Origin of the sequence: Citrobacter amalonaticus (genome assembly GCF_037053465.1) — a bacterium.
GTDB lineage: Bacteria > Pseudomonadota > Gammaproteobacteria > Enterobacterales > Enterobacteriaceae > Citrobacter_A > Citrobacter_A amalonaticus_H.
In genome coordinates this window covers 1-57,671 of record NZ_JBALIF010000001.1, presented here as the reverse complement: position 1 = coordinate 57,671, position 57,671 = coordinate 1, and the positions used below count along the sequence as shown (strand labels likewise).

51 protein-coding genes, 1 tRNA gene and 3 rRNA genes are annotated in these 57,671 nt (G+C 52.2%); 28 read left to right on the top strand and 27 right to left on the bottom strand.

Annotated elements, in window-relative coordinates:
* Positions 1-27: 27 nt before the first annotated feature.
* From nanR to sspA, 3 genes are all read right to left on the bottom strand, one after another.
* Entirely contained in the window at positions 28-810 is a 783-nt protein-coding gene (gene nanR, locus WB371_RS00275) for a transcriptional regulator NanR (protein ID WP_336218152.1), read from the bottom strand.
* A 120-nt stretch (positions 811-930) separates the two neighbouring features.
* Positions 931-1,431, bottom strand: a complete 501-nt coding sequence (gene sspB / locus WB371_RS00270) for a ClpXP protease specificity-enhancing factor (RefSeq protein WP_336218151.1) — start codon at positions 1,429-1,431, stop codon at positions 931-933.
* A gap of 5 nt (positions 1,432-1,436) precedes the next feature.
* The gene (gene sspA / locus WB371_RS00265; protein WP_336218150.1) at positions 1,437-2,075 is read right to left on the bottom strand and encodes a stringent starvation protein SspA; all 639 of its coding nucleotides are present in this window, start codon (positions 2,073-2,075) and stop codon (positions 1,437-1,439) included.
* A 113-nt stretch (positions 2,076-2,188) separates the two neighbouring features.
* Here sspA and WB371_RS00260 point away from each other — a divergent pair, with 113 nt between their 5' ends.
* Positions 2,189-2,383: a hypothetical protein gene (locus tag WB371_RS00260; RefSeq protein ID WP_336218149.1), complete on the top strand. Its 195-nt coding sequence runs from the start codon at positions 2,189-2,191 to the stop codon at positions 2,381-2,383.
* On the opposite strand, the gene rpsI is transcribed toward WB371_RS00260, so the two are convergent.
* The 3 genes from rpsI to zapE form a co-directional block, all read right to left on the bottom strand.
* Positions 2,380-2,772, bottom strand: coding sequence for a 30S ribosomal protein S9 (gene rpsI / locus WB371_RS00255; protein WP_000829818.1), 393 nt, complete (start codon positions 2,770-2,772; stop codon positions 2,380-2,382). The genes WB371_RS00260 and rpsI overlap by 4 nt on opposite strands.
* Positions 2,773-2,787: 15 nt before the next feature.
* Entirely contained in the window at positions 2,788-3,216 is a 429-nt protein-coding gene (gene rplM / locus WB371_RS00250; protein WP_042325003.1) for a 50S ribosomal protein L13, read from the bottom strand.
* Positions 3,217-3,446: 230 nt separating this feature from the next.
* Complete coding sequence (gene zapE, locus WB371_RS00245) at positions 3,447-4,571, bottom strand: cell division protein ZapE (protein ID WP_336218148.1); 1,125 nt, start codon at positions 4,569-4,571, stop codon at positions 3,447-3,449.
* Between the two features lie 191 nt (positions 4,572-4,762).
* Between zapE and zapG the strand changes: the two genes are divergently transcribed.
* The 3 genes from zapG to degS all read left to right on the top strand — a co-directional run bounded on the left by zapG (position 4,763) and on the right by degS (position 7,855).
* Positions 4,763-5,161, top strand: coding sequence for a Z-ring associated protein ZapG (zapG, locus tag WB371_RS00240; protein WP_336218147.1), 399 nt, complete (start codon positions 4,763-4,765; stop codon positions 5,159-5,161).
* A gap of 168 nt (positions 5,162-5,329) precedes the next feature.
* Positions 5,330-6,697, top strand: a complete 1,368-nt coding sequence (gene degQ, locus WB371_RS00235) for a serine endoprotease DegQ (protein WP_336218146.1) — start codon at positions 5,330-5,332, stop codon at positions 6,695-6,697.
* Between the two features lie 90 nt (positions 6,698-6,787).
* A complete protein-coding gene (gene degS, locus WB371_RS00230) occupies positions 6,788-7,855 on the top strand; it encodes an outer membrane-stress sensor serine endopeptidase DegS (protein ID WP_336218145.1) in 1,068 nt (355 codons plus the stop codon).
* Positions 7,856-7,961: 106 nt separating this feature from the next.
* On the opposite strand, the gene mdh is transcribed toward degS, so the two are convergent.
* Positions 7,962-8,900 (bottom strand): malate dehydrogenase, encoded by a 939-nt coding sequence (gene mdh / locus WB371_RS00225; protein ID WP_152406182.1) that lies wholly within the window; start codon positions 8,898-8,900, stop codon positions 7,962-7,964.
* A gap of 415 nt (positions 8,901-9,315) precedes the next feature.
* Here mdh and argR point away from each other — a divergent pair, with 415 nt between their 5' ends.
* Complete coding sequence (gene argR / locus WB371_RS00220; protein ID WP_336218144.1) at positions 9,316-9,786, top strand: transcriptional regulator ArgR; 471 nt, start codon at positions 9,316-9,318, stop codon at positions 9,784-9,786.
* Positions 9,787-10,154: 368 nt separating this feature from the next.
* Positions 10,155-10,418, top strand: a complete 264-nt coding sequence (gene yhcN, locus WB371_RS00215) for a peroxide/acid stress response protein YhcN (protein WP_336218143.1) — start codon at positions 10,155-10,157, stop codon at positions 10,416-10,418.
* Between the two features lie 66 nt (positions 10,419-10,484).
* On the opposite strand, the gene WB371_RS00210 is transcribed toward yhcN, so the two are convergent.
* The 5 genes from WB371_RS00210 to aaeX all read right to left on the bottom strand — a co-directional run bounded on the left by WB371_RS00210 (position 10,485) and on the right by aaeX (position 15,442).
* On the bottom strand, positions 10,485-10,757 hold the full coding sequence (locus tag WB371_RS00210) for a barstar family protein (protein WP_336218142.1): 273 nt from the start codon (positions 10,755-10,757) through the stop codon (positions 10,485-10,487).
* A 29-nt stretch (positions 10,758-10,786) separates the two neighbouring features.
* Positions 10,787-12,235: an NAD-dependent succinate-semialdehyde dehydrogenase gene (locus tag WB371_RS00205; protein WP_336218141.1), complete on the bottom strand. Its 1,449-nt coding sequence runs from the start codon at positions 12,233-12,235 to the stop codon at positions 10,787-10,789.
* 90 nt (positions 12,236-12,325) lie between these two features.
* On the bottom strand, positions 12,326-14,293 hold the full coding sequence (gene aaeB, locus WB371_RS00200) for a p-hydroxybenzoic acid efflux pump subunit AaeB (protein WP_336218140.1): 1,968 nt from the start codon (positions 14,291-14,293) through the stop codon (positions 12,326-12,328).
* Between the two features lie 5 nt (positions 14,294-14,298).
* The gene (gene aaeA / locus WB371_RS00195) at positions 14,299-15,231 is read right to left on the bottom strand and encodes a p-hydroxybenzoic acid efflux pump subunit AaeA (protein ID WP_336218139.1); all 933 of its coding nucleotides are present in this window, start codon (positions 15,229-15,231) and stop codon (positions 14,299-14,301) included.
* Positions 15,232-15,238: 7 nt separating this feature from the next.
* Complete coding sequence (gene aaeX / locus WB371_RS00190; RefSeq protein ID WP_000051841.1) at positions 15,239-15,442, bottom strand: p-hydroxybenzoic acid efflux pump operon protein AaeX; 204 nt, start codon at positions 15,440-15,442, stop codon at positions 15,239-15,241.
* A gap of 183 nt (positions 15,443-15,625) precedes the next feature.
* On the opposite strand from aaeX, the gene aaeR reads away from it, so the two are divergent.
* A complete protein-coding gene (gene aaeR / locus WB371_RS00185) occupies positions 15,626-16,555 on the top strand; it encodes an HTH-type transcriptional activator AaeR (protein WP_336218138.1) in 930 nt (309 codons plus the stop codon).
* A gap of 77 nt (positions 16,556-16,632) precedes the next feature.
* On the opposite strand, the gene WB371_RS00180 is transcribed toward aaeR, so the two are convergent.
* Both WB371_RS00180 and WB371_RS00175 read right to left on the bottom strand, forming a co-directional pair.
* On the bottom strand, positions 16,633-18,594 hold the full coding sequence (locus WB371_RS00180; protein ID WP_420704021.1) for a glycoside hydrolase family 127 protein: 1,962 nt from the start codon (positions 18,592-18,594) through the stop codon (positions 16,633-16,635).
* A gap of 9 nt (positions 18,595-18,603) precedes the next feature.
* Positions 18,604-20,007, bottom strand: coding sequence for an MFS transporter (locus tag WB371_RS00175; RefSeq protein WP_336218137.1), 1,404 nt, complete (start codon positions 20,005-20,007; stop codon positions 18,604-18,606).
* A gap of 245 nt (positions 20,008-20,252) precedes the next feature.
* Here WB371_RS00175 and WB371_RS00170 point away from each other — a divergent pair, with 245 nt between their 5' ends.
* Complete coding sequence (locus WB371_RS00170; RefSeq protein ID WP_336218136.1) at positions 20,253-21,065, top strand: helix-turn-helix domain-containing protein; 813 nt, start codon at positions 20,253-20,255, stop codon at positions 21,063-21,065.
* Positions 21,066-21,113: 48 nt separating this feature from the next.
* On the opposite strand, the gene tldD is transcribed toward WB371_RS00170, so the two are convergent.
* The 8 genes from tldD to csrD all read right to left on the bottom strand — a co-directional run bounded on the left by tldD (position 21,114) and on the right by csrD (position 33,502).
* Complete coding sequence (tldD, locus tag WB371_RS00165; protein ID WP_336218135.1) at positions 21,114-22,559, bottom strand: metalloprotease TldD; 1,446 nt, start codon at positions 22,557-22,559, stop codon at positions 21,114-21,116.
* 110 nt (positions 22,560-22,669) lie between these two features.
* On the bottom strand, positions 22,670-26,470 hold the full coding sequence (gene yhdP, locus WB371_RS00160; RefSeq protein WP_336218134.1) for an AsmA2 domain-containing protein YhdP: 3,801 nt from the start codon (positions 26,468-26,470) through the stop codon (positions 22,670-22,672).
* Positions 26,471-26,559: 89 nt separating this feature from the next.
* Entirely contained in the window at positions 26,560-28,029 is a 1,470-nt protein-coding gene (rng, locus tag WB371_RS00155; protein WP_042998334.1) for a ribonuclease G, read from the bottom strand.
* Complete coding sequence (locus tag WB371_RS00150; protein ID WP_336218133.1) at positions 28,019-28,612, bottom strand: nucleoside triphosphate pyrophosphatase; 594 nt, start codon at positions 28,610-28,612, stop codon at positions 28,019-28,021. Before WB371_RS00150 ends, rng begins: the two co-directional genes overlap by 11 nt.
* 8 nt (positions 28,613-28,620) lie before the next feature.
* Positions 28,621-29,109 (bottom strand): rod shape-determining protein MreD, encoded by a 489-nt coding sequence (mreD, locus tag WB371_RS00145; protein WP_336218132.1) that lies wholly within the window; start codon positions 29,107-29,109, stop codon positions 28,621-28,623.
* Positions 29,109-30,146 carry a rod shape-determining protein MreC gene (gene mreC, locus WB371_RS00140; RefSeq protein ID WP_336218131.1) on the bottom strand — a complete coding sequence of 346 codons (1,038 nt, stop codon included), beginning with the start codon at positions 30,144-30,146 and terminating at the stop codon, positions 29,109-29,111. The genes mreD and mreC overlap by 1 nt, the downstream gene beginning before the upstream one ends.
* A gap of 63 nt (positions 30,147-30,209) precedes the next feature.
* Positions 30,210-31,253, bottom strand: a complete 1,044-nt coding sequence (gene mreB / locus WB371_RS00135) for a rod shape-determining protein MreB (protein ID WP_000913396.1) — start codon at positions 31,251-31,253, stop codon at positions 30,210-30,212.
* Between the two features lie 308 nt (positions 31,254-31,561).
* Positions 31,562-33,502 carry an RNase E specificity factor CsrD gene (gene csrD, locus WB371_RS00130; protein ID WP_336218130.1) on the bottom strand — a complete coding sequence of 647 codons (1,941 nt, stop codon included), beginning with the start codon at positions 33,500-33,502 and terminating at the stop codon, positions 31,562-31,564.
* Positions 33,503-33,707: 205 nt separating this feature from the next.
* Here csrD and WB371_RS00125 point away from each other — a divergent pair, with 205 nt between their 5' ends.
* The 13 genes from WB371_RS00125 to WB371_RS00065 all read left to right on the top strand — a co-directional run bounded on the left by WB371_RS00125 (position 33,708) and on the right by WB371_RS00065 (position 44,972).
* Positions 33,708-34,682 (top strand): MDR family oxidoreductase, encoded by a 975-nt coding sequence (locus WB371_RS00125; protein WP_336218129.1) that lies wholly within the window; start codon positions 33,708-33,710, stop codon positions 34,680-34,682.
* Between the two features lie 77 nt (positions 34,683-34,759).
* Positions 34,760-35,761: a protein-methionine-sulfoxide reductase catalytic subunit MsrP gene (gene msrP, locus WB371_RS00120; RefSeq protein WP_336218128.1), complete on the top strand. Its 1,002-nt coding sequence runs from the start codon at positions 34,760-34,762 to the stop codon at positions 35,759-35,761.
* A complete protein-coding gene (gene msrQ / locus WB371_RS00115) occupies positions 35,762-36,361 on the top strand; it encodes a protein-methionine-sulfoxide reductase heme-binding subunit MsrQ (RefSeq protein WP_336218127.1) in 600 nt (199 codons plus the stop codon).
* A gap of 382 nt (positions 36,362-36,743) precedes the next feature.
* Entirely contained in the window at positions 36,744-37,214 is a 471-nt protein-coding gene (gene accB, locus WB371_RS00110) for an acetyl-CoA carboxylase biotin carboxyl carrier protein (protein WP_336218126.1), read from the top strand.
* A 10-nt stretch (positions 37,215-37,224) separates the two neighbouring features.
* Positions 37,225-38,574 (top strand): acetyl-CoA carboxylase biotin carboxylase subunit, encoded by a 1,350-nt coding sequence (accC, locus tag WB371_RS00105; protein WP_336218125.1) that lies wholly within the window; start codon positions 37,225-37,227, stop codon positions 38,572-38,574.
* Positions 38,575-38,681: 107 nt separating this feature from the next.
* The gene (locus tag WB371_RS00100; RefSeq protein WP_336218124.1) at positions 38,682-38,924 is read left to right on the top strand and encodes a YhdT family protein; all 243 of its coding nucleotides are present in this window, start codon (positions 38,682-38,684) and stop codon (positions 38,922-38,924) included.
* Positions 38,914-40,365, top strand: a complete 1,452-nt coding sequence (gene panF, locus WB371_RS00095) for a sodium/pantothenate symporter (protein ID WP_336218123.1) — start codon at positions 38,914-38,916, stop codon at positions 40,363-40,365. Before WB371_RS00100 ends, panF begins: the two co-directional genes overlap by 11 nt.
* 11 nt (positions 40,366-40,376) lie before the next feature.
* Positions 40,377-41,258 (top strand): 50S ribosomal protein L11 methyltransferase, encoded by an 882-nt coding sequence (gene prmA, locus WB371_RS00090; protein ID WP_336218122.1) that lies wholly within the window; start codon positions 40,377-40,379, stop codon positions 41,256-41,258.
* A gap of 145 nt (positions 41,259-41,403) precedes the next feature.
* Positions 41,404-42,144, top strand: coding sequence for a carbonic anhydrase family protein (locus WB371_RS00085; protein ID WP_336218121.1), 741 nt, complete (start codon positions 41,404-41,406; stop codon positions 42,142-42,144).
* Between the two features lie 323 nt (positions 42,145-42,467).
* Positions 42,468-43,433: a tRNA dihydrouridine synthase DusB gene (gene dusB, locus WB371_RS00080; RefSeq protein ID WP_044327070.1), complete on the top strand. Its 966-nt coding sequence runs from the start codon at positions 42,468-42,470 to the stop codon at positions 43,431-43,433.
* Between the two features lie 25 nt (positions 43,434-43,458).
* Positions 43,459-43,755 carry a DNA-binding transcriptional regulator Fis gene (fis, locus tag WB371_RS00075; RefSeq protein ID WP_000462905.1) on the top strand — a complete coding sequence of 99 codons (297 nt, stop codon included), beginning with the start codon at positions 43,459-43,461 and terminating at the stop codon, positions 43,753-43,755.
* An 85-nt stretch (positions 43,756-43,840) separates the two neighbouring features.
* The gene (gene yhdJ, locus WB371_RS00070) at positions 43,841-44,725 is read left to right on the top strand and encodes an adenine-specific DNA-methyltransferase (protein WP_336218120.1); all 885 of its coding nucleotides are present in this window, start codon (positions 43,841-43,843) and stop codon (positions 44,723-44,725) included.
* Positions 44,726-44,807: 82 nt separating this feature from the next.
* The gene (locus WB371_RS00065) at positions 44,808-44,972 is read left to right on the top strand and encodes a DUF2556 family protein (RefSeq protein ID WP_336218119.1); all 165 of its coding nucleotides are present in this window, start codon (positions 44,808-44,810) and stop codon (positions 44,970-44,972) included.
* A 26-nt stretch (positions 44,973-44,998) separates the two neighbouring features.
* On the opposite strand, the gene envR is transcribed toward WB371_RS00065, so the two are convergent.
* Positions 44,999-45,661 carry an acrEF/envCD operon transcriptional regulator gene (gene envR / locus WB371_RS00060; RefSeq protein WP_336218118.1) on the bottom strand — a complete coding sequence of 221 codons (663 nt, stop codon included), beginning with the start codon at positions 45,659-45,661 and terminating at the stop codon, positions 44,999-45,001.
* 401 nt (positions 45,662-46,062) lie between these two features.
* Here envR and WB371_RS00055 point away from each other — a divergent pair, with 401 nt between their 5' ends.
* The 7 genes from WB371_RS00055 (at position 46,063) to WB371_RS00025 (ending at position 55,398) form a co-directional block, all read left to right on the top strand.
* The gene (locus tag WB371_RS00055; protein WP_336218117.1) at positions 46,063-47,226 is read left to right on the top strand and encodes an efflux RND transporter periplasmic adaptor subunit; all 1,164 of its coding nucleotides are present in this window, start codon (positions 46,063-46,065) and stop codon (positions 47,224-47,226) included.
* Positions 47,227-47,237: 11 nt separating this feature from the next.
* Entirely contained in the window at positions 47,238-50,351 is a 3,114-nt protein-coding gene (locus WB371_RS00050) for an efflux RND transporter permease subunit (protein WP_336218116.1), read from the top strand.
* A gap of 248 nt (positions 50,352-50,599) precedes the next feature.
* Complete coding sequence (locus tag WB371_RS00045) at positions 50,600-50,821, top strand: lipoprotein (RefSeq protein ID WP_336218115.1); 222 nt, start codon at positions 50,600-50,602, stop codon at positions 50,819-50,821.
* A gap of 421 nt (positions 50,822-51,242) precedes the next feature.
* Positions 51,243-52,268: an amino acid ABC transporter substrate-binding protein gene (locus tag WB371_RS00040; protein WP_336218114.1), complete on the top strand. Its 1,026-nt coding sequence runs from the start codon at positions 51,243-51,245 to the stop codon at positions 52,266-52,268.
* Between the two features lie 69 nt (positions 52,269-52,337).
* Complete coding sequence (locus WB371_RS00035) at positions 52,338-53,519, top strand: amino acid ABC transporter permease (RefSeq protein WP_336218113.1); 1,182 nt, start codon at positions 52,338-52,340, stop codon at positions 53,517-53,519.
* A 9-nt stretch (positions 53,520-53,528) separates the two neighbouring features.
* The gene (locus WB371_RS00030; protein WP_336218603.1) at positions 53,529-54,632 is read left to right on the top strand and encodes an amino acid ABC transporter permease; all 1,104 of its coding nucleotides are present in this window, start codon (positions 53,529-53,531) and stop codon (positions 54,630-54,632) included.
* Between the two features lie 7 nt (positions 54,633-54,639).
* Positions 54,640-55,398 (top strand): amino acid ABC transporter ATP-binding protein, encoded by a 759-nt coding sequence (locus WB371_RS00025; protein ID WP_336218112.1) that lies wholly within the window; start codon positions 54,640-54,642, stop codon positions 55,396-55,398.
* 62 nt (positions 55,399-55,460) lie between these two features.
* Here the strand turns inward: WB371_RS00025 and rrf (WB371_RS00020) are convergent.
* The 4 genes from rrf (WB371_RS00020) to WB371_RS00005 all read right to left on the bottom strand — a co-directional run.
* Positions 55,461-55,576 (bottom strand): 5S ribosomal RNA (rrf, locus tag WB371_RS00020).
* A 40-nt stretch (positions 55,577-55,616) separates the two neighbouring features.
* Positions 55,617-55,692, bottom strand: a tRNA-Thr gene (locus WB371_RS00015).
* Between the two features lie 14 nt (positions 55,693-55,706).
* Positions 55,707-55,822: ribosomal RNA gene (gene rrf, locus WB371_RS00010) — 5S ribosomal RNA — on the bottom strand.
* Between the two features lie 122 nt (positions 55,823-55,944).
* Positions 55,945-57,671, bottom strand: a 23S ribosomal RNA gene (locus WB371_RS00005); the annotation flags it as partial.

Here is a 57,671-nt window from a genome sequence, read left to right as displayed (position 1 = left end):
TTCACTAAACGATCGTCAGGATCGCGATCACTTCCGCAGTTTTGAATGTTTACCGAGAGCGTGCCAGGTGGCGGAAACGCTGTTGAGATGGGATTGCAATGCGCGATCGGCTTCGTCCGGATCGCGTTGGCGAATGGCCTCGACAATAGCAATATGCTGCTGATAACTCACATTATTGTGCTCATACAGCTCACGATCCGGCACGGTCGGGCGTGCGGCGATCAGCCAGTCAAGCAGCGCAACGTGGATCGCCATAAAGATAGGATTACCGGGGATCTCCGCCAGCACGCGATGAAAATCGACATCTGAACGGATGAAAAGCGCATTGTCATCCAGCGACTGGCTGTTGATCTCCAGCGCTTTCGCCAGCCGATCAATCTGATCATCAGTCGCATTTTCTGCGGCATAACGTACAAGGCTGGACTCAAAAAACAATCGCAACTGCTCAAAATGCGCGATGCCGCCTGGATGCGCGAGAAAATCTTTCGCCATTCCGGACAGTTCACCAATGATAGTGTCTGCCGAAGGACGCGAAACGCGGGCGCGTTCACCGTTGTTGATTTGCACCAGGCCTTTACGCTTAAGCGCCGCCAGCGCTTCACGCACAGAGGGACGGCCAACGTTGAAAAAGGCCATCAGTTCCCGCTCAGACGGCAACTGCTCGCCCTCGCCAAACTCGCGGCGGCGAATCATCTGTTCTAACTCTTCTTCAACCATCTCTGACAGCTTTTTACGCGCCAGCGGACGACGGCGAAGGCTACGCCCAATGGTGGCTGGAGAATCTTCTGCTTGCGAATCAAATGCGTTCATAAGACCTGTTCTGCGAGTCACGGTGAAAAATAACAGCGGACTCATCGTATCACAGGATTGGAAGGAGGGTGAAACCACGTCATGGAGATCAAAAACAGGCCTCGCGGGGCCTGTTTTAGGTTATTTCACGACACGTAATGCCGGTCGACCACCGCGCGGTGGCGGCGGATCGTCATTCGGGTTGTTGTCATCGTCATGATCCGGCTTATCGCCATCGATGACTGACATCACCGTTTCGCTTTCGGTGTCAGATGTTGCGTCATCATCATTGAGACTGGCGACGTCTTCATCATAAGCGGCTTCCGGTTCAAACATCGTTCCGGCGCCATTCTCACGTGCGTAAATCGCCAGCACTGCTGCTAACGGTACAGATACCTGGCGGGGAACACCGCCAAAACGCGCGTTAAAACGCACTTCGTCATTAGCCAGTTCCAGATTCCCCACCGCACGCGGTGCGATGTTCAGAACAATTTGCCCGTCGCGTGCATACTCCATTGGAACATGCACGCCAGGCAACGTCACATCCACCACCAGGTGCGGCGTGAGCTGGTTGTCCAGCAGCCACTCATAGAAAGCGCGCAGCAGATACGGACGACGTGGTGTCAGCTGTGACAAATCCATCGGTATTAACCCCGGCCGAGACGCATTTCACGTTCAGCTTCCGTTAAAGAAGCCAGGAAAGAATCACGTTCAAAGACGCGGGTCATGTAACCTTTCAGCTCTTTCGCGCCGGCACCGCTGAACTCAATCCCCAGTTGCGGCAGACGCCACAGCAGCGGCGCCAGGTAGCAATCCACCAGGCTGAATTCATCGCTCAGGAAATACGGTTTCTGACCAAATAATGGCGCAATAGCTTGTAGCTCTTCGCGAAGCTGTTTACGCGCAACGTCAGCTTCTGACGCAGACCCGTTAACGATGACGTTCATCAGCGTATACCAGTCTTTTTCAATACGGTGCATGTACAAGCGGCTTTCACCACGCGCAACCGGGTAAACCGGCATCAGCGGCGGATGCGGGAAACGCTCATCCAGGTATTCCATAATGATGCGAGATTCCCATAGGGTCAGCTCACGATCCACCAGTGTCGGGACGCTCTGATTCGGGTTGAGGTCAATCAGATCCTGCGGTGGATTGTCCTTTTCCACATGCTCGATCTCAAAACTTACACCCTTCTCCGCCAGCACAATGCGGACCTGATGGCTATAGATGTCAGTAGGACCAGAAAACAGCGTCATTACCGAACGTTTGTTGGCAGCGACAGCCATGAAAACCTCCAGGTATATTCAGAATTTTTACTGCTACCGGCCATCGTATGGCCAGTCAGAAGTGATGTCACCCACATCGGAAAGGTCATCATCGTTCAAAAAGCAAACAAAAAATGAGCAATACCCGATATTTGGGCAGAAAATTGGATGATAGTTTACCAGATTTTGTGACCTTTGTGGTGAGTCGATTCTGGAAATGGGGAAAAAGAGGGAGCGTTCAGGGGATTACGCCAGATTTATCCATAAAAAAACCCGCCGAAGCGGGTTTTTTCGCCAACAGTAATCTGCCAGAGGCAGAAAACAATTAACGTTTGGAGAACTGCGGACGACGACGTGCTTTACGCAGGCCGACTTTCTTACGTTCAACCTGACGAGCATCACGAGTAACGAAGCCAGCTTTACGCAGTTCGGAACGCAGGGACTCGTCGTACTCCATCAGAGCGCGGGTGATACCGTGACGGATCGCACCAGCCTGACCAGAGATACCACCACCTTTAACAGTGATGTACAGATCCAGTTTCTCAACCATGTCGACCAGTTCCAGCGGCTGACGAACTACCATGCGAGCAGTTTCACGACCGAAGTACTGTTCCAGAGAACGTTGGTTGATAACGATTTTGCCGTTGCCCGGTTTGATGAAAACGCGAGCTGCGGAACTTTTGCGGCGACCAGTGCCGTAGTATTGATTTTCAGCCATTGCCTATAATCCCGATTAGATGTCAAGAACTTGCGGTTGCTGTGCCGCGTGGTTGTGCTCGTTGCCAGCGTAAACTTTCAGTTTACGGAACATAGCACGACCCAGCGGGCCTTTTGGCAGCATGCCTTTAACCGCGATTTCAATCACACGCTCAGGACGGCGAGCAATCATCTCTTCAAAGGTCGCTTCTTTGATACCACCGATGTGGCCGGTGTGGTGATAATACACTTTGTCAGTACGCTTGTTGCCGGTTACAGCAACTTTGTCAGCGTTCAGAACGATGATGTAATCACCGGTATCTACGTGCGGAGTGTATTCCGCTTTATGCTTACCGCGCAGGCGACGAGCCAGTTCAGTAGCCAGACGGCCCAGAGTTTTACCGGTCGCGTCAACAACGTACCAGTCGCGTTTTACGGTTTCTGGTTTAGCTGTAAAAGTTTTCATTAAAAGCTTACCCAATAAATAAGTTACACGTTGGTGAACACCCAAACGTTATGTCAGTTGAGGTTCACACGACAAAGTCCGGCAAACCTACCCCTTCGAATAGCCAATGCCAGCACACAAAAAGTTTTGGGAAAAAACTTTCTTGTAACGTGGGGTCGCAAGATTATAGAGAAGTCGGGGTCAAAGATCGACCCCTAAATGTGATTTGCCCAACAGTTTATTGCCCGCAGTCAGGGCATGTGTTTCTGCTTCAGATACTCTTCGCTCTGCATTTCTTGCAGACGTGACAGACAGCGCTGGACTTCAAACTTCAACCGCTCCCCCTGATACACCTCATATAAAGGTACAGCCGCGCTGATCACCAGCTTAACGTGCCGCTCATAAAACTCATCCACCAGAGCGATAAAACGGCGCGCTTCACTTTCCATCAGCGGCGTCATCACCGGTACATCAAACAGCATTACCGTATGGTAGAGGCGTGATAGCGCAATATAGTCATGCTGGCTGCGGGCATCGACACACAGCGTATGAAAGGAAACGGCCAACGTCTGATTCGCCACGCCGAGCGTCGGTAATGGCCGGTGGTTGATCTCAAGAACGGGCCCTGTCTGGCGTTTTTCACCCGCCAGCGCCAGCCAAAGGTTATCCATTTGCTGTTGCGTTTCATTATTTAGCGGCGAGAGCCACAGGTGCGCCTGAGTCAACGTGCGCAGACGGTAATCCACGCCCGCGTCGACGTTCATGATGTCGCAATGCTGTTTAATCGCATCAATAGCAGGAAGAAAACGCGCACGCTGCAGACCATTACGGTACAGCTCATCAGGAGGGATATTCGACGTCGCCACCAGCGTAATCCCCCGGGCAAACAGCGCTTTCATCAAACCGCCAAGCAGCATCGCGTCAGTAATATCCGATACAAAAAACTCATCAAAACACAACACATCCGTCTCCGCTTTAAAGCGGTCGGCCAGGGTTTCGAGCGGATCGGTTTGTCCTTGCAGGGCAGTTAACTCTTCATGTACGCGTAGCATAAAGCGATGAAAGTGCAGGCGCTGTTTACGTTCGCCCGGCAGACTGTGGTAGAACAAGTCCATCAGCCAGGTTTTGCCACGCCCGACACCCCCCCACATATATAAGCCGCGCACCGGAGCACGCCCTGCCTCCTCTTTTTTCCCCAGCAGTTTGCCAACACGGGCCATTAACCCTTTCGGCTGATCTGTCGGTGGTTTTTCTGCGGTGAGGGCCTGATAAATCGCCTGGAGACGAGTTACCGCCTCTTTTTGTACGTCGTCGGGTTGATGAGTACCGTCGCTAATAGCTTTCTGGTAACGCGATGTAGGGGAAAAGCTCTGCATGATGTTATTGTTATTCCTTGAAAATCGATGTGCCGCCGTTCACGGTTGACGAAAAAAAGGCCGTTCTACACTACGCGATATAAAGACGGGATTCCACTTCTGCGGGTTTAGCGGTTATAGTGGCAGTATCGGGCGCAGGCATGAAGCCTAAAGCCAACACCCTACGGAAACAAATACAACGGGAGATGTTCATGACCTGGGAATATGCGCTAATTGGGTTAGTCGTCGGCATCATCATCGGTGCTGTAGCCATGCGTTTTGGTAACCGCAAGTTACGTCAGCAACAGGCGTTGCAGTACGAACTGGAAAAGAATAAAGCAGAGCTGGAAGAGTATCGCGAAGAACTTGTCAGCCACTTTGCCCGTAGCGCTGAGCTGCTGGATACCATGGCGCACGATTACCGCCAGCTTTATCAGCACATGGCAAAAAGCTCCAGCAGCCTGCTGCCGGAAATGTCTGCGGAATCCAACCCGTTCCGTAACCGTCTGGCGGAGTCGGAAGCCAGTAACGACCAGGCTCCCGTACAGATGCCACGTGACTATTCCGAAGGCGCATCCGGCCTGCTGCGTGGTGGCGCAAAGCGCGACTAACCGCACATCATAAAGATTTTTTCCGGGCGCAGCGATTGCGCCCGTCTCTTCTCTCCCGTCCCGACTATCATTTAATCATTATCCGCATTGTTCACAGGCTGAAAATTCAATAACATCAGATTGTTTTGAATCGTCTTTCCTTTCACTCAAGGTACGAGAGCAGGATCAATGAAAAAACAAACCCAGCTGTTGAGTGCATTAGCGTTAAGTGTCGGGTTAACTCTCTCGGCACCGTTTCCAGCCATGGCGTCGATTCCAGGCCAGGTTCCCGGTCAGCCCGCGCTTCCCAGCCTCGCCCCGATGCTCGAAAAAGTGTTGCCTGCGGTGGTGAGCGTGAAGGTTGAAGGGACCGCAACCCAGAGCCAGAAAGTCCCGGAGGAATTTAAAAAATTCTTTGGTGACGAACTGCCGGATCAGCAGTCGCAGCCTTTTGAAGGGCTGGGTTCCGGGGTCATTATCGATGCAACCAAAGGTTATGTGCTGACCAACAATCACGTGATTAACCAGGCACAAAAGATTAGCGTTCTGCTGAATGACGGTCGTGAATTCGAAGCCAAACTGATTGGTAGCGACGATCAAAGCGACATCGCCCTGTTGCAAATTCAAAACGCCAGCAAGCTGACGCAAATCGCCATCGCCGACTCAGATAAGCTACGTGTGGGAGATTTTGCCGTCGCGGTCGGTAATCCGTTTGGACTGGGGCAAACCGCCACATCCGGTATCGTCTCGGCACTGGGGCGCAGCGGCCTGAATCTCGAAGGTCTGGAAAACTTTATTCAGACAGACGCTTCAATCAACCGCGGCAACTCCGGCGGCGCGCTACTGAATCTCAACGGCGAACTGATCGGTATTAATACCGCCATCCTTGCGCCTGGCGGCGGCAGCGTCGGCATCGGTTTTGCAATCCCGAGTAATATGGCCCGCATACTGGCGCAGCAACTGATCCAGTTTGGCGAGATCAAACGCGGTCTGTTGGGCATCAAAGGGACCGAAATGACCGCCGATATCGCCAAAGCTTTTAAGCTCGACGTCCAGCGTGGTGCTTTTGTCAGTGAAGTGCTGCCGAACTCCGGCTCGGCGAAAGCGGGTATTAAATCAGGCGATGTGATCACCAGCCTCAACGGTAAACCGCTCAACAGTTTTGCCGAACTGCGCTCCCGTATCGCCACTACCGAGCCTGGAACCAAAGTGAAACTTGGCCTGCTGCGTAACGGCAAACCGCAGGAGGTGGAAGTGACGCTTGATACCAGCACTTCTTCGTCTGCCAGCGCAGAAATGATCGCCCCGGCGTTGCAGGGCGCGACGCTAAGTGACGGTCAGCTCAAAGACGGCAGCAAAGGCATCAAAATTGATAGCGTGGAAAAAAGCAGTCCTGCCGCCCAGGCTGGCTTGCAGAAAGATGATGTGATCATCGGGGTCAACCGCGATCGCGTGAACTCCATTGCCGAAATGCGCAAGGTGCTGGAAGCCAAGCCGTCCATCATCGCACTACAGGTGATGCGCGGGAATGAGAGCATTTATTTGCTCCTGCGCTAAATCCCGAAAACCGGACATCAGCCTCGCGTGTGATGTCCGGGTAACTCATGGTATGCTGCTGTCGTTCCCTTTATTAATGACGCCTCCATCATGTTTGTGAAGCTTTTACGTTCGGTCGCAATAGGTTTGATTGTCGGCGCTATTCTTCTGGCCGCCATGCCTTCGCTACGCAAAATCAATACGCTTTCTGCACCGCAATATGACAGTACCGACGAGACGCCAGCCAGCTATAACTCGGCGGTTCGTCGCGCGGCTCCTGCGGTGGTCAACGTTTATAACCGCAGTATGAACAGCACTGCACATAATCAACTGGAAATTCGTACTCTGGGTTCCGGCGTGATTATGGATCAACGCGGCTACATCATTACCAATAAGCATGTGATCAACGATGCCGATCAGATTATTGTCGCCCTGCAGGATGGACGCGTATTTGAAGCGTTGCTGGTGGGTTCTGATACGCTGACCGATCTGGCGGTGCTAAAAATCAACGCCGCTGGTGGCCTGCCGACCATTCCGATTAACGCCAAACGTTCGCCGCATATCGGTGATGTGGTGTTGGCCATCGGTAACCCTTACAACCTTGGCCAGACCATCACCCAGGGGATTATCAGCGCCACCGGGCGTATCGGCCTGAACCCAACCGGTCGGCAGAACTTCCTGCAAACTGACGCCTCTATCAACCACGGTAACTCCGGCGGCGCGCTGGTAAACTCGCTGGGCGAGCTAATGGGGATTAACACGTTATCGTTTGATAAAAGCAACGATGGCGAGACGCCGGAAGGGATTGGTTTTGCTATCCCGTTCCAATTGGCAACCAAGATTATGGATAAGCTGATCCGCGATGGGCGCGTCATTCGTGGCTACATTGGGATAGGCGGTCGGGAAATCGCTCCACTGCACGCTCAAAGCGGCGGTATGGATCAAATCCAGGGGATTGTCGTGAACGAAGTGGCGCCAGATGGTCCGGCGGCGCAAGCCGGAATTCAGGTTAATGACCTGATTATTTCCGTGAACGGTAAGCCTGCGGTTTCCGCTCTGGAAACCATGGATCAGGTGGCGGAGATTCGGCCAGGATCGGTCATTCCTGTGATTGTCATGCGTGATGATAAGCAACTAACGCTACAGGTCACCATTCAGGAATACCCGGCAACCAATTAAAGCGGACATAAAAAAACCGGAAATCATCCGGTTTTTTATACGTGCCGATGGGTTTGTAGTTTGTAGGCCGGATAAGGTGTTTACACCGCCATCCGGCAATCGGCACTTACTTGTTAACAAACTCTTCGCCCAGCTGAATATCTTTCTTCAGGGTGTCCAGCATGCCTTCCAGCGCGTTTTGCTCAAATGCGCTCAGTTTGCCGATAGACTGACGCTCTTCCACGCCGTTTTTACCCAGCAGCAACGGCTGAGAGAAGAAGCGAGCGTACTGACCGTCACCCTCAACGTAAGCACATTCCACCACACCTTTTTCGCCCTGCAGCGCACGAACCAGAGAAAGACCGAAACGTGCAGCCGCCTGACCCATGGACAGGGTTGCGGATCCGCCACCGGCCTTCGCTTCAACCACTTCAGTACCTGCGTTCTGAATACGTTTGGTCAGGTCAGCCACTTCTTGCTCAGTGAAGCTTACGCCAGGGATTTGTGACAGCAACGGCAGAATGGTCACGCCAGAGTGTCCGCCGATAACCGGAACTTCAACTTCGGTCGGCAACTTACCTTTCAGTTCCGCTACAAAGGTGTTGGAGCGGATGATGTCCAGCGTCGTTACGCCAAACAGTTTATTTTTGTCGTAAACGCCGGCTTTTTTCAGCACTTCTGCTGCGATCGCCACGGTGGTGTTTACCGGGTTGGTAATGATACCGATGCAGGCTTTCGGACAGGTGGTCGCGATCTGCTGAACCAGATTTTTGACGATGCCCGCATTGACGTTAAACAGATCGGAACGGTCCATACCCGGCTTACGCGCCACCCCTGCGGAAATCAGTACCACGTCAGCACCGTGCAGTGCCGGGGTTGCGTCTTCGCCGGAGAAACCTTTGATTTTTACAGCAGTTGGGATATGACTCAGATCTACGGCTACACCGGGAGTCACTGGAGCGATGTCGTACAGGGAGAGTTCTGAACCTGAAGGCAGTTGGGTTTTTAACAGTAGTGCAAGCGCCTGACCGATACCACCAGCAGCGCCGAGGACTGCGACTTTCATCCTAAACTCCTTATTATATTGATAAACTAAGCGTTTGTTGCTCCGCGGCGGCGACCTTAATCCACAATTCAGATGAATACAATCACCCGTATTCATTTCTGTGTAGTCACGCGAATTTAGCTTTTATGCATTTAATTTACGTAATCCGAAGGGGTCAGCGCTAAAGAGCAACTTTCCAACAGGTGGGGACAATATACTCTACTACCAGCCCAAAACAACATCAATTTGATAACAATTAATTTACTTTTAAGCTTATTTGCGAGCCGTGACACAGGCATGTTCCTTGATAACGAAATTTGATAAAATTCCGCTCTTTCATAACATTATTTCAGCCTTCAATATGGCAGATTATTTGCATAAAAATTCATCTGTATGCATAATAATGTTGTTTCCGCTCTCATACTACGGGTGACTTATGCGAAGCTCAGCTAAGCAAGAAGAATTAGTAAAAGCGTTCAAGGCGCTGCTTAAAGAAGAAAAATTCAGCTCTCAGGGCGAAATTGTCCTCGCTTTGCAGGAGCAGGGCTTTGATAACATCAATCAGTCCAAAGTCTCACGCATGCTGACCAAGTTCGGTGCCGTTCGCACACGCAACGCAAAAATGGAGATGGTGTACTGTCTCCCGGCTGAACTGGGCGTACCCACGACGTCCAGCCCGCTGAAAAACCTCGTCCTTGATATCGATTTTAACGATGCAGTAGTCGTGATTCACACAAGCCCCGGTGCGGCGCAACTGATTGCCCGTCTGCTCGACTCTCTGGGCAAAGCGGAAGGCATCCTCGGTACCATCGCTGGCGACGACACCATCTTTACCACGCCAGCCAATGGCTTTTCGGTGAAAGACCTCTACGAAGCTATTCTGGAACTGTTCGAACAGGAACTCTAATTCTCTCCTCCCCGCCCTCCAACATGGCGGGGTAAAAACCTGTCTTTTTCCGTACACACCGTCAATGATCCGCTCTATCTTTTAACAAATAGTGCGTTTATCTGCTCAAATCCTTTTACATAGTGAATGTGGAAACCTAAAACCGCACAAATCGCAAAAATTCATATCACTATGATTTTATTGAAAATAAATCAAAACACGCCGCTTTTTAATTCCATATTCACATAAAAACCGCTCTGTCTATTACTTATGCATCAGAAAAACAGTTAGCGTGGTATTAATTTACTGCGTGATTAGTGTATACTTGATTTTGTGATGAGGGTCACGAAACGAAGACCCCCAATAATAAATTCGACGAGGTACTTATCATGAAAATCAAATCAACTATTGCCGCTTTCAGCGTTCTCTCTGTTCTCTCTTTCGGTGCATTTGCCGCAGATTCTATCAACGCTGAACAAGCACAAAATCGCGAAGTAATTGGCTCTGTCTCTGTCAGTGCAATCGGCTCAAACCCGATGGATATGCATGAAATGCTGAACAAAAAAGCCGAAGAGAAAGGTGCTTCAGCGTATCAAATCACCGAAGCACGTAGTGGTGATAACTGGCATGCCACTGCCGAATTATACAAATAAACCCTCGTCGTCTAGTCCGACGACCTTGCCCCCGACTCCCCGACTGTCGGGGGCTTTTTTTATCTTTCAGTGGCGGACGTTAAAACGTAACTGACCTTCCAGCTCTTCTTCCGCCTCATCAAACAGCAGAATCAGCGCACCATAGCGTCGACGTAGTTTGTCGGGGAGATGGATAAATGCGATCTCCAGCGGCAATGGCAGCGCCTCGCTCATGATGATATCCCACAGCGAATCGAGGTCACTCACACCGTTTTGCGGCAAACCAAACATCCGCGCAAACTCGCGATAAAAGTCGTTCAGTTCCTCAATTTCATCAAAATCAAATGTATAGATCTTCATCTAACGCCACCTTCCCGACATCGACCAAACTACAGACCGCCAATGTGCAGGGTTTTCACTTCCAGAAATTCGTCTAATCCCAGCACTGACCCTTCTCGTCCCAGACCAGACTCTTTTACCCCACCAAAGGGTCCCAGCTCAGTGGAAACCGCACATTCATTTATGCCGATCATGCCGCTTTCAATGGCCTGAGAGACGCGAAATACCCGCTGCAAATTTTGCGTATAAAAGTAGGCTGCCAGGCCAAACGGCGTGTTATTCGCCCGCTGTATCACCTCTTCTTCGCTGGTAAAGCGGAAGCAGGCCGCAACCGGACCGAACGTTTCTTCACTCGCCAGTTTCATGCCATCGCTGCATTCACCGAGCACCGTGGGTTGCCAGAAGTTGCCGCCGAGCGCATGTGCTTTCCCGCCAGCCAACACTTTTGCCCCTTTCGCCACGGCATCTTCAACGTGCTCACGCACTTTCTCGACCGCAGAGGATTCAATCAACGGCCCCACGACCACGCCGTCATCAAGACCATTGCCTACTTTCAGCGCCTGTACCGCATCGGCCAGTTTGCGGGTGAATTCATCGTAGACGCTCTCCTGGATATAAAAACGGTTTACGCTGACGCAAACCTGTCCGGCGTTACGAAACTTATTGGCGACGGCCCCTCTTACCGCAGCATCAATATCGGCATCGTCAAAGACGATATAGGGCGCATTCCCCCCCAGTTCCATCGACACCTTTTTCATGGTGTCAGCGGCATTACGCACCAGCGTTTTGCCGACCGCCGTTGAACCGGTGAACGAAATTTTGCGCACCTCATGGCTTGCCATGATGGCATCGCTGATTTCCGACGTATGACCTGCCACGGCGTTAAGCACACCATCGGGTACACCGGCTTTCTTTGCCAGCGTCAGAAGCGCAAATGCGCTCAGCGGTGTGTTATTGGCGGGCTTAATCACCCCGGTGCAGCCGGCGGCGAGCGCTGGCCCAAGCTTACGCGTCAGCATCGCCATCGGGAAATTCCACGGCGTGATCGCGGCGACAACGCCAATCGGCTCGCGGGTGGCGAGAATGCGAGACCCTGGTTTGACTGGCGGAATGATTTCACCGTTAGCGCGTTTTGCCTGTTCAGCAAACCATTGAATAAAGCTGGCGGCGTATTCCACCTCACCTTCAGCTTCTTTCAGTGGTTTCCCTTGTTCAACAGTCATCAACCGTCCCAGCCAACTTTTGTTTTCGAGGATCAATTCATACCAGCGATACAAAATCGCCGAGCGCTCTTTGGCTGTTTTCGCCCGCCAGGCAGGAAACGCTCTGCTGGCAGCCGCAATGGCCTCTTCGGTCTGCTCTTTCCCCGCCTTCGCCACTTTAGCAATGACGTCACCCGTGGCGGGGTTAAGTACATCAAACGTGGTATCAAGCGGTTTCCAAAGCCCATCAACCAGATATCCCGTCTGAAAAAGTTCGTTATCCTGAAGCGTTTGCATCGTGTATTTTCCTTCTGATGTCATGAATTGCGCACATCAAATAAGTATAGCCATAAAAAAACCGACGCTTTTGGCATCGGTTTCTGAAGGTTAGCTGTCAGTTAGCGCATGCTGGTATTTGTGCAACATACTGGTCAACCGTTTCACCGGTTCAGTCACCTGTGTCGTTGCCTCCCAGAGCTGCAGCTTTTCCTGATAGACATCCAGCTCGTCCAGCAACTGACCAAAGTAACGTCGGCGCTTGTCATCACTCTTGGCAGAAATAACGTGATCGGCCGTACGGCGCAACTGGCGATGAAATGTGGAGAGATCATCGTTGACCGGAATGGGGGCATCCCTTAAGCGCTGATGCGCGATAATCATCGTTAGTGCCAGACGGAACTTCGGCAGATCGCCCGGAAATTTGTTCATTAACAGAAACAGTTGTTGATAGAGCGCGGGCAGATGGTTCTCTTTGCGTCGCACCACGTTGGTGGTCATCGCCGATACGGCGGCGGAAACAAACTGGTTGAGCAACACGCGGCCAGTCCGGTCGCGAGAATTATCACGGACAATGACGATAACCAAAAAGGCCATCACACAACCGACAATCTGCCCTAAGGCACTGTCAAGAAACTGACTGAAGTGAAAGGTCATCGGGTTATCCAGCACAATAATGTTAATGGTACTGGCAAGCGCGCCCATCGATCCCAGTCGTCGCTTCTGCACTTCAATTCCGACAAAGAACGCCAATACCGCGAGACTCAGGCAAAGCAATAACATGCTTTGCTGAGTATTAGGAATGATCACCAGAAAATAGAGCGCCCCCAGCGGTAGCGCGGCAAACGCGCCGTAAATAAAGTCGATCGCCACCATACGCGGGTTGGGCAGACGCATCGCCAGTGAAGTCACGACCGCAATCATGATCATTGCACCGTTACCGGAAGTCCAGCCAGTCCACAACCAGAATAGCGCACCCAGCGAGCAGGCGATCGTAGTACGCCAGAAGTTAACCATCGCGTGATGCCGTTCAGCAGATTCGACTTTCACTACCGGCTCGCCCTGCAATACCTCCTCTTCAGCGGCGCTGATTTTGGTATTGCCGATCACGCCGCGCTTAAGCAGCAGATAGCGCGTTGTTGCTCCGACCCAGGTATATAACGTGACGGGCGTTTCGCGCTCGCCGGTCCAGGCGATCACCCGACGCAACCGCTTAAGTTGTTTATGCACATCCTGCGCCGTTTCAACCGGCATGGCGAAGAATTCACGAAAGGTATCCGTGATGTGTTCCGGGCGCGTATTCTGAATCAGATAAGTTTCACAAGACTGCGTAATCATGGTCAGCGACAGCGTATTGAGCGCCTTCAGACGGCGATTCGCCCGCGCCCAACGGGAGGATTCCATATTCAGGTTACTGCGCATATCTTCCAGCGCTGTTGCCCGACGCACCAGATCGCCCCACGCGCGATCCACTTCTTCACCATCGCCATGCTTAACGCACAGTTGCATCAGTTGGTACTGCGCCACCAGCAGACTATCCAGCTCTCGATCGACCTCCTGTTTGATCGATCGCGGGGAAAAGAGCAGATCCGCCAGGATGGCGCAGACAATACCAATGACAATTTCACTACAACGTTCCACGGCAAACTGCGGTGTCAGCAGGGGGTTTGTCTGAACCGTAATGATGATAATTAACGCGGTATACCCTGATAAACCCCAGGCATAAGAATTCTCGACGCGGACCAATGAGGAGACCCAGGTACAAAATCCAGCCCAGATACAGCACGCCAGAATCATCAGCAACGGCGCGCGGATCATCAAAATAATGATCGCCAGCGCCGCAATACAGCCAATAAACGTACCGACGATTCGCAGCATCCCACGATAGCGAATCGCACCTGAGTAGGGCTCGCCTCCCGCAGCAAACGCCGGTCCCGCTGCGACAAGCGCCGCCGTCAGCACCGCCCATCGGGGTGTTTCAAGCTGGAAGTGGAAGCCAATAAACAGCGCGAGGACAATCGCGCAGGCCAGTTTTATCGCAAAGCGGATATGCTGGTTGGCAATCGAAAAGATGCCCATCGCGATTAACCAAATTCGCGCAGACGGTGCGCCATTTTACGGAAGAACGAATCGTTGTTTTCGTCACGATCCCGCGTCCCCGTAATCACGACAGTGGCGGTTGTACCGGCAGGCCACAGGTTTTCCTGCTGCTCGTCAAGCTGAATACGTACCGGAACGCGCTGCGCGAGACGCACCCATTCCAGATTCGAATCGATCGTTGCCATCCCTTTGTCATCACGCGAACTGCTGGCGTTGGTGACCCCGGCGGCAATGCTATCGACTCTTCCTTTTAAAACCTTGTTGCTTCCCAGCGGCGTAATTTCTGCACGGTATCCCGGGCGTACCCCTTCCAGCTTGGTCTCCTCCATGTAGGCCAGCACATAGAAGGTGTTCTGTTTCACCAGCGCCACGGCGGTAGAACCGCGAGTGATAAACTCACCGGTATAGACATTCAGGTTAGTTACCCAGCCATCGGCAGGCGCGCGAATGACCGTGCGTTCCAGATCTAACTTTGCGAGATCGCGGGTCGCCTGCGCTTTTGCAAGCTGATGTAATACGGTTTGCAGAACGTTGTTGGCCTGGTCAATCTCTTCACGGGACATGGCCTGGACGCCGAGGCGGTTTCGGCGACCAGCTTCCTGACGTTTTTCTTGCGCCAACACCTGATAATACGCGACGTCAGCTTCCGCCTCTTCCAGCGCCTTTTGGTAGCGCGGCTGGTCAATGGTGAACAGCACCTGATCTTTTTTCACCAGATCGTTATCGTGGACGTTAACATGGGTGATAAGCCCGGCGACATCAGGCGCGATGGCGACGACATCTGCGCTAAAGCGAGCGTCTCGCGTCCACGGTGATTCGGTGTAATAGACCCAAGCGCGGAAAATTGCGATGAATGCCAGGATGACCAGCACCAGAGTAATGGCTGTACGGGAAAGTTTTCTTGTTAGCGTTTTCACTTCAACCTCAAACAAACAAGCGCGATATCAAGTAAAAGAGACAGCAATACAGCGCAGTATTAAACAGGGCCGGATGCCATACAAAATCATAGATGCCCGTAGGCACAAGCACCCGGCGCACCAGCCAGAAAATCGCCAGTGACAAAAGCAACTCGAAAAATATCGGTGGGAAGGAGAGACCAAACACCACGATAACGGGAAACAGACTCATGTTGACCTTGATTGTTTTAGAGAGTGCAGGCGATACAGTTTTCAGCCAATGTCGACGCGGAGAAGGGCCAGAAAAGCCAGGCGAGAACGACACAGCCTTTATTTGAATAATAATATATTACCGTAACTGTTATGCTGTTATCTATAATATGTGATCTAAATCACTTTTAAGCCAGAGTGAATAATGGAACGACTAAAGCGCATGTCGGTGTTTGCGAAAGTGGTGGAATTTGGTTCCTTCACCGCGGCAGCCAGACAACTCCAGATGAGTGTTTCGTCCATCAGTCAGACGGTCGCGAAACTGGAAAATGAACTACAGGTAAAATTGCTGAACCGCAGTACGCGCAGCATTGGACTCACTGAAGCCGGTAAAATCTACTATCAGGGTTGTCGTCGAATGCTGCATGAAGTGCAGGATGTTCACGAGCAGCTCTATGCCTTTAACAACACCCCTATCGGTACGTTGCGCATCGGCTGCTCTTCAACCATGGCGCAAAATGTCCTTGCCGGGATCACGGCAAAAATGCTCAGGGAACATCCTGGTCTGACGGTCAATCTGGTCACAGGGATCCCGGCGCCTGACCTGATTGCCGATGGTCTGGATGTGGTCATCCGCGTGGGTGCTCTGCAAGATTCCAGCCTCTTTTCCCGCCGCCTGGGTGCAATGCCGATGGTGGTGTGTGCGGCGAAAAGCTATCTCGCCCAATATGGTATGCCGGAAAAACCCGCCGATCTCACTAACCACTCCTGGCTGGAATACAGCGTGCGCCCGGATAATGAATTTGAATTGATCGCTCCTGAAGGGCTTTCCACACGCCTCATCCCGCAGGGACGGTTCGTAACCAACGATCCCATGACTCTCAGCCGCTGGCTGACCGCAGGGGCGGGTGTCGCCTACGTACCGCTGATGTGGGTAATCAATGAGATCAACCGCGGTGAACTTGAGATTTTGCTGCCGCGCTACCAGTCCGATCCGCGCCCCGTTTATGCGCTGTACACCGAAAAAGACAAACTGCCGTTGAAGGTTCAGGTCGTGATTAACTATCTGACCGACTATTTCGTCGACGTCGCACACTTATTTCAGGGAATGTACGGGCGGGGAAAAGAGAAATAGACACCTTATTCAGGTGAGACAATAGCGGATAACGGCCAAACAGGCCATTATCCGCCAGAAACACGCCAGTCGTCAGACTACGTCTCATCCACCCAAATCCGCATCTCCCCTTCGCCGCGGTTGGCCCAACTAAACCAAGGGATAAATGTCAGCATTTGATGCTGACGCGTACCCGGTGCGGTATCGTAGTGCCACAGCAACTGTTCATCCTGCTGTACCGGGCTTTGCCGGTATCCCTGCGCCTGAATCAAGACTTTGTGGGCGAAAACGCCTTTTCCTTCGATGGTAGTCAATACGCTGCCCTTCGGCAGACTCAGATTATGCAGCAACGCACCGTTATCAGCCTCTTCCAGGCAGTACACCAGCGGCCCGCGCTGTAGCGCGACTTTGCCCGCCGTATGGCGCACCTGCGGGTTGCCGTAAACGCGCCGAACCGGCATCGGCAGCGTTAGCGTGAGGGTATCGCCCGTCAGCCACTCGCGACAGATATGCAGATAGCCTTTATGTACCTCACCCTTGGCCGGTGAGCCGTTGAGCAACACCTGCGGTTTGTCGCACCAGTCCGGCAGCCGCAGTGCCAGTGTGTGCGCTACCGGCAGTGACGATTCAATGACTATCTCCACCTGTTCCTGCCAGGGGAAATTACCGCTAATCCTCAGGCCCAGCTCTCCGCCATTGACCGGAACCGTTACGCTGTTGCCGATATACAGGTTTATGTAAAGCGCTTCCGGGCGCGGCGTATAAATATAGTGGCCAATAGAGGTAAGCGTACGCGCAATATTCGGCGGACAGCAGGCGCAGCCGAACCAGCGCTGACGAACGGGTTTAATATGATCGTAAATATGGTTGAATTTAAGTACCTTTGGCTGCACTTCCAGCGGATTCACATAGAAGAAATGCTTACCGTCCAGCGCCATGCCGCCCAGCACGGTGTTGTAGAGCGCGCGCTCCATTACGTCGGCATACTGGCTGTCGGCTTCCATTTCCAGCATCCGGCGTGCGAACATCATCAGGCCAATGGAGGCGCAGCTTTCGGCATATACCGTGTCATTTGGCAGATCGTAGTCACAACTGAACGCTTCACCACGCGCCTGCGAACCAATACCACCGGTGATGTACAACTGGCGCTGCGCCATGTTTTTCCACAGACGCAGGCAGGTCTGACGTTTTTCTTCATCCTGGCTCAAGCGCGCCAGATGTGCCACGCCGGTCATCAGATAGACAAAACGCACCGCGTGACCGATGGCCGTCTGTTGCTCTGATAAAGGCAAATGCGCCTGGCTGTAATCCTTGTCGTGTGTCATCCAGCCCGCGCCATAAATCAGCCAGTGCGAAGTGCCGCCACGTTTTTTAAACTCGATATCGTAATAGTGCGGCAGTGTGCCTCGCTCTTCGACAAAATAGCGCGACAGATTCAAATAGCGCGGCTCCAGCGTTACCTCATAAAGCCGCATTAGCGCCAGCTCCACCTCCGGGTGACCGGGATAGCCGTGCAGCTTGTGCGCTTCTTTGCCGAAGACACTGTCGATGTAGTCGGCAAAACGACACACCACGTTCAACAGGCTGCGCTTACCGGTCGCCTGAAAGAAGGCGACACCCGCTTCAATCATGTGTCCGGCGCAATACAGCTCGTGGCATTCGGCGAGATTGCTCCAGCGCTTATCCGGCTCTTTGACGGAAAAATACGTATTCAGATATCCGTCTTCGCACTGGGCGGCGGCAATCAGCTCAATCACCTCGTCGGCCGTTTTCTCAAGTTCCGCATCAGGCTTCTGGCACAGCGACCACGCCACAGCCTCCAGCCATTTCGCCACATCACTGTCCTGGAACACCATGCCGTAAAATTCCCCTTGCTGCCGCCCGGCGGCAATACGGAAGTTTTCAATCGCATGGCTGGGTTCCGCTTCAGGAATACGATCGTTAAGCGCATCCCACTGATAAGGGATGACCACATCGCGCACCAGTTGCTGGTACTGCCCGAAAAACGGATCGCTGACCTTAAGCTGGTGGAGATCCACTTCCATGATTTCAGGTTTCATTTTCTGCTCCTACAGGATCCGGGCGTGACGCTGGCGTAAATCATCGGAAATACGCGCCATCATCGGGTTATTGAGTTTACAGACTCGAATGGACAGCGCCAGCAGCAGGTGGAACAACGCAGGCAGCAGGCTTTCCATTGAGAAAATCCCCTGCAATGAAGCAGGCGTCTGGTTTTCCGCCCCAGCTTTGTAGGCAACGGCAATAAATACCAGGCTGATAATTCCAGCGCTGGAAGCCCATGCCAGCTTGATAAAAAACAAGTTGAAGGCAAAGTTCATACCGGAGGAACGCACGCCGGTTTTCCACTCGCCATAATCATCGGCAAAAGCCATCAGTGAAAAGTGCAGCGGTAAGGTAAAGCCAAGAATAATGCCGTTACCAAGGATCGCGATCAGCCATAACGTCTGCCAGTCAGGGCCGGCGGGCAGAAACCACATAATGACTGCAAGTAAAGCTAACACCAGGTTGGTGTAGTAGTAGAGTTTGACCGTATCAACGCGGCGCGACAGCAGGTTAATTATCACTGAACCGATAATGGAAGCGAACGTCACCATGGTGAAAAAAAGCGAGGTGTAAGCAGTGCTGCCCTGCAAAACGTAGGTGATGAAGTACATATAACCACCACCGCGAATATTGAACACATTGATTAGCAGAAATGACATCAACAGCATCAGCAATAACTGGTCGTTTTTGCCCAGACCCACCAGATGTTCGCGCAGGGAAAAGTGCCCCATCATGTTGAGCGACACCCGCTCACGTACCCAGAAGAAGCAGCACAGGAACATTACCACCGCGACGGCGCACAGTACGCCGACGCCAAGCTGGTAACCTTGCGCGGTGTTGCCATGGCCGAGCATCTCCACCAGCCACGGCAGCCCGACTGAGACCAAAAAACCCGCCACGCCGCACAGTACAAAGCGCCAGGACTGGCAGGAAATCACTTCGGTGTGACGTATGGTCATAGTATTGATCAGCGCACAGTAAGGAACGTTAATCGCGGTATAGCTCACTGAAAGCAACAAATACGTGCCAAAGGCCCAGGCGATTTTGATCCCCATTGATGCGTCCGGAACGGTAAAGGTCAGCACGCCGATAACGCCGATGGGTACGGCGACCCACAGTTGCCACGGGCGAAAACGCCCCCAGCGGCTGCGAGTTCGGTCAGCGAGCACGCCCATAATCGGATCGGAAATAGCATCAAACACGCGCAGTACTAAAAACAAGGTGCCAACCAGCGCGGGCGTCAATCCGAAGACGTCAGTGTAGAAAAAGGTCAAAAAGTTCATGATCAGGCAGGTGATCACCGTGCCACCTGCATCGCCCAGCCCGTAGCCGATCTTTTCGCGTACCGACAATTTTTCGTCGGGATGAGTTCCGGCAATATCCGTTTCCGTCAGTGGTGTAGAGGTCATAAAAAGGTTCCTCGCCTGAAGCAGATTTATCCCGATAAATTCGCAGGATCCCGGTTTTAATAAGAAAATTCAGATGTCATTTTGCCCGGAATTACCGTGCCAACAAGGCGATAAACAGGTATAAAAAGATGACGATTCCGACCTGCTGGCAAAATTGTGAAGCCGATCGGTAAATACAAAATAATTATTATTAATCATATAGAAAGGTTATTCCTTCCTGAATAAACGCGAGAAATTACATATTCATGCTCGATTTATCCATAGCGCTTCCGATTAGGGTACAAAACGGCGGTTTGTTTATCTCGCGAGGGGTAGGAAGCCATCCAGCACGTAGGCTGGAATCCTGGGAATTGATTTTTGTACAACAGGGAACGCTGACGATCAGAGAGAACGATGTCCTGTTTGAGGTTAGGGCCGGAGAAAGCTTGTTGCTATGGCCTCAGCGTCGTCACGTCGGGATAGGGGATTTCCCACCGGATCTCACATTTTATTGGGTGCATTTCGACGTGCTGCCAGCGACAACAAATCCGACTCTGCTGTTATCACTACCGCAACATATCAGCGTCAGCAGCTCACAGTATGTTGTATCACTGTTTCGTCAGTTTTTAAGTGAACAGGAAAACAGGCGTCATGGTCCAGCACTGGAGTTTATTCTGCTGCTGATTTTGCAACAAATCGCCTCTGCCGTGGGGAGTGAATCCCATGGTGATAGTGCTGGCGTGGCGCTGGCCTATAAGGCGCGCAAACATATTCGCACGCAGTACCACCTGCCAATCTCGACCTCGCAGCTTGCCCGGGAATTGCACTGCAACGCTGATTATCTGGGGCGAGTCTACCGACGGGTATTTCATATGACAATGACTGAAGCCATTCATCGCCAGCGCGTCAGTGCCGCCGAGAAACTTTTGATTAGCGATTCTCTGGCATTAAGCGAAGTGTCGGAAAAGTGCGGGTTTAATGACGTCGGATATTTTCGGCAGATTTTTCGCAAGCATACTGGCCTGACGCCAGCTGCGTGGAAACGACGGTATTGTAAGGAACATATCAATTCAGACTGAAACAAGAGATGGCCGGATAAGGCGTCCCCCCTATCCGGCAACAGGCGATTAAGCAGTGCCGCCGACGGTTAAATTATCGACCTTCAGCGTCGGCTGACCGACGCCAACCGGCAGGCTTTGACCTTCTTTGCCGCAAACGCCGACGCCGTTATCGAGTTTCAGATCGTTACCCACCATCGAAATCTGCTGCATCGCTTCGATACCCGAGCCAATCAGCGTGGCGCCTTTTACCGGTTTCGTCACTTTGCCGTTTTCAATCAGATAGGCTTCTGAGGTTGAGAACACAAACTTACCGGAAGTGATATCCACCTGACCACCGCCAAAGTTTGGCGCATAGATCCCGTACTCGACGGACTCAATAATCTCCTGCGGCGTGGATTTACCCGGCAACATATAGGTGTTGGTCATGCGCGGCATTGGCAGGTGCGCGTAAGACTCGCGACGACCGTTTCCGGTCGGCGCAACGCCCATCAGACGGGCATTGAGTTTGTCCTGCATGTACCCTTTGAGAATGCCGTTTTCGATAAGCACATTGTACTGACCCGGCGTCCCTTCATCGTCAATCGCGACAGAACCCCGGCGATCTACCATCGTCCCGTCATCCACGACAGTACACAATTCTGAGGCCACCAGCTCACCCATATGACCGCTGAACACTGAGGTGCCGCGACGGTTGAAGTCGCCTTCCAGACCATGTCCTACCGCTTCATGCAGAAGAACGCCAGGCCAGCCAGCGCCTAGCACCACAGGGAGCGTTCCGGCAGGCGCTGCAACGGCGGAAAGATTCACCAGCGCCATGCGCACCGCCTCTTTCGCCCACGCGTCGGCGCGGACATCGCCATCCAGATCGGCGAGGAAATAATCGTAACCAAAACGACCGCCGCCGCCGCTGGCGCCGCGCTCGCGTTTACCGTCTTCTTCCACCTGCACGCTAACCGACAGACGCACCAGGGGGCGAACATCGGCAGCCAGCGTCCCATCCGTCGCGGCCACAAGAATTAATTCATACACCCCGGTCAGACTGGCTGAGACTTCCTGCACTCGTTTGTCCGCTTCGCGGGCAACTTTATCGACGCGACGCAGGATGTCGAGTTTCTCTTCACGACTCATGCTTTGTAGCGGATCAACGGAGGTATACAACGCAGGGTACTCTACCGCACCGAGGGTTTTCACTTTTCCGTCGCCGCTGTCACGCACAATAGTCCGCGCCGCGTGCGCACTCTGTTCCAGCGCCAGCAGGCTTATTTGGTCGGCGTAGGCAAAACCGGTTTTTTCACCACTGATGGCACGAACGCCAACGCCCTGATCGATATTGTAAGAACCATCTTTAATAATGCGGTCTTCTAAAACCCAGGATTCGTGATAGCTCGACTGAAAATAGAGATCGCCGTAATCAAGACGACGTTCGGCCAGTTGGCCCAGAATGGCAAACAGATCCTGATGTTTCAGGCCGTTTGCCGCCAGCAATTGTTCACTTACCAGGTTCAGACTCATCGTTATTGCTACTCGTTAGTTACTGCGACAAATGGCGTTATACCTAAGGCGCGTTGCTTATCCGCCAGGACTATGTACTGAGAGTGGGGCAATTCCGCGCCCCCGTCAAATCATTGCGCGTTTTCTTTCCGCGGCTGGCGAAGGACTTCGTTGATCTGTGGTTTATCAAGTGGCCCCGTGATGCGATAGCGCAGTATCGACACTTTACTCCACAACGGTCCAAGCACTTTGCTGGCGGCAAACACCGCCGCACCGACAATGGGGTTCACCGCAAACGCAGCAGCCACACCGACCGTTGTGGAGATTTCCGGTGCCACTACCGCTTCCACATCCAGCTCACGACGCACCAGGTTGACCGACCCCTTCATGGCGATATCCGCTTCAAGCCCGTCCACCAGCGTGTCGTCTGTATGCAGGATGCCATCTTTGATCCAGGCAGTACTGCGTATGGAATCGAAGTAAAAACCCTCATTGAACGTATCGCTAAAATCGAAGCGCAATTTACGCAGCAGTGCGTCAAAGCTCAGCAAGCGTAACAGTTGCCCCGCATGCCCGGTGCTCAATTCTGTCATTTCGCCTTTACCCAGCCGGGTACGGATAATGCCGTTCAGCGAGGCTTCATCCGGCTGCCATGGCGGATTGCGCCAGTGCAGGTCATAATCAATGTTAAAAGAGGCATTGCGCATTGGCGTGGAAACACCAAAAAATCCTGCCGCGGCATCAATCTTGTTACCACGCAGTTTGCCTTTTAAGGAGGTGCGTTCGCTGCCTGGCGTGTTAACCCACTGGCCGTCTGCCGTTAATCGGGCGAATCCCGTGTCCAGCAGACCGTTTCTCAGGTTCAGGGTATCGCCCTGAATGGCGACATCTGCATCAATACGTCCGTATTTCTGTCCCCACAGCCAGCATTCTTCACAGCGTAACTGAACGTCAGGCCAGCCACGGAAACTTACGCGCTCTACGGAAGCAAACGGCGAAACGCTCTCGCCCCGTTTATCCTTTTTGGCAACGGTGGGGTTGTAATAGAGGTATTTGATCGCTGCCAGCCAGGGCGCGTTGTTGCGCATTGCCAACGTCGCGTTGATCTCACGCCCCTGAGCCTCAACTTTCGTGCCATTCGATACGGGTTCAGACACGAGGCTCAGGTTGTTCCATTGTTGCCCCCCCAGCGTTAACGCCGGGGTGCGCAGCGTAATATGTTGCGGGAAATTCGCATTGGCACCGACATTATCCGCCGCCCCTTTCTGGAACAGCGCCAGCCATTGCGCGCCATCGATCGCCGGGAGATTCAGCTCGATCCCTTCCTTTTCAGGTAAAGGCGGCGCTGTCCGGCTTTCTGCCATCCAGATAGCCCTGTCCAGCGTCAGTTTCTGGTTGAGCAGCCAGCGACTCGTAAAATGGTTTTCCTGACCGGCACTACCGGTTAAGGCGAAGCTATGAAGGTCACCCTCCGCTTTGATTTTAACCGGCAACGTCTCACCCGCGTCTTTATCCAACGGTGAAGGTAAGTGACTGCTTACATTCTTGAGATCGCCATTCAGCTCAATGTCATACGTCGCCTCTGAACGATAAGGAAGGTTGATACCCACTTTTCCGTTCCACGCTACGCTACCGCTAAGCGCGTCATTGACCGCTGACGGCAAAACGCCCGTGCGGGCTGGCTGCCAGTTACCGTTGAGATTGACGGCTACCTGATAGGCCTTCGCCCCTTCCGATGTGGAGAAATCAACGTTTAACGGCTGATTAAACCAGTTTGCCGTCATTGGTTCGCTTTTCAGGTTGCCATTGTTAAAGCTGAATTTACCGCTGAGGTTTTTCAGGGTGCTGTCGAGCGGTTTAATATAGAGGCTGTTATCACGCAGCGAGACATCGCCTTTCGCCGTCACCTGTTCACCGTCCAGAGGGATATCCAGATGTAAGCGAGCATTCACATCGCCATCGATCTGCAACTGCTCAAGGGTGGCGCCAAGTGAATCTTTCAACGGTGTGTCATTAAAGTACGGTCCTACCGCATTGCCTGGCCCGTGGATATCGGCATCGATCAGTAACTTTTCTTTAGCGTAGTCCGGGATAATCGCCGTCAGGTTTGTGGCTTTCACGCCACCTAAACTAACGCCATCGGTTTTCATCCACAAACCGTCGTTAAGGAAATCCAGTTCAATATTCAGATCGGTCAGCGCAGGCCAGTCCGGCTGGAAAGCAAATTTCGCATTGCGCAGCGGAACCAGCACTTCAAACTGGCCCTCATTATGCTTGTAAGGGAACAGATGCGGATTGCCGCCGTACACCAGCGTCGCGTTATCCGCTTCACCGCCCTGAATCGCGCCGCTGAGATAATCCACCAGTTTTTTGCCCATCAGATTTTCCGGGAAATACCGCCAGGCCTGGGAGCCGTCATCCGTACTGATGCCTGCAAGAATTCCCAGCCAGGGGGCGTCGCCTGTGGGCTGTAAATAGCGGAAACCGCCGCGGGCATGAACCGCTTTCGCTTTGACATCAATATCGCGCCCGTCGAGCTGAAAGCCTTTGTCATTCTTCAACCAGCTCAGTGTGGCGATACCTTTTTCAATTTCCAATGGCGCGCGAAAGACCGTTTCATAGGGCATTTTTGCCTGTGTCATCGCGGCAGTCAGCGCCCCGTTTTCGACACTTCCGGCGAGCGTACCGGAAAAATGTTCAGCCCCCGGCAACAGCTTCCACTGCTTCCATGCCAGATCGTGCCAGGACGCCTGGAAGCGCGTCTTTTCTGTTGCCTGAAGCGGGATATCCAGCGCCAGCGTGTCGATATTTCCGCTCGGTTGCGTGGCGCGCCAGACGTCACCCAGCGACGGTGAAAGCCGGGACACCATAGGACGCAATCCCTCAAGGCCAGACAGTTCCAGATGGCTGGCGCGAATGCGCAATTCGTCGCTGCGCTTACCGTCGAGCCCCCCCACTTCCTGCTCAGGGATCCAGGCAAGCTGCAACGCGCCGCGCGGCCACGCCTTTCCATCCATGGTGATTCGGGTATCAGGGATAGAGAATTGCCAGCCGGGTTGTTCACGGCTAATGTGCGCGGTCAGGTTATCGACAGAAAGTGTGTGCGTGTTGCTGACGCCTTTCCAGCTTGCCCCGCCCCGCTTCAACCAGACGTCGCCACCCGCAATTTCACCTTTGTTGATGGTCATCCAGGCTTCGAGGCTAAAGCGCGCGGTCTCCAGCGCCACATTGTCCTGCATCCATTTCCCCAGCCACGGCTTCACATCGATGTCGTCGGCCTGTAGCCAGACCCGGCCGTTGTTCAGCAGACCTTCATCATCACGCAGATCCATACGCACCTGCATCACACCATGCTGACCCGTCAGACTGGAGAGGCTCACTTGTCCTTCCGCACGATGGCGGTTTTTACCGTTAAGCCAGGTGAGTTGCGGGATCGCCAGTTCGGCGCGCTGGCCGGAGAGCGTCAGAAAGCTGATTTGGCTGTCGCGCAGATCGAAGTGATCGAACTGGCGCAGAAAAAGATCGCTGATTCGGCTGGCTTCCAGTCCGTCGCCACTTTCGCTGCGGTCAATGGGCGTGTTAGTGCGAAAATTGAGTTGCCAGAAGGTGAGATCGCGAAACTGCCAGCGCATGTGCAGCAAGCTTTGCCAGACATCCAGCGCCAGGGTTACGCGTTTAACTGAAAATTCGCCGCCGTCTTTCAGTTCGGCGCGAACATCACGTGCTTCGAGGGTGGGACCAAAATTTTGCCAGTTAGCAGAAAGCTGACTGGCCTGAACCGGCAGTCCCGTCGCGGCCTCAATTTTACTGAGGATCGTCGGACGCCAGTTATCAAGATGCGGTAATGCCAGGCGCAAGCCACTGACCAGCAGCGCTACGATAACGACGAGCGCGGCTCCAGTGAGCAATAATATCCCCGGCAATCGCCTCACGCATCTCTCCTTGTCTGCCAAAAGTATGAAACCGTTTTTCCGGATGGCGGCGTGAACGCCTTATCCAGCCTGCATCGGACACTGTTGTTTTACATCATGACCACGTCGAACTGCTCCTGGTTATAGAGCGGTTCAATTTGGACTTTGACCTGTTTGCCGACAAAAATTTCCACTTCCGCCAGCGCGTGCGACTCTTCCCCTTTCAGGGTTTCTGCCACTGCAGGAGAAGCATAGACCAGGAAGCGATCAGAGTCGTAAGCGTGATGCACCCGCACAATTTCACGCATGATCTCATAACAGACGGTTTCCACCGTCTTCACCGTACCTCGCCCATGACAGGTAGGACACTCGTTACACAGGACATGTTCCACGCTCTCACGAGTACGTTTACGCGTCATCTCCACCAGCCCCAACTGCGAAAAGCCGTTAATACTGGTTTTCACCCGGTCTTTACTCAGCGCCTGCTCAAGCGAATGTAATACCCGGCGGCGGTGATCTTCATTATTCATGTCAATGAAATCAATAATGATAATGCCACCGAGGTTACGCAGCCGCAGTTGGCGGGCAATCGCCTGAGTCGCTTCAATATTGGTATTGAAAATGGTGTCATCGAGATTACGATGACCGACAAACGCACCGGTGTTGATATCAACAGTGGTCATCGCTTCCGTCTGATCGATAATCAGATAACCGCCGGATTTCAGTTCAACTTTACGCTCCAGCGCACGCTGGATCTCATTTTCCACATCAAAGAGATCGAAAATAGGCTGGCGTCCGCTGTAATGCTCCAGCTTGCTGGTCATTTCCGGGATGTACTCTGCGGTAAACTCCAGCAACGCCTCATACGTCAGGCGTGAATCCACGCGAATGCGGTCTAACTGCGCATCGGCAAAATCACGCAGCACACGCTGCGCCAGCGCCAGCTCCCCGTACATCTGATAACGCGTTTGCGGGCGCTTTTTACGCTCCATCACTTTCGTCCAGACGCGCTTCAGGTACGCAGCATCTGATGCCAGATCGTCTTCGCATACGCCTTCTGCGGCAGTTCGGATGATGAATCCACCCTGTTCGTCACAGTACTCGGCGACCACTTTTTTCAGGCGTTCACGTTCCGCTTCGCTTTCGATACGCTGAGACACACCGACGTGTGAGGCGCCGGGCATAAAAACGAGGTAGCGGGACGGTAAAGTGATGTCGGTTGTCAGGCGTGCGCCTTTGGTGCCAAGCGGATCTTTCACCACCTGCACCATCAGGTCTTGTCCCTGACGCACCAGTTCCGAAATATCGCGAACGGTAAATTGCTTTTGTTCTTCGCCCGCAACACATTCGGTATGCGGCATGATGTCAGAAGCGTGAAGAAATGCGGCTTTATCCAGCCCAATATCTACAAAAGCCGCCTGCATACCCGGAAGTACCCGACTGACCCGACCTTTGTAGATATTGCCTACGATTCCGCGTCGCGCCTCACGCTCAATATGAATCTCTTGCAGAATACCGCCATCAATATACGCCACGCGTGTCTCCGATGGCGTTACGTTTACCAACAATTCAGCCGTCATCTTTATCCCTTTTCTCACGCAGTGAGTTAAAATTACTTAGCAACTCATACGTTTCAACCAGCGGTAAGCCGACCACGGCGTGATAGCTGCCATTTATCTTCCTGACAAAACAGCCGCCCTGCCCCTGAATACCGTATGCACCTGCTTTATCCATCGGTTCACCGCTGGCGATATAGTCAGCGATATCCGCATCCGTTAACGCTCTGAACGTCACGTCGGTCATGACCAGACAGTCGAGAACATACTGGCTATCCGCCAGCGCAACGGCCGTCATCACCTGGTGCGTTTGCCCGGACAATTTGCGCAACATCTGCGCCGCATGCTCTGCGTTATGCGGTTTCTCTAACACTTCACCGTTAAGAATCACAATAGTATCCGCCCCCAACACGGGCAGATCCCGTGGGGCCAACGTCACGCCCGCCTGCGCTTTTTCTCGCGCCAGACGCGAAACGTATTGCTGCGCGCTTTCACCTTCACCGCGCATTTCTTCTATTCCCGGCACAATGCGTTCGAAAGAGACGCCTAACTGCGCGAGCAATTCCTGACGGCGCGGCGAACCGGAAGCTAAGTATAGAGACGTCATAGAAACCTTTATTGCACTGCAAACTGCTGACGGATTTTTCGCATCAGCAAGAAAAGCCATGGCCAGAGCACACCGTTGACTACACTACTCCAGAACACTTCCGGTCTGAAAGAGACGTTAATCACTAAAAACTCGGACCAAAAAACAATAATATCCACAACCAGCGAAAGCAACATCACCACCAGCGCCTGTTGCCAGAGCGCCAGATTACGGAATAACTGGAATTTCAGTGCGACCAGATAAGCGATAATACTCATCGACAACGCCCGCACGCCAAGCGTGGAGCCGCTAATAAGATCCAGTATGGCACCCATCACAAAACCGGTTCCCACATTTACGCGATGCGGCAGCGCGAGGATCCAGTACAGTAAAATGAGCAGCACCCAGTTAGGCCGAAAGACAATAATGTCATCCGGCCAGGGCATGATTTGCAGTAACAAGGCGATTAAGAACGAGAGCCAGATAACCCAGCGCCCCTGGCTACGGTAGCTTGCCACTACTGGCCTCCTGGCGCACGCTGTGAAGGCGGCGTCACACCTGCTGGCGATGGCTGTGGTACGGCAGGCGATGTGGTAATACCCGTTGCCGGTGCTGGCACAGGTGCCGGAGGTCCCATCACGTCTGGCGACGGCAACACTTGCGGCATCATCTGCAGCAAACGTTCATTGGCGACACGATGTACGTCTTCTGGCGTCATCGGGTTTGCGCCGTTACGGTCAGCACCCCACAGGAGAAGCAGATAGCGCAGACGCTGCAGGCCCGCGGTTGGGCGCGCCTGAATGACGGTATAGGCGCGTTGGGTATCCAGTTTCACGGAAGAGACAACCCCCACTGGATAACCTTCCGGGAAACGGCCACCCAGCCCCGACGTCACCAGCACATCGCCCACGCGAATGTCGGTATTGGCCGGAAGATGTTCGAGTTGCAGATCGTCGCTGCAACCGTTACCGGCGGCAATCACACGAATATCGTTACGTAACACCTGAATAGGCAGGGCATGGGTGGCATCGCAAATCAGCAGGACACGACTGGTCAGTTTCGCGACTGCAACAACCTGACCGACAACGCCTTTATCGCTGATCACCGGCTGGCCTTCATAAACGCCGTTTACACTGCCTTTATCGATAACCACCTGGTCGCTGTAGGGATCGTTAACCGTCGAGATGACCTGTGTCACCATCTTCTGCTCATCCTGACGCAGCGGCGAACCTAACAGTTCACGCAGGCGCGCATTCTCCTGCTTGTACTGCCCCAGCATCAGTAAATCACTGTTTTTCAGCAGCAGTTCCTGACGCAACGCCCGGTTTTCAAGCTCAAGCTGGTCACGTGACGCGAGCGTTTGCGAAACGCCATCAAGCAATTCACGGGGACCATTGGAAATAAAGTAGAAAGGACTGACGGCGGTATCCATGTACGTGCGGATCTGACTGAACGTACCCAAGCGGCTGTCGGCAATAATAACGCCGAGCGCCACCAGCACCGCCAGGATAAGGCGAATCTGTAGCGACGGGCCACGGCTAAAAATTGGCTTCATAAGTTTGCGTATTCTCGTATCAGAGCTGGCAGGACAGCCTTTCGCTCTCCTGCCTGCAACCGATTACTCTTCGCTGAACAGGTCGCCGCCGTGCATGTCGATCATTTCCAGCGCTTTGCCGCCGCCACGCGCCACACAGGTCAGCGGGTCTTCAGCAACAACAACTGGAATACCGGTTTCTTCCATTAACAAACGGTCAAGGTTACGCAGCAACGCGCCACCACCGGTGAGCACCATACCGCGCTCGGAGATATCGGACGCCAGTTCTGGCGGACACTGTTCAAGTGCAACCATTACCGCGCTCACGATACCGGTCAGCGGTTCCTGCAACGCTTCCAGAATCTCGTTAGAGTTCAGGGTAAAGCCGCGAGGCACACCTTCCGCCAGGTTACGACCGCGCACTTCGATTTCGCGCACTTCGTCACCCGGATAGGCAGAACCGATTTCATGCTTGATACGCTCTGCGGTCGCTTCACCGATAAGAGAACCGTAGTTACGGCGCACATAATTAATGATCGCTTCATCGAAACGGTCACCACCGATACGCACAGAAGAAGAATAGACCACACCGTTCAGAGAGATAACAGCCACTTCCGTGGTACCGCCCCCGATATCCACAACCATTGAACCGGTTGCTTCAGACACCGGCAGACCTGCACCAATTGCAGCAGCCATCGGCTCTTCAATCAGGAAGACTTCACGGGCGCCAGCGCCCTGCGCGGATTCACGAATAGCACGGCGCTCTACCTGGGTCGCACCAACCGGTACACACACCAGCACTCGCGGGCTTGGACGCATAAAGCTGTTGCTGTGCACTTGCTTAATGAAGTGCTGGAGCATTTTTTCAGTCACGAAGAAGTCAGCGATAACGCCGTCTTTCATTGGACGAATAGCAGCAATATTGCCTGGTGTACGACCCAGCATCTGCTTCGCATCATGACCTACTGCAGCCACGCTTTTCGGTGAACCAGCACGATCCTGACGAATGGCCACAACGGAAGGCTCATTCAATACGATGCCTTGTCCTTTTACATAAATGAGGGTATTCGCGGTACCCAGGTCAATGGACAAGTCATTGGAAAACATGCCACGAAATTTTTTCAACATACTAAGGGATAATCCTGAAAGCTGGGGCGGAAAACAAAATCCGCTTACTTTACCAACCACACGCAGCAGCGACAAGGCGCAAAAATGATCTGCTACGGTGAAAATTAGTGCAGTGCGTTTCCTTTGTTACAAATCTCTGTCTGAGTCCCTCAGGGCTGAGCACTTCAGCAGCCAGCTTCGCCCTCATTTGCAACGGGTTTAAGGTCATTCACCTGCATATGCGCTGTTACAAACTGGCGAGCAGACAAGCACACCCCCATGAAGGCACAGCGCGCGTTATTCTACGTGAAAACTGGACAAACGGCAGGTTAAACCGAGTATCTTTGAGAATATTTTTTCACATTCGTATCCAGAGGCTGGGAGGCAGCAAAGAAATCCCCCTGTCCACCGGAAACACCACGCGCTGTCAGTGTCTGCCACTCCCCACGCGAACGCACACCCGTCGCATAAACCCGGGTGTTTGTCCCGGAGCACGCTTCCACCAGGCTTTGAACCAACAACTGGTTCTCCGTTCGCTTCTCAATATTCCTGACCAGACTGGGATGAAGTTTGATCAGTTCCACATTGAGTTCTTTAATCCAACTGGTGCTCACCAGCGTCAAACCGGCCTGCGTAACGACAACCCGAACGCCTAATGCATTAACTAAGCGAATAACAGGCTGTAACCGGCTGATGTGTTGACCTACATCAGCCTCTGCAAGTTCAAAAATTATGCGTTTTCGCTGCGATTTTTCACACTGCATTAATGTATCACGTAACCAGCGCTGAAAACGCGGGCGAATCAGCGACTCTACCGTCACCTGAAGCGCCAGATTTTCTTCCGGCCAGTAGCTTAACAGCGGGATAACGCGGCTGATCTGTAATCGGTCATATTCTTCTGACAAGCCAAACTGTAAGACCATCGGCATGTATTCCGCAGAACTCACTTCTTCATTACCATCAAAGATACGACACATCAGTTCCCGGTGATGGACGACCCCATCATGACTTACCGCGGGTTTCTGGTAGATGCGCGGTCCGCCACGGCTCAGCATCTGCTCAATCAGTGTACGCCAGCGCACATTGCCGCGCCCTTTTTCGGGAAGCGTATCATCATAGATGGCCCAGCTATTCCCCCCCTGAAGCACAGCGTTGCGAGTCGCGGCTTCCGCATGTTCCATCACCTGTTCGGTCGACTGCCCGCTGCGCCAGGCGCAGATGCCGATATGTACCATATCGTCACGATCAAGCATTTTATTCGTCGGCAGCGCGTCCACCGCTTTTAAAAGTTGCCCGGCAACGCTTTCCGCCTCCTTCAAGGTACGGTGCGGCAGCAGAACAGCAAAGTCACTGCGGTGATAGCGTGCCAGCAGCGAACCAGGATATCGCAGCATAAAGGTGGACAATAAATTGATCAGGCTGAACAGCTCTTCTTCGGCGAGATTGCGCCCCCAGCTGTCACGTAACAGATTAAAGTCCGGCAGGCGAATCATCATCACGACGCCATGCGCGCCAATTTTTTCCTGATCGTCCAGCAGCGTCGCGAGTTGGTTATCAAAAAAGAGCCGGTTGCCCAGACCGGTTTTGGTGTCCTGGGCGGCGTATGAGCGGATCAATGTGTCCAACCGGCTCCGTTGTTCCTGGGCGCTCTGAATTTCGGCCAGCAACGTATCCAGCGCGCTACTGGTACGCGCCGGCCACTCATAAACAGAGCCGCGAACATTGATTCCGCGCTCACCGTTCAAAATGCGCGTCGATCGGATCTCCAGTAGTTCCTGACCAGAAAGCTGGCGCTGGAGCCAGCGCACGGCGAGGAACAGCATCAGCACAATAAAGCCAATTGCCAACGTCAGCGGCGCGGTGGTCATTAAGGAATGGAAATAGTGGCCCATCGGGTCCTGATAGACCAGATGCATTGTCATTCCCGGATGCTTCATGAGCGGAACAGTGAGCTCGCGAAAGAGATTACTGGTCCCCACCGGACGATAACTGCTGTTCCGGGTTTGGGTATAGATCGTCTTACCATCCTGTAGCAGATCGACACGCACGATATCAGCCGAGGTCATCAACTCGTTGATTTGCGTTGATAACTGATTAACGTCTTGTGAAACAAGATGCGTATCAATCGCCGTCGCCACCGCCTGAACGCGATGGTTCATTTTGTACTGGATAGCGTTATAAAAACTCAGCGAACAGCCAATCAGGGTCACGAAGATGGTTAACCCGGTGAGCAGCGTGACAAAAGCTGAAAATTTCGTCGTTAATCGCATCCTTGTGTTAACTCCGATTGTTAAATGACGACACGAAATGCATAACCAAACGTAAAATTCGCCTGGCTGCGCAAAGAGTGAGTGCATACTACCAAATCAGGTGTATCTGGCAATTTATTGCGTTGAATCGGCATCACGTTTCAGTTAGCGAGTATAGTCTTCAGGACACATTTTCCAATCCACCATGCAAAATTGAGGACAGGTTATGCAGGCTTTAATCTTAGAACAGCAAGACAGCAAAACCCTCGCATCCGTGCAAACGCTTGACGAAAGTCAGTTACCAGAAGGTAATGTCACGGTGGATATCCACTGGTCCAGCCTGAACTATAAAGATGCGCTCGCCATCACCGGAAAAGGGAAAATCATCCGCAATTTTCCGATGATTCCGGGAATCGATTTTGCCGGTACCGTTCGTAAAAGCGAAGATCCTCGTTTTCATGTGGGGCAGGAAGTCCTCCTGACCGGCTGGGGCGTGGGGGAAAACCATTGGGGTGGGCTGGCGGAACAGGCTCGCGTAAAAGCGGACTGGCTGGTTGCACTGCCGAAAGGGCTGGACAGCCGTAAAGCGATGGTGATCGGCACCGCCGGGTTTACCGCCATGCTGTGCGTGATGGCGCTTGAAGAGGCGGGTATTCGCCCGGAAGACGGTGAAATCGTCGTGACGGGCGCCAGTGGCGGCGTTGGCAGTACTGCGGTCGCACTGCTGCATAAACTGGGCTATCAGGTCGCGGCGGTCTCCGGACGCGAAAGCACGCATGATTATCTCAAACAACTCGGCGCCTCGCGCATTCTGGGCCGGGATGAATTTGCCGAGTCTCGCCCGCTGGAAAAACAACTCTGGGCCGGAGCCATCGACACCGTTGGCGATAAAGTGCTGGCGAAAGTGCTGGCGCAGATGAACTACGGTGGATGCGTTGCCGCGTGCGGCCTGGCGGGTGGGTTCGCACTGCCAACCACGGTGATGCCATTTATTCTGCGTAACGTACGTTTACAGGGCGTGGACTCCGTCATGACACCGCAAGATCGCCGCGCTCAGGCCTGGCAACGTCTGGCGAATGATTTACCCGAGTCGTTCTACACTCAGGCGGCAACGGAAATTTCGCTGGTGGATGCACCGAAGTTTGCAGACGCGATCATTAATAACCAGATACAGGGTCGTACGCTGGTGAAGATCGCCTAATCTTCAAATTTTCGTGACATATTCGCGTTAAACACGCTCCTCCGTCATGCTTAACAAAACTCATGATGGAGGATGCGATGAAAGCCAGAAAATTGACGGAAAACGACGTTACCGCTGAATCGGTATTTATGCTCAAACGTCGTCAGGTCCTGAAGATGTTGGGGATTGGCGCGACAGCGCTTACGCTGCCGTCGGTTGCTCACGCCGATTTGATCGACTGGTTTAAAGGTAACGATCGCCCTCCCGCCCCCGCCGGAAAAGCACTTGATTTCGGCAAACCCAAAGAATGGCAAAACACGCTGCAGTTAACGCCGGAAGATAAAGTTACAGGCTACAACAATTTCTATGAGTTTGGCCTCGATAAAGCCGATCCCGCCGCCAATGCGGGCAGCATGAAAACCGATCCCTGGACGTTGAAAATCAGCGGCGAAGTAGCCAAACCGCTAACCCTTGATCACGATGCCCTTACGACGCGTTTTCCTTTAGAGGAGCGCATCTACCGTATGCGCTGCGTCGAAGCCTGGTCGATGGTAGTGCCGTGGATTGGCTTTCCTTTACATAAACTGCTGGCTCTCGTTGAGCCCACCAGCAATGCAAAATATGTCGCGTTCGAGACTCTTTACGCACCGGACGAGATGCCGGGACAAAAAGATCGCTTTATTGGCGGCGGGTTAAAATATCCCTATGTTGAGGGATTACGGCTGGATGAAGCTATGCATCCGTTGACGCTGTTGACCGTGGGTGTCTATGGCAAAGCGCTGCCACCGCAAAATGGCGCGCCCATTCGTCTGACGGTTCCGTGGAAATATGGTTTTAAAGGCATCAAGTCGATTGTCAGCATCAAACTGACCCGCGAACGCCCGCCAACGACCTGGAACCTCGCGGCACCGAATGAGTACGGTTTTTACGCCAACGTTAATCCGCATGTCGATCATCCTCGCTGGTCACAGGCAACGGAACGATTTATTGGCGCAGGTGGAATACTGGATGTGCAACGACAACCCACCTTACTGTTTAATGGCTATGCCGACGAAGTAGCGTCACTGTATCGTGGTCTGAATTTGCGGGAGAACTTCTAAGTGCGACTCACTGCAAAACAGATTACCTGGCTAAAAGTGGCGCTTCATCTGGCGGGATTGCTACCGTTTCTCTGGCTGTTCTGGGCCATTAACAGCGGCGCGCTCAGCGCCGATCCGGTGAAAGACATTCAGCACTTCACCGGTAGGATGGCTCTGAAATTTTTGCTCGCCGCCTTGCTGGTCACGCCGCTCACGCGCTACGCTAAACAGCCATTATTGATACGCACCCGTCGCCTGCTGGGGTTATGGTGTTTTGCCTGGGCGACGCTGCATCTGACCAGCTATGCGCTGCTCGAATTGGGTATCCATAACCTGGTTCTGTTAGGGCGAGAGCTCATCACCCGCCCCTATTTAACGCTGGGGATCATCAGTTGGATTATCTTATTTTTGCTCACGCTGACCTCGACGCAGGCGGCACAGCGAAAACTGGGTAAACGCTGGCAACTTTTACACAACTTCGTCTATCTTGTGGCGATCCTGGCCCCCATCCATTATCTATGGTCGGTAAAAATTTTATCCCCTCAGCCCATCGTTTATGCTCTGCTGGCACTGGCGCTTTTAGCCTGCCGTTACAAGAAGTTCCGCCAGTGGTGGCGCTAGTTCCGTGAACTGTGCACCCGCTTGCAAAACGCAGAGACTCGGATGTTATTTGTGTGTTAGCTGTTGATTATCTTCCCTGATAAGACCAGTATTTAGCTGCCAATTGCTACGAAATCGTTATAATGTGCGACCCTGGCTGCCTGGACAGCGTTTTTAAGACGTTGAAAAGGTGACAATCGAGCAATGAAGGTATATTTTGTGTTTTGCCGGAGGATTGCAGCAAATCGCGGCATGTTAACCGACAAGTCTCACACCTGCTGTTGAGGCGGAATATACCGGCGTCCTGATGGGCAAAAGCCGTTTTGCCGTTGGGACTCACGCTTTACTGACAGCGCCAGGTGCCTGTCACAATCACACTAAACAAAGAGTACGGAACCCACTCATGGATATTCGTAAGATTAAAAAACTGATCGAGCTGGTTGAAGAATCAGGCATCTCCGAACTGGAAATCTCTGAAGGCGAAGAGTCTGTACGCATCAGCCGCGCAGCACCTGCTGGTAGCTTCCCGGTGATGCAACAAGCCTACGCTGCACCAATGATGCAGCCGCCACAACCTGCTCTGTCTAACGCAGTTGCTCCGGCAGCAGAAGCGCCGGCGGCCGCCGCAGCAGAAATCAGTGGTCACATCGTACGTTCCCCAATGGTTGGTACTTTCTACCGCACCCCGAGCCCGGACGCGAAGGCGTTCATCGAAGTGGGTCAGAAAGTCAATGTAGGCGATACCCTGTGCATCGTTGAAGCCATGAAAATGATGAACCAGATCGAAGCAGACAAGTCAGGTACTGTGAAAGCGATTCTGGTCGAAAGTGGTCAGCCGGTAGAATTTGACGAGCCACTGGTCGTCATCGAGTAACGAGGCGAACATGCTGGATAAAATTGTTATCGCCAACCGCGGCGAGATTGCATTGCGAATTCTTCGTGCCTGTAAAGAACTGGGCATTAAGACGGTCGCTGTGCACTCAAGCGCGGACCGCGATTTAAAACATGTATTATTGGCGGATGAAACGGTTTGTATTGGCCCGGCTCCGTCCGTAAAAAGTTATCTGAACATCCCGGCTATCATCAGTGCCGCTGAAATCACTGGCGCGGTGGCTATTCACCCGGGTTACGGCTTCCTCTCCGAGAACGCCAACTTTGCTGAGCAGGTTGAACGTTCTGGTTTTATCTTCATCGGACCGAAAGCTGACACCATTCGTCTGATGGGTGACAAAGTCTCGGCAATCACCGCGATGAAGAAAGCGGGTGTCCCGACCGTACCGGGCTCTGATGGTCCGCTCGGCGACGATATGGATGCCAACCGTGCCCATGCGAAACGCATCGGTTATCCGGTGATCATCAAAGCGTCCGGCGGCGGCGGCGGTCGCGGCATGCGCGTGGTACGCGGCGATGCTGAACTGGCGCAATCCATCTCCATGACCAAAGCTGAAGCGAAAGCAGCATTCAGCAACGACATGGTATACATGGAGAAATACCTCGAAAACCCACGTCACATCGAAATTCAGGTGCTGGCGGACGGTCAGGGGAATGCTATCTATCTGGCTGAGCGTGACTGTTCTATGCAGCGTCGTCACCAGAAAGTTGTCGAAGAAGCACCGGCTCCAGGCATTACGCCGGAACTGCGTCGCTACATCGGTGAGCGTTGCGCCAAAGCGTGTGTTGATATCGGCTATCGCGGCGCAGGTACGTTTGAGTTCCTGTTCGAAAACGGCGAGTTCTACTTTATTGAGATGAACACCCGTATTCAGGTTGAACACCCGGTGACGGAAATGATCACCGGCGTTGACCTGATCAAAGAACAGTTGCGTATCGCGGCAGGCCAGCCGCTGTCGATCAAGCAAGAAGAAGTGCAGGTGAAAGGCCATGCGGTGGAATGCCGTATCAACGCCGAAGATCCGAACACCTTCCTGCCAAGCCCGGGTAAGATCACCCGTTTCCACGCGCCAGGTGGTTTTGGTGTGCGTTGGGAGTCTCATATCTATGCCGGTTACACCGTACCGCCATACTATGATTCCATGATCGGCAAGCTCATCTGCTACGGCGAAACCCGTGACGTGGCGATTGCCCGTATGAAGAACGCATTGCAGGAGCTCATCATCGACGGCATCAAAACCAACGTTGATTTGCAGACCCGCATTATGAACGACGAGCACTTCCAGCATGGTGGTACCAATATCCACTATCTGGAGAAGAAACTCGGTCTTCAGGAAAAATAAGACTGCACTCGCGTTAAAAGGCCGGAAATTCCGGCCTTTTTTATTTGTGGGGAGCGCCATTCCCTTAAGGTACAATCCCCGCTTTCTTTTTCCATAAGGGACATAAAATGGACAAACGTTTTGTTCAGGCCCATAAAGAAGCGCGCTGGGCGCTGTGGCTGACCCTTCTCTACCTGGCCGCCTGGCTGGCCGCAGCGTATCTGCCAGGGGTCACGCCAGGCATTACCGGACTGCCTCACTGGTTCGAGCTGGCCTGTCTGCTGACACCACTGATCTTCATTTTGCTGTGCTGGGCAATGGTGAAATTTATCTACCGCGACATTCCGCTGGAGGATGACGATGCAGCTTGAGGTCATTCTGCCGCTTATCGCCTATCTGGTCGTCGTATTTGGGCTTTCCGTTTATGCGATGCGTAAACGTCAAAGCGGCACGTTTCTGAACGAATATTTCCTCGGCAGCCGTTCTATGGGCGGGATCGTCCTCGCAATGACGCTGACCGCAACGTACATCAGCGCCAGCTCCTTTATCGGTGGTCCAGGCGCCGCCTATAAATACGGTCTGGGATGGGTGTTGCTGGCGATGATTCAACTCCCGGCGGTCTGGCTGTCGTTGGGGATCCTTGGCAAGAAATTCGCCATTCTGGCGCGTCGTTATAATGCCGTCACGCTCAATGACATGCTGTTTGCCCGCTACCAGAGCCGTCTGCTGGTGTGGCTGGCGAGTCTCAGCCTGTTAGTGGCTTTTGTTGGCGCTATGACCGTCCAGTTCATCGGTGGCGCGCGCCTGCTGGAAACCGCCGCGGGGATTCCCTACGAAACGGGGCTACTGATTTTCGGTATCAGTATCGCACTGTACACCGCGTTCGGTGGTTTCCGTGCCAGCGTACTTAACGATACGATGCAGGGACTGGTGATGCTGATTGGCACCATCGTGCTGCTTGTCGGCATCGTTCATGCCGCAGGTGGCCTGAACCAGGCTGTGGAAACGTTAAATACCATCGATCCGAAACTGGTCTCTCCACAAGGCGCTGATGATATCCTGACGCCGTCGTTTATGACCTCATTCTGGGTGCTGGTCTGCTTTGGCGTGATTGGTCTGCCGCACACGGCGGTGCGCTGTATCTCCTACAAAGACAGCAAAGCGGTACACCGGGGAATTATTATCGGTACCATCGTGGTGGCGATCCTGATGTTTGGTATGCATCTTGCCGGGGCGCTGGGTCGTGCGGTAATCCCCGACCTGACGGTGCCGGATCTGGTGATTCCCACGTTGATGGTGAAAGTGCTGCCGCCTTTTGCCGCCGGGATCTTCCTTGCCGCACCGATGGCAGCCATTATGTCGACCATCAACGCCCAGTTGCTGCAAAGTTCCGCTACGATCATTAAAGATCTCTATCTCAATCTGCGTCCGGAACAGTTGCAGAATGAGAAACGACTGAAGCGGATGTCGGCCATCATCACGCTGCTCTTAGGCGCGTTGTTGTTGTTGGCTGCCTGGAAACCGCCAGAGATGATTATCTGGCTGAATCTGTTGGCCTTTGGGGGGCTGGAAGCGGTGTTCTTATGGCCGCTGGTGCTTGGCCTTTACTGGGAACGCGCGAACGCGACCGGCGCGCTGAGTGCCATGATTGTGGGTGGCGTCCTGTACGCGATTCTCGCCACGTTTAAAATCCAGTACCTGGGCTTCCATCCGATTGTGCCCTCGTTGCTGCTAAGTTTGCTGGCTTTCCTGGTCGGAAACCGTTTCGGTTCACCCCTTCAGGAAACCGCGATATTGACTACTGATAAATAAAGAGTTTTGCCATGCCATGGATTCAACTGAAACTAAATACAACGGGCGCTAACGCAGAAGAGTTGAGCGATGCCCTGATGGAAGCAGGTTCCGTTTCCATCACCTTCCAGGACACGCACGACACGCCGGTTTTTGAGCCTTTACCAGGGGAAACGCGCCTGTGGGGCGATACCGATGTTATCGGTCTGTTTGATGCAGAAACCGATATGAAAGAGGTTGTCGCCATTCTGGAACACCATCCGCTGCTGGGCGCCGGTTTCGCGCATAAGATTGAACAACTGGAAGATAAAGACTGGGAACGTGAATGGATGGATAACTTCCACCCGATGCGTTTCGGCGAACGCCTGTGGATTTGCCCAAGCTGGCGCGATGTGCCGGATGAGAATGCCGTCAACGTGATGCTCGATCCTGGCCTGGCATTTGGCACCGGCACTCATCCAACGACTTCACTGTGCCTGCAATGGCTGGATAGCCTCGATTTAGCCGGAAAGACGGTTATCGACTTTGGCTGCGGCTCCGGCATTCTGGCCATTGCCGCGCTTAAACTGGGTGCGGCCAAAGCGATCGGTGTTGATATCGATCCCCAGGCGATTCAGGCCAGCCGCGATAATGCTGAGCGTAACGGTGTATCAGAACGTCTGGAGCTTTATCTGCCACAGGATCAACCAGACGCCCTCAAAGCCGACGTGGTGGTTGCCAATATCCTGGCAGGCCCATTACGTGAACTGGCCCCTTTAATCAGCGTCCTGCCCGTTACAGGCGGTCTGCTGGGCCTTTCTGGTATTCTTGCCAGCCAGGCCGACAGCGTTTGTGATGCGTATGCCGATCTCTTCACTCTCGATCCTGTGATTGAAAAAGAAGAATGGTGCCGAATTACAGGTCGTAAGAAGTAATTTTCCCTCACTACGTGGCCTCATCGCGGGCCACGCTTTTTAGCATTTTCAATGCATACTCACAGCCCTCTTCACGTTAAAATAGTGCCTTAACTCATTGAAGTTATGAACATAAATCACTAATCTTATTCAACGGAAGAATGTAATGAAACTCTTTTCAGGCACGGCTGTTTTCCTGGCATTAGGCATGTTGCCGTTCACGGCGATGGCGTCACACTGGAGTTATGAAGGTGAAGGCGCCCCGGAACATTGGGCTGCTCTCAATGGTGAATACAAAACCTGTCAGACGGGAATGAATCAGTCGCCAATTAATATTGACACCACACTGCAAGCGCATGTTTCCCCACTGGTCACAAACTATTCAGATGGTCCGGTTACGCTCATCAACAATGGTCACACCGTGCAAGCTGGCCTGAAACAAACAACGTCGGATACGGTCACGATTGATGGCGTTACCTTCACGTTACAGCAATTCCATTTCCACGCGCCGAGCGAGAATACGGTACACGGCAAGCATTACGCGATGGAGATGCACCTTGTCCATAAAAATGCAAAAGGGGCGGTAGCAGTCGTCGCGGTCATGTTCGATAAAGGAGCGGCCAATCCTGAACTGGAAAAGCTCTGGAGCACAATGCCTGAGAAAGTGGAACAGGACGTAAAAATCACCTCGCAAATGGACCTCAACGCCCTCCTGCCAAAGGATAAGACTTACTGGCGCTTCAGCGGTTCGCTGACCACGCCGCCCTGTTCTGAGGGAGTGACCTGGATTGTCCTGAAACACCCTCTGACACTCTCTGCTGAACAGTTAGCGAAATTTACGCATACCATGCATCACGATAATAATCGTCCGACACAGCCACTCAACGGTCGCGTGGTCGTCGAATAAACCCAGACTGCGCAATCATCTGCTGAAATGCGAGTATAGCCACACTAACTCTCTCTAATCTGCTGATTAATTCAGCAGATTATCTCGTCAGTCCATACTCTCTCCAGGAAAAAATGAGAAGTTACGCAAAATTATCTGCGTACAGATTTTGGACACATTTTCGTAATGCAATGATTTGTATAGCTTATTATTCAGCGTTGTGGTGTTTAACAGCGATTCTTTGATCCATCGCAGAGGATTGCTCAAAGTTTGGCCTTTCATCTCGTGCAAAAAATGCGTAATATACGCCGCCTTGCAGTCACAGTATGGTCATTTCTTAACTCATGCGCATCGGACAATACCAGCTTAGAAATCGCCTGATCGCAGCGCCCATGGCTGGCATCACTGACAGACCATTCCGGACGCTGTGCTATGAGATGGGAGCAGGTTTGACGGTATCCGAGATGATGTCTTCTAACCCTCAGGTTTGGGAAAGTGACAAGTCTCGTTTACGGATGGTGCACGTTGATGAGCCAGGAATTCGCACGGTGCAAATTGCCGGTAGCGACCCTGTTGAGATGGCCGATGCCGCACGTATTAACGTGGAAAGCGGCGCCCAAATTATTGATATCAATATGGGGTGTCCGGCTAAAAAAGTGAATCGCAAGCTCGCAGGTTCAGCCCTCTTGCAGTACCCGGATTTGGTGAAGTCGATACTGACCGGGGTCGTTAATGCAGTGGACGTTCCTGTCACCCTGAAGATTCGCACCGGCTGGGCTCCGGAACACCGTAACTGCGTAGAGATTGCCCAACTGGCTGAAGACTGTGGCATTCAGGCTCTGACCATTCATGGACGCACCCGCGCCTGTTTGTTCAATGGAGATGCTGAGTACGACAGTATTCGGGCAGTTAAGCAGAAAGTTTCCATTCCGATTATCGCGAATGGTGACATTACTGACCCGCTTAAAGCCAGAGCTGTGCTTGACTATACGGGGGCTGATGCCCTGATGATAGGCCGTGCAGCTCAGGGAAGACCCTGGATCTTTCGGGAAATCCAGCATTATCTGGACACTGGGGAGTTGCTATCCCCCCTGCCTCTGGCAGAGGTTAAGCGCTTGCTTTGTGCGCATGTTCGGGAACTGCATGACTTTTATGGCCAGGCAAAAGGGTACCGAATCGCGCGTAAACACGTCTCCTGGTATCTCCAGGAGCACGCTCCAAATGACCAGTTTCGGCGCACATTCAACGCCATTGAGGATGCCAGCGAACAGCTGGAGGCGTTGGAGGCATACTTCGAAAATTTTGCGTAAACAGAAATAAAGAGCTGACAGAACTATGTTCGAACAACGCGTAAATTCTGACGTACTGACCGTTTCTACCGTTAACTCTCAGGATCAGGTAACCCAAAAACCCCTGCGTGACTCGGTTAAACAGGCACTGAAGAACTATTTTGCTCAACTGAATGGTCAGGATGTTAATGATCTCTATGAGCTGGTACTGGCTGAAGTAGAACAGCCCCTGTTGGACATGGTGATGCAATACACCCGTGGTAACCAGACCCGTGCTGCTCTGATGATGGGCATCAACCGTGGTACGCTGCGTAAAAAATTGAAAAAATACGGCATGAACTAATTTCGATTAGCGAATTGCTTGTTTAAAAAGGCGCAAACCGGCATGGGGAAGCGCCTTTTTTATACGCTTCTTATGTGGAGCAGGTATGAACTCACGCATAGACCCCCACTATTTTGGCGATGAATCAACCTCGATCATCCATGGAGATGCGCTTGCCGAACTGAAAAAGCTTCCTGCTGAAAGCATCGATTTGATCTTTGCCGATCCCCCTTACAACATTGGTAAGGATTTTGACGGGATGGTGGAATCCTGGGATGAAGAGATCTTCCTCACCTGGCTATTCGCGTGCATAGAGGAATGTCATCGGGTCCTGAAACCACACGGCACGATGTACATCATGAACAGCACCGAAAACATGCCGCATATCGATCTCAAATGCAGAACGCTGTTTACCATCAAAAGTCGGATTGTCTGGTCTTACGACAGTTCAGGCGTCCAGGCGAAAAAATACTTTGGCTCGATGTACGAACCGATACTGATGATGGTGAAAGATGCCAGACAATACACTTTCAACAGCGACGCCATTCTGGTCGAGGCGAAAACCGGCGCAAAGAGAGCGCTGATCGATTATCGCAAAAATCCCCCACAGCCCTACAACACACAAAAGGTTCCAGGCAATGTCTGGGCGTTTCCCCGCGTCCGCTATTTGATGGATGAATATGAAAATCACCCCACCCAGAAACCTCTCGCATTGTTGAAGCGAATCATCCTGGCCTCCTCAAATCCCGGTGATACCGTGCTGGATCCTTTCGCAGGCAGTTTTACGACAGGTGCCGTCGCGGTGGAGTCTGAACGCCGGTTTATCGGTATTGAGCTCAATACTGAGTACGTGAAGACAGGTCTCAGACGGCTCAACATCGGCTCGCATTACACCACTGAGGAACTGGCGAAAGTCAAAAAGAGAAAGACAAAAAACCTGTCAAAAAAGAACCGAATGGCGTCGGATGTGAAGAGAACCGTTGTAAAGTAAAAGCATTGTAAGCCTGCTTTTCAGAAAGAATTTTTCGTGTATATTTCCTGCACGCCAGAGCATGAATACACAGGATTTGACCATGATTCGTAAGTATTGGTGGCTGATTGTTTTTGCGGTCTCCGTTTTCCTTTTTGACGCCTTACTCATCCAGTGGATTGAAATGATCACCACGGAGTCTGATAAGTGCCGTAATATGAACTCAGTGAATCCCTTAAAGCTGGTCAACTGTGCCGATCTGGATTAGCGCCAGACTCTGGTATGACGGAAAGATTATATTTCTTCAGTAATCAGTTTTGATTCGCCCTTTGGCATGGCGTTTTCATTTGGGGTTAACATTCTGAGCACATTGTCAACCAGCGCCGGGGCTTGCTGATAAAGATCATAACTGGCGGGATTCATTAGCCAGTTTTTCACAATGCCGCTAAAACTCCCGCGAATAATAATTAAGACAACGTCTAAATCCAGCGTATTCGACACCCATCCTCGAATCATACTTTCCTGTAATGCTTCCCGCAGACCTATCTGACTGAAGCCAATTCTGTCACGTATTTCCTGCTCTGATATCATACCATCATGAAATTCACATTTATGATATAAAATCTGCATCAACGCCTGCTGTCTGGGGATCTGCGCAATATATTGTAGTGATGCAATTAATTTTGCACGCAGTTGCTGTAAAGGATTATCTCCGGCGGATAACGAGATCCTGTCCTGAATCAGATCGCGTAATGGCGGTTGTTGCTGCCAGATTTCGTTAAAGAGCTGAATCTTATTTTCGAAATGCCAATAGATAGCGCCCCTGGTAACCTGCGCCGCATCTGCGATATCGTTAAGCGTGGTGTTTCCTACGCCCCGCTCCGCGAACTGTGTGATTGCTGTTTCAATTAAATGCTGTCGTGTTTTGAGCGCTTCGGCTTTTGTTTTCTTAGGCATGAGTGATCACATCGGGAACAAAATAAAATACTGCCGCGCAGGATGATCGTGTGAACGACTTTAGCACCTCATCACGTTATAAACGAGAGATAAGCGAAACATCTCAGCACAAAAAATTCAAATATATAAAATACGCAAATTTAAAATATAAAATCATTCACCAAAAGAATGAGCATTTCTAAATTTATCCATCGTCGACAAAAAATGACAAAAAAGAGCGCGACAACGCAATGCCACCCGATTATTTTTGTTTTTACGTGCCGTCTCCCACGCCTTAAAATAAGTATTACTTACATCGCGAGGTAATAATTTGTAGGATGGTCAACTATTATTTCTTCGTGCACGTTACCGCCTTGCTCTTATCAGGTAAATAACGAGTTATTGGTTTTAAAGGAACTGTAATGACGAAACATGCCAGGTTTTCACTCCTGCCCTCATTCCTCATAATTTCTGCTGTGCTACTCGCCGGTTGTAACGATCAGGATGATCCCAATGCTCATCCTGCCGAACCGCAAGTGACCGTTCATGTTGTCGCAACCGCCCCATTAGCAGTGACGACCGAATTGCCCGGACGGACATCTTCATTCCGTATCGCTGAAGTTCGTCCCCAGGTTAGCGGCATTATACTTAAAAGAAACTTCATCGAAGGTAGCGATGTGGAGGCAGGGCAATCGCTCTACCAAATCGATCCTGCAACCTGGCAGGCTAATTTCGATAGTGCAAAGGGCGAGCTGGCAAAAAGTCAAGCCGCTGCGACTATCGCTCACCTGACGGTTAAGCGCTACGTTCCTTTGGTGGGCACCAAATACATCAGCCAGCAGGAATACGATCAGGCTATCGCTAATGCGCGTCAGGCTGATGCTTCGGTCATTGCAGCGAACGCCGCGGTAGAGAGTGCGCGTATTAATCTGGCTTACACCAAAGTCACGTCACCAATAAGCGGTCGTATTGGGAAATCCAGCGTCACCGAAGGCGCGTTGGTGACCAACGGCCAGGCGACGGCACTGGCAACCGTGCAGCAACTCGATCCTATCTATGTTGATGTCACACAATCCAGCAACGACTTCATGCGTCTTAAGTACGCCATCGAGCAAGGTAATCTGCACAAAGACAATACCACCAGTAATGTCGAACTGGTCATGGAAAATGGCAGCGTTTATCCCCTGAAGGGAACGCTACAGTTTTCTGATGTCACGGTAGATGAAAGTACCGGCTCAATCACCCTTCGTGCAGTCTTCCCCAATCCACAACATACCCTGTTGCCCGGAATGTTTGTACGCGCACGCATTGATGAAGGTGTACAGCCGAATGCGATCCTCATCCCCCAGCAAGGTGTAACGCGTACCCCACGCGGGGATGCCACTGTACTGGTCGTTAATAACCAAAGTCAGGTTGAGTCTCGCACCGTTGTTGCGTCACAGGCCATCGGTGACAAATGGCTTATCAGCGAGGGGTTACAACCTGGCGACAATGTCATCGTCAGTGGCGTACAAAAAGCACATCCTGGCGCGAAGGTGAAAGCCATTCCGGATGCCGACGCCCCTGCTGTGAAAACGGCGAAATAAGGTAACCGGACATGGCAAACTTTTTTATCAGACGCCCTATCTTTGCCTGGGTCCTGGCTATCATTCTGATGCTGGCAGGAGCCCTGGCAATTCTACAACTGCCTGTTGCGCAATATCCCACCATTGCGCCACCGGCGGTGGCCATTTCCGCGACCTACCCGGGCGCGGATGCACAGACCGTGCAGGACACCGTCACTCAGGTTATCGAACAGAACATGAATGGTATCGATAACCTGATGTATATGTCCTCCACCAGCGACTCTGCGGGTGGCGTGACCATCACGCTGACCTTCCAGTCCGGTACGAATCCGGATATCGCTCAGGTACAGGTTCAGAACAAGCTGCAACTGGCAACGCCATTACTCCCACAGGAAGTCCAGCAACAAGGGATCAGCGTGGAGAAATCAAGCAGCAGCTTCCTGCTGGTCGCGGGCTTCGTTTCAGATAATCCACAGATTACGCAGGACGATATTTCTGATTACGTCGCATCGAATGTGAAAGACTCAATTAGTCGTCTGAACGGGGTAGGTGACGTACAGCTGTTTGGTGCACAGTATGCAATGCGTATCTGGATGGATGCCAATCTGTTGAACAAATTCCAGCTCACACCGGTTGATGTCATCAATCAACTGAAAGTGCAGAACAACCAAATTGCGGCGGGTCAACTTGGCGGAACACCTGCACTGCCTGGGCAACAGCTTAATGCCTCCATCATTGCGCAGACACGTCTGAAAGATCCCGAGGAATTCGGCAAAGTCACACTGCGTGTTAATAGCGATGGATCCGTGGTACATCTCAAAGATGTCGCGCGTATTGAGCTTGGGGGTGAAGACGAAAACGTGATCGCCCGAATAAATGGTAAGCCTGCAGCAGGCCTGGGGATAAAACTGGCGACCGGCGCTAACGCGCTGGATACCGCCACGGCGATCAAAGCCAAACTTGCCGAACTTCAGCCCTTCTTTCCCCAGGGAATGAAAGTGGTCTACCCATATGACACTACGCCGTTTGTGAAAATCTCTATTCACGAAGTGGTAAAAACGTTGTTTGAAGCGATTGTGCTGGTTTTCCTAGTGATGTATCTGTTTTTACAGAATATTCGCGCCACGCTGATTCCCACGATAGCCGTACCCGTCGTACTGCTGGGTACGTTTGCAGTCCTGGCTGCTTTCGGTTATTCAATAAACACCCTGACCATGTTCGGAATGGTGTTGGCAATTGGTTTGCTTGTCGATGATGCAATTGTGGTGGTGGAAAACGTTGAACGCGTGATGATGGAGGACCAGTTGCCGCCTAAAGAGGCGACCGAGAAATCGATGTCGCAGATTCAGGGCGCGCTGGTGGGGATTGCCATGGTGCTGTCTGCCGTGTTTATCCCAATGGCCTTTTTTGGCGGATCCACCGGGGCTATCTATCGCCAGTTCTCCATCACCATTGTGTCAGCAATGGCGCTTTCGGTTCTGGTCGCGTTGATACTCACCCCGGCCCTTTGCGCTACCTTGCTCAAACCGGCATCCGCAGAACATCATGGTAAGAAAAGTGGCTTCTTCGGCTGGTTTAATGACAAATTTGATCTCAGCGTCAATCACTACACTAACAGTGTCAGCGGGATCGTGCGTAATACCGGGCGCTATCTGCTCATTTATCTGTTGATAGTCATCGGAATGGCCGTTCTGTTTCTGCGCCTGCCCACCTCCTTTCTGCCTGATGAAGATCAGGGCGTCTTCATGACCATGATCCAGTTGCCTGCCGGGGCGACACAGGAACGTACCCAAAAGGTCCTGGATCAAGTGACAAACTACTACCTGAATAATGAAAAGGAAAATGTCGAAAGTGTCTTTACTGTTAACGGGTTTAGCTTCAGTGGTCAGGGGCAAAACGCAGGGCTGGCCTTTATTAGCCTGAAACCCTGGGAAGCCCGTAGTGGCGAAGAAAACAGCGTGCAATCGATCATTACCCGTGCCACACATGCCTTCAGTAAGATCAATGATGGGCTGGTCTTTCCCTTCAACATGCCTGCAATCCTTGAGCTTGGCACGGCAACTGGCTTTGACTTTGAGCTCATTGATCAGGGCGGATTAGGTCATACCGCACTGACAGCCGCACGTAATCAATTATTAGGCATGGTAGCGCAACATCCTGATGTGCTGGTGCGCGTTCGACCCAACGGTCTTGAGGATACCGCTCAGTTCAAACTGGATGTTGATCAGGAAAAAGCGCAGGCCCTTGGCGTCTCCCTGTCAGATATCAATCAGACGATTTCGGCGTCGCTGGGCAGCAACTACGTCAATGACTTCATCGATCGTGGACGCGTAAAGAAAGTGTATGTTCAGGCCGATGCAAAATTCCGCATGCTGCCAGAGGATATCAACAATCTCTACGTGCGTAGTGCGAACGGGGAAATGGTGCCTTTCTCAAGTTTCAGTTCTGCACACTGGGTTTACGGTTCTCCCAGACTGGAGCGTTACAACGGTATGCCATCGATGGAACTCCTGGGCGAGGCGGCGGCTGGCAGAAGCACTGGTGAAGCAATGGCGCTGATGGAAGAACTGGCAACAAAACTACCTGGCGGAATCGGCCATGACTGGACCGGGATGTCTTATCAGGAACGTTTGTCAGGCAACCAGGCACCAGCGCTCTATGCAATTTCCTTAATCGTGGTGTTCCTGTGCCTGGCTGCACTTTATGAGAGCTGGTCCATTCCTTTCTCGGTTATGTTAGTGGTTCCGCTCGGCGTGGTAGGAGCGCTTCTGGCAGCTTCTCTGCGCGGGTTGAATAACGACGTTTATTTCCAGGTCGGGTTGTTAACCACGATTGGACTTTCCGCTAAAAACGCCATTCTGATTGTGGAGTTTGCCAAAGACCTGATGGAAAAAGAAGGTCGTGGATTGATTGAAGCAACGCTTGAAGCAGCGCGTATGCGTTTGCGCCCTATCCTGATGACCTCTCTTGCATTCATCCTCGGTGTAATGCCACTGGTTATCAGTCGGGGAGCAGGGAGCGGAGCGCAAAACGCGGTGGGTACAGGTGTTATGGGGGGAATGCTGACAGCGACGCTGCTGGCTATTTTCTTTGTTCCGGTATTCTTTGTCGTCGTTCGGCGACGCTTCATAAAACAGCAGGATTAATGTGTAAATAAAGGCGTCTCCGGACGCCTTTTTTACATTTCTTTCTCTCTTTATTTATTAAGAAGATAGTCATTTATGCTGCTTAATAAGAAACGTATTTCTCCATTATTTTTACAATCCACATGAATTGAGATTATTCCTTATGCCAATCTTTTTTTAAGCGGTGGTAAAATTCGTTTTGTATTCGCAAAGCGTCAGTATTTATTTTACTGCATTTAGCGGAGCACTTATTTTTTTGAGGTAACACCATGAAAAGATTCATTTCAGTTGCATTACTTGCGACATTACTGGCGGGTTGTGCACACGATTCCCCCTGCGTTCCGGTATATGATGATCAGGGACGTCTCGTTCATACCAATACTTGCATGAAAGGCTCGACTCAGGATAACTGGGAAACCGCGGGTGCCATTGCTGGTGGGGCCGCCGCCGTCGCAGGGCTCACGATGGGCATCATTGCGTTGTCAAAATAGTCTTATCAGGGCGCGTAACATACCGCGCCCTGAACTTAAGACAATCATTTTTATATAATATAAGATGTTGAAAAGTTATCTGTCTATTTCATTTTAATTATCAATAGCGTCCAGCCCTCACTTTACCCTCATTGATCTATTAATGCTCACCTTCTCGATATTCACCTCCGAAATTGTTATTTCGCTTAGTGAACGTTGTTTAAAATATTTTGCTCTAAAATGTGGCTTACGTTTCAGTTTCGCACCATTTCAGGGCGCTGAGTTTATTTTTTCCTGTCTACACTCTGCTTATTGCGTCGAACTCATAAACGCAAAACCTGGCACTACCTTTGCTTAATAAAGTATGGCCAATGCCACAGACAGGTAAAAGACGTTGCAGAACGTCTCTCTATAACAATAATTTCGCCACACAGGATGCATTATGAAAAAGATGATGATGGCCACGCTGGCTACTGCCAGTGTGCTGCTTGCGGTTGCAAATCAGGCACATGCTGGCACAACTCTGGATGCTGTAAAAAAGAAAGGGTTTGTCCAATGCGGTATCAGTGATGGTCTGCCCGGTTTTTCTTACGCTGATGCGAACGGGAAATTTTCCGGGATCGATGTCGATGTGTGTCGTGGTGTTGCCGCTGCGGTTCTGGGGGATGATACCAAAGTGAAATATACCCCGCTCACCGCTAAAGAGCGTTTCACCGCATTACAGTCTGGTGAAGTCGATCTTCTCTCACGTAACACCACCTGGACCTCCTCACGCGATGCAGGTATGGGTATGTCCTTCACGGGTGCCACCTACTATGACGGCATTGGCTTCCTGACCCACAACAAAGCAGGCCTGAAAAGCGCAAAAGAGTTAGACGGTGCCACCGTATGTATCCAGGCGGGAACAGATACAGAGCTGAACGTCGCCGACTATTTTAAAGCTAACAACATGAAGTACACCCCGGTCACCTTTGACCGCTCCGATGAGTCGGCAAAAGCGCTGGAGTCCGGGCGTTGCGATACTCTCGCTTCCGACCAGTCTCAACTGTATGCCTTACGTATTAAGCTGAGTAATCCGACAGAGTGGATAGTACTGCCAGAAGTGATCTCGAAAGAGCCGCTGGGACCTGTTGTTCGTCGTGGCGATGACGAGTGGTTCTCAATTGTGCGCTGGACGCTATTTGCCATGCTGAATGCTGAAGAGATGGGCGTAACCTCGAAGAATGTCGACGAGAAAGCGGCAAACCCGTCAACGCCTGACATGGCGCATCTGCTGGGCAAAGAAGGGGATTACGGCAAAGATCTGAAGCTCGACAACAAGTGGGCTTATAACATCATCAAGCAAGTGGGTAACTACGCTGAGATCTTCGAGCGCAATGTGGGATCGGAAAGCCCGCTCAAGATCAAACGTGGACAGAACAATCTCTGGAATAACGGCGGCATTCAATACGCACCGCCAGTGCGTTAAGTCGTTGTGATGTAACGAGCGTCGCACCTGCGACGCTCAGTTCAGAGTCATGGTTACCGAGGCTTCCTTATGTTTCATCGCCGCTCAAATATAAAAGGGTCACTTTCCTTTTCAAACCCTGCGGTCCGCGCCTGGCTGTTTCAATTTCTCGCCATTCTCGCGGTCATAGCAGTTGCTATCTACTTAATCCATAACACAATTAATAACCTGAGCAGTCGCGGCATTACCTCGGGATTTGCGTTTCTCGACCGCAGCGCCGGGTTCGGCATCGTCCAGCATCTGATCGACTATCAGCAAGGCGATACGTATGGGCGCGTTTTTCTGGTCGGTCTGCTCAATACGCTGCTGGTTTCTGCGCTGTGTATTGTCTTCGCATCCTTCCTCGGCTTCTTCCTTGGATTAGCACGACTCTCAGATAACTGGTTATTGCGTAAACTTTCAACGGTTTATATTGAAACCTTCCGTAATATCCCTCCGTTGCTCCAAATCTTTTTCTGGTATTTTGCGGTTCTACGTAATTTACCCGGGCCACGTCAGGCTGCAAGCGCGCTGGATCTCGTTTTCCTGAGTAATCGAGGACTCTATATCCCTTCCCCACAGTCAGGAGAAGGTTTACTCGCTTTCCTGATCGCTGTAATTATTGCTATCACGCTCTCCGTTGGCCTGTTCCGCTTCAATAAAATGCATCAGATGAAAACGGGACAACTAAGGAGAACCTGGCCTGGGGCATTGGGACTGCTTGTGCTGTTACCGTTAATCACACACGGGCTTTTTGGCGCGGCGCTGCACTGGGATATTCCGCAACTGCATGGTTTTAACTTCCGTGGGGGGATGGTACTTATTCCTGAACTGGCGGCGCTTACGCTGGCGCTGTCGGTCTACACCTCAGCGTTTATTGCCGAAATCATTCGCGCAGGTATTCAGGCTGTTCCCCATGGGCAACATGAAGCAGCCCGTTCGCTGGGATTACCCAATACCGTAACCCTGCGCCAGGTCATCATTCCTCAGGCGCTGCGGGTCATCATTCCCCCGTTAACCAGCCAGTATCTGAATATTGTAAAAAACTCATCGCTGGCTGCTGCCATTGGCTATCCCGACATGGTTTCACTGTTCGCCGGAACAGTGCTTAATCAGACAGGGCAGGCGATTGAAACTATCGCCATCACTATGTCGGTGTATCTGATCATCAGCCTGAGCATTTCACTGCTGATGAACCTCTATAACCGGCGAATAGCCCTCATTGAGCGCTAAGGAAATATGATGACAAAAGCGCTGCTGTCTCATCCCATGCGTCCGGCCAGCAACGGCCCCGGTAGCTCAATTATGTGGGTACGCAAAAATCTCTTCTCCAGTTGGTCAAACAGCCTGTTGACGCTGTTTTGTTTATGGCTGATGTGGGAGTTGATTCCTCCTTTACTGAACTGGGTGTTCCTTCAGGCTAACTGGGTGGGCTCCACTCGGGCAGACTGTACAAAAGCCGGAGCCTGTTGGGTATTTATTCATGAACGTTTTGGTCAGTTCATGTATGGGCTTTATCCTCACGACCAGCGCTGGCGTATTAACCTCGCGCTGCTCATCGGCCTGGTATCCATTGCGCCCATGTTCTGGAAATCACTCCCCCGTCGCGGACGCTATATTGCCGCCTGGGCCGTCATCTACCCGATAGTAGTCTGGTTCTTACTGTATGGGGGTTTTTTGGGGCTGGAGCGGGTCGAAACGCGCCAGTGGGGCGGCCTGACGCTGACCCTGATTATTGCATCTGTCGGGATCGCGGGGGCTCTTCCCTTAGGCATTTTACTGGCGCTGGGACGTCGTTCTCACATGCCTGTCGTGCGGGTATTATCCGTCATTTTTATCGAATTCTGGCGCGGCGTCCCCCTGATCACCGTACTGTTTATGTCTTCGGTCATGCTGCCGCTGTTTATGTCAGAAGGAACCAGTATCGACAAGCTTATTCGCGCGCTGGTTGGCGTGATCCTCTTTCAATCCGCCTATGTCGCGGAAGTGGTCCGTGGGGGATTACAGGCACTGCCAAAAGGTCAGTATGAAGCTGCGGAATCTCTGGCGCTGGGATACTGGAAAACGCAGGGACTGGTCATTTTACCCCAGGCTTTAAAACTGGTTATTCCTGGACTGGTTAACACGATCATTGCCCTGTTTAAGGATACCAGCCTGGTGATCATCATCGGGTTATTTGACCTGTTCAGTAGCGTACAGCAAGCGACTGTTGACCCGGCCTGGCTGGGAATGTCGACGGAAGGTTACGTTTTCGCTGCACTGATTTACTGGATTTTCTGTTTCAGCATGTCGCGCTACAGCCAGCATCTGGAAAAGCGCTTTAACACCGGGCGTACGCCGCACTGAGGATTTTATGAGCCAATTATTAATACAACCTGCCGATGCGATGATTACGCTGGAAAAGGTCAACAAATGGTACGGTCAGTTTCATGTGCTTAAAGACATCAATCTGCGCGTCAAACAGGGGGAACGCATTGTTTTGTGCGGTCCTTCAGGTTCAGGTAAATCGACCACCATTCGCTGTATCAATCATCTGGAAGAGCATCAGCAAGGACGAATCGTTGTTGATGGCATCGAGTTGAATAAGGATATCCGTAATATTGAGCGCGTCCGGCAGGAAGTCGGCATGGTATTTCAGCACTTCAACCTCTTTCCCCATTTAACGGTTCTGCAAAACTGTACGCTGGCACCGATTTGGGTTCGCAAGATACCAACAAAAGAAGCGGAGGCGCTGGCAATGCACTATCTGGAACGTGTGCGTATCGCAGAACACGCCCACAAATTTCCGGGGCAGATCTCCGGAGGCCAACAACAGCGCGTGGCCATTGCCAGATCGCTATGTATGAAACCCAAAATTATGTTATTTGATGAGCCTACATCGGCACTGGATCCGGAGATGGTGAAAGAGGTTCTGGATACGATGATTGGCCTGGCGCAATCAGGAATGACGATGCTGTGCGTAACGCATGAGATGGGATTTGCCAGGACAGTGGCCGACAGGGTGATCTTTATGGATCGTGGTGAAATTGTTGAGCAGGCGCCGCCCGATGAGTTCTTTGCACATCCTAAATCAGAACGTACTCGTGCATTTTTATCCCAGGTGATTCACTAAACCAACGAATCAGAAATGCAAAAAGGCCCGGTCTTTTGACCGGGCCTTTTGCTTTATTTGATGTCTGGCAGTTCCCTACTCTCGCATGGGGAGACCCCACACTACCATCGGCGCTACGGCGTTTCACTTCTGAGTTCGGCATGGGGTCAGGTGGGACCACCGCGCTACAGCCGCCAGACAAATTCTTTTCTACTGTGCCGAACTTTAACCTAATTAAGTGGTGCTGATACCCAGAGTCGAACTGGGGACCTCACCCTTACCAAGGGTGCGCTCTACCAACTGAGCCATATCAGCACGCTAAATTTGATGCCTGGCAGTTCCCTACTCTCGCATGGGGAGACCCCACACTACCATCGGCGCTACGGCGTTTCACTTCTGAGTTCGGCATGGGGTCAGGTGGGACCACCGCGCTACGGCCGCCAGGCAAATTCTTTGTGCTCAGTACGCAATTCTTTATCGCATCAGCTGCGCAAATTATTGCGTACTCAACTCTGAATCAGTGCTGAAAATCTTCTCTCAAACCCGCCAAAACATCTTCGGCGTTGTAAGGTTAAGCCTCACGGTTCATTAGTACCGGTTAGCTCAACGCATCGCTGCGCTTACACACCCGGCCTATCAACGTCGTCGTCTTCAACGTTCCTTCAGGACCCTTAAAGGGTCAGGGAGAACTCATCTCGGGGCAAGTTTCGTGCTTAGATGCTTTCAGCACTTATCTCTTCCGCATTTAGCTACCGGGCAGTGCCATTGGCATGACAACCCGAACACCAGTGATGCGTCCACTCCGGTCCTCTCGTACTAGGAGCAGCCCCCCTCAATTCTCCAGCGCCCACGGCAGATAGGGACCGAACTGTCTCACGACGTTCTAAACCCAGCTCGCGTACCACTTTAAATGGCGAACAGCCATACCCTTGGGACCTACTTCAGCCCCAGGATGTGATGAGCCGACATCGAGGTGCCAAACACCGCCGTCGATATGAACTCTTGGGCGGTATCAGCCTGTTATCCCCGGAGTACCTTTTATCCGTTGAGCGATGGCCCTTCCATTCAGAACCACCGGATCACTAAGACCTGCTTTCGCACCTGCTCGCGCCGTCACGCTCGCAGTCAAGCTAGCTTATGCCTTTGCACTAACCTCCTGATGTCCGACCAGGATTAGCTAACCTTCGTGCTCCTCCGTTACTCTTTAGGAGGAGACCGCCCCAGTCAAACTACCCACCAGACACTGTCCCCACGCCGGATCACGGCGCCAGGTTAGAACATCAAACATTAAAGGGTGGTATTTCAAGGTCGGCTCCACGCAGACTGGCGTCCACGCTTCAAAGCCTCCCACCTATCCTACACATCAAGGCTCAATGTTCAGTGTCAAGCTATAGTAAAGGTTCACGGGGTCTTTCCGTCTTGCCGCGGGTACACTGCATCTTCACAGCGAGTTCAATTTCACTGAGTCTCGGGTGGAGACAGCCTGGCCATCATTACGCCATTCGTGCAGGTCGGAACTTACCCGACAAGGAATTTCGCTACCTTAGGACCGTTATAGTTACGGCCGCCGTTTACCGGGGCTTCGATCAAGAGCTTCTCCTTACGGATAACCCCATCAATTAACCTTCCGGCACCGGGCAGGCGTCACACCGTATACGTCCACTTTCGTGTTTGCACAGTGCTGTGTTTTTAATAAACAGTTGCAGCCAGCTGGTATCTTCGACTGATTTCAGCTCCACGAGCAAGTCGCTTCACCTACATATCAGCGTGCCTTCTCCCGAAGTTACGGCACCATTTTGCCTAGTTCCTTCACCCGAGTTCTCTCAAGCGCCTTGGTATTCTCTACCTGACCACCTGTGTCGGTTTGGGGTACGATTGTCTGTTACCTGATGCTTAGAGGCTTTTCCTGGAAGCAGGGCATTTGTCACTTCAGCACCGTAGTGCCTCGTCATCACGCCTCAGTGTTAAAGTGAACCGGATTTTCCTGGAACACACACCTATACGCTTAAACCGGGACAACCGTCGCCCGGCCAACATAGCCTTCTCCGTCCCCCCTTCGCAGTAACACCCAGTACAGGAATATTAACCTGTTTCCCATCGACTACGCCTTTCGGCCTCGCCTTAGGGGTCGACTCACCCTGCCCCGATTAACGTTGGACAGGAACCCTTGGTCTTCCGGCGAGCGGGCTTTTCACCCGCTTTATCGTTACTTATGTCAGCATTCGCACTTCTGATACCTCCAGCATACCTCACGATACACCTTCACAGGCTTACAGAACGCTCCCCTACCCAAC

Bases quoted from the DNA above. Each gene is read 5' to 3' on its own strand.
- nanR (WP_336218152.1), bottom strand. From the start codon at position 810: ATGAACGCATTTGATTCGCAAGCAGAAGATTCTCCAGCCACCATTGGG.
- sspB (WP_336218151.1), bottom strand. From the start codon at position 1,431: ATGGATTTGTCACAGCTGACACCACGTCGTCCGTATCTGCTGCGCGCT.
- sspA (WP_336218150.1), bottom strand. From the start codon at position 2,075: ATGGCTGTCGCTGCCAACAAACGTTCGGTAATGACGCTGTTTTCTGGT.
- WB371_RS00260 (WP_336218149.1), top strand. From the start codon at position 2,189: ATGAGCAATACCCGATATTTGGGCAGAAAATTGGATGATAGTTTACCA.
- rpsI (WP_000829818.1), bottom strand. From the start codon at position 2,772: ATGGCTGAAAATCAATACTACGGCACTGGTCGCCGCAAAAGTTCCGCA.
- rplM (WP_042325003.1), bottom strand. From the start codon at position 3,216: ATGAAAACTTTTACAGCTAAACCAGAAACCGTAAAACGCGACTGGTAC.
- zapE (WP_336218148.1), bottom strand. From the start codon at position 4,571: ATGCAGAGCTTTTCCCCTACATCGCGTTACCAGAAAGCTATTAGCGAC.
- zapG (WP_336218147.1), top strand. From the start codon at position 4,763: ATGACCTGGGAATATGCGCTAATTGGGTTAGTCGTCGGCATCATCATC.
- degQ (WP_336218146.1), top strand. From the start codon at position 5,330: ATGAAAAAACAAACCCAGCTGTTGAGTGCATTAGCGTTAAGTGTCGGG.
- degS (WP_336218145.1), top strand. From the start codon at position 6,788: ATGTTTGTGAAGCTTTTACGTTCGGTCGCAATAGGTTTGATTGTCGGC.
- mdh (WP_152406182.1), bottom strand. From the start codon at position 8,900: ATGAAAGTCGCAGTCCTCGGCGCTGCTGGTGGTATCGGTCAGGCGCTT.
- argR (WP_336218144.1), top strand. From the start codon at position 9,316: ATGCGAAGCTCAGCTAAGCAAGAAGAATTAGTAAAAGCGTTCAAGGCG.
- yhcN (WP_336218143.1), top strand. From the start codon at position 10,155: ATGAAAATCAAATCAACTATTGCCGCTTTCAGCGTTCTCTCTGTTCTC.
- WB371_RS00210 (WP_336218142.1), bottom strand. From the start codon at position 10,757: ATGAAGATCTATACATTTGATTTTGATGAAATTGAGGAACTGAACGAC.
- WB371_RS00205 (WP_336218141.1), bottom strand. From the start codon at position 12,235: ATGCAAACGCTTCAGGATAACGAACTTTTTCAGACGGGATATCTGGTT.
- aaeB (WP_336218140.1), bottom strand. From the start codon at position 14,293: ATGGGCATCTTTTCGATTGCCAACCAGCATATCCGCTTTGCGATAAAA.
- aaeX (WP_000051841.1), bottom strand. From the start codon at position 15,442: ATGAGTCTGTTTCCCGTTATCGTGGTGTTTGGTCTCTCCTTCCCACCG.
- aaeR (WP_336218138.1), top strand. From the start codon at position 15,626: ATGGAACGACTAAAGCGCATGTCGGTGTTTGCGAAAGTGGTGGAATTT.
- WB371_RS00180 (WP_420704021.1), bottom strand. From the start codon at position 18,594: ATGAAACCTGAAATCATGGAAGTGGATCTCCACCAGCTTAAGGTCAGC.
- WB371_RS00175 (WP_336218137.1), bottom strand. From the start codon at position 20,007: ATGACCTCTACACCACTGACGGAAACGGATATTGCCGGAACTCATCCC.
- WB371_RS00170 (WP_336218136.1), top strand. From the start codon at position 20,253: ATGCTCGATTTATCCATAGCGCTTCCGATTAGGGTACAAAACGGCGGT.
- tldD (WP_336218135.1), bottom strand. From the start codon at position 22,559: ATGAGTCTGAACCTGGTAAGTGAACAATTGCTGGCGGCAAACGGCCTG.
- rng (WP_042998334.1), bottom strand. From the start codon at position 28,029: ATGACGGCTGAATTGTTGGTAAACGTAACGCCATCGGAGACACGCGTG.
- WB371_RS00150 (WP_336218133.1), bottom strand. From the start codon at position 28,612: ATGACGTCTCTATACTTAGCTTCCGGTTCGCCGCGCCGTCAGGAATTG.
- mreC (WP_336218131.1), bottom strand. From the start codon at position 30,146: ATGAAGCCAATTTTTAGCCGTGGCCCGTCGCTACAGATTCGCCTTATC.
- mreB (WP_000913396.1), bottom strand. From the start codon at position 31,253: ATGTTGAAAAAATTTCGTGGCATGTTTTCCAATGACTTGTCCATTGAC.
- csrD (WP_336218130.1), bottom strand. From the start codon at position 33,502: ATGCGATTAACGACGAAATTTTCAGCTTTTGTCACGCTGCTCACCGGG.
- WB371_RS00125 (WP_336218129.1), top strand. From the start codon at position 33,708: ATGCAGGCTTTAATCTTAGAACAGCAAGACAGCAAAACCCTCGCATCC.
- msrP (WP_336218128.1), top strand. From the start codon at position 34,760: ATGAAAGCCAGAAAATTGACGGAAAACGACGTTACCGCTGAATCGGTA.
- accB (WP_336218126.1), top strand. From the start codon at position 36,744: ATGGATATTCGTAAGATTAAAAAACTGATCGAGCTGGTTGAAGAATCA.
- accC (WP_336218125.1), top strand. From the start codon at position 37,225: ATGCTGGATAAAATTGTTATCGCCAACCGCGGCGAGATTGCATTGCGA.
- WB371_RS00100 (WP_336218124.1), top strand. From the start codon at position 38,682: ATGGACAAACGTTTTGTTCAGGCCCATAAAGAAGCGCGCTGGGCGCTG.
- panF (WP_336218123.1), top strand. From the start codon at position 38,914: ATGCAGCTTGAGGTCATTCTGCCGCTTATCGCCTATCTGGTCGTCGTA.
- prmA (WP_336218122.1), top strand. From the start codon at position 40,377: ATGCCATGGATTCAACTGAAACTAAATACAACGGGCGCTAACGCAGAA.
- WB371_RS00085 (WP_336218121.1), top strand. From the start codon at position 41,404: ATGAAACTCTTTTCAGGCACGGCTGTTTTCCTGGCATTAGGCATGTTG.
- dusB (WP_044327070.1), top strand. From the start codon at position 42,468: ATGCGCATCGGACAATACCAGCTTAGAAATCGCCTGATCGCAGCGCCC.
- fis (WP_000462905.1), top strand. From the start codon at position 43,459: ATGTTCGAACAACGCGTAAATTCTGACGTACTGACCGTTTCTACCGTT.
- yhdJ (WP_336218120.1), top strand. From the start codon at position 43,841: ATGAACTCACGCATAGACCCCCACTATTTTGGCGATGAATCAACCTCG.
- WB371_RS00065 (WP_336218119.1), top strand. From the start codon at position 44,808: ATGATTCGTAAGTATTGGTGGCTGATTGTTTTTGCGGTCTCCGTTTTC.
- envR (WP_336218118.1), bottom strand. From the start codon at position 45,661: ATGCCTAAGAAAACAAAAGCCGAAGCGCTCAAAACACGACAGCATTTA.
- WB371_RS00055 (WP_336218117.1), top strand. From the start codon at position 46,063: ATGACGAAACATGCCAGGTTTTCACTCCTGCCCTCATTCCTCATAATT.
- WB371_RS00050 (WP_336218116.1), top strand. From the start codon at position 47,238: ATGGCAAACTTTTTTATCAGACGCCCTATCTTTGCCTGGGTCCTGGCT.
- WB371_RS00045 (WP_336218115.1), top strand. From the start codon at position 50,600: ATGAAAAGATTCATTTCAGTTGCATTACTTGCGACATTACTGGCGGGT.
- WB371_RS00040 (WP_336218114.1), top strand. From the start codon at position 51,243: ATGAAAAAGATGATGATGGCCACGCTGGCTACTGCCAGTGTGCTGCTT.
- WB371_RS00035 (WP_336218113.1), top strand. From the start codon at position 52,338: ATGTTTCATCGCCGCTCAAATATAAAAGGGTCACTTTCCTTTTCAAAC.
- WB371_RS00030 (WP_336218603.1), top strand. From the start codon at position 53,529: ATGACAAAAGCGCTGCTGTCTCATCCCATGCGTCCGGCCAGCAACGGC.
- WB371_RS00025 (WP_336218112.1), top strand. From the start codon at position 54,640: ATGAGCCAATTATTAATACAACCTGCCGATGCGATGATTACGCTGGAA.